The following is a 43,521-nucleotide window of genomic DNA, read 5'->3' on the forward strand; positions in this document are numbered from 1 at the left end:
CCGCGACCGACCCCATGGGCCGGACGAGCGTCCCCGGCGTCTGGGCGGCGGGCGTCGTCGCCGACCCGATGGCACAGGTGATCGTCGCCGCGTCCATGGGCAGCCGCGCCGCCTTCGCCATCGACCACGACCTGATCAACGCGGAGATCGACCAGGCCGTCGCCGCGCACCGCGACCGCTGACCGGCCGGACTCCGCAGGACCGGAAACCGAAGGATTCGAGGGAGCCACCATGCAGGACACGCACGAACACGGACACGGCAATGGCCACGGGCACGGACACGGGCACGGGCACGGGCATCCCGAGCACACCGACCCCGCCTTCTGGGAGGCCATGGCGGACCGCCTGGAGAGCGAGGCCGAACTGCGCACCCCGCTCTACGGGCAGGCGGTCGACTGGCTCCACTCGGTCCTGGGCGAGGACCGGGCCTCCGCGCCGTCGGCGCGCATCGTCGACGTCGGAAGCGGCCCGGGGGTCGTCGCCTCCCTGTTCGCCGAGCGCTTCCCCCGCGCCGAGGTCGTCGCCGCGGACCAGGCCTCCGGGCTCCTGGAGCGGGCGGACGCGCGCGCGGCGCGCCTGGGCCTGGAGCACCGCCTGTCCACTCTGGCGGTGGACCTGCCCGACGACTTCGGCAAGCTGGGCACCGCCGACCTGATCTGGAGCAGCAACGCGGTCCACCACTTCGGCGACCAGCAGCAGGCGCTGGACACGCTCGCCGCGCACCTGGCGCCCGGCGGCGTGCTGGCGGTGGCCGAGCGGGGCCTGCCGGAGCGCTTCCTGCCCCGCGACATCGGCATCGGCCGCCCGGGGCTGCAGGCGCGGCTCGACGCCGCGCTGGAGGAGTCCTTCGGCCGGATGCGCGAAGGGCTCCCCGGCTCGGTGCGGACCGTGGAGGACTGGCCCGCGATGCTCGCGCGCGCGGGCCTCGTGCCGTCGGGGTCGCGTACGTTCCTCCTCGACCTGCCGGCGCCGCTCGGCCCGGTCGAGCGCGGCTACATCCGCGACCAGTTCGCCCGGGTGCGCGACCAGGCCGGGGACGTGCTGGACGCCGACGACACCGCGGCCCTGGACGTCCTGCTCGACGACGCCTCTGAGGAGGGGATCCGTTGGCGGCCGGACGCGTTCCTGCTGTCGGCCACCACGGTCCACACCGCACGCGCGTACGCCGGGTAGCCGCTCGGGGGCCGCGGAGGGGCGGGGGACCGCAGGGCCGCACGATCCACCCGCCCCCTCTCTTGAGTTCAAGTTAGCTTGAACTTCTACGATCGGCAGGACCGCCCCGGAACCCCGCGGCGGGACCGCGACGCCGACCGTCGAGAGGATCCGCGATGACGCCCGACTCCCGCCGCCCGGGGTGGCGCGCCTGGCTCGGCCTGGCCGTGCTGACGCTCCCGCTGCTGATGGCGGCCACCGACATGACCGTCCTGTTCATGGCGCTCCCGCGGATCGCCGCCGACCTGGCGCCCGGCAGCACGCAGATGCTCTGGATCCTGCACGTGGGGGACTTCCTGGCCGTCGGCCTGGCGCTGACCATGGGGAGGCTGGTCTCCCGGGCCGGCGCCCGCCGCCTGCTGCTCGCCGGGGTCGCGGTCTACGGACTGGCCTCGCTGGCCGCGGCGTACGCGCCCGGCCCCGAGGCGCTGATCGCCCTGCGCGCGGTCCTGGGCATGGCCGCCGCGACCTTCATGCCCGCCGTCATCGCGATGCTGCGCGCGATGTTCCCCGACCCGCGCCGGTTCTCGGTGGCGATCGCGGTGATCATGAGCGCCTTCTCGGCCGGGATGGCGATCGGGCCGCCGCTGGCCGGCGCCGTGCTGGAGCACTTCTGGTGGGGCGCGGTCTTCCTGGCCAACGTCCCCGCCGCCGTGGTCCTGCTGTCGAGCGCCCCGCTGCTGCCGGCCCTGCGCGGGGAGGCGGCCGGGCGCGTGGACATGGTGAGCGCCCTGCTGTCCATGGGCGCCATCGTCGCCGTGATCTTCGGCCTGCAGGAGATCGCCGACGCGCAGGCCACCGGCTCGGGCGGGGCGGTGTGGCCCTACGCGGCGCCGGTGGCCGCGGGCGTCGCGCTGGGCGCGGTGTTCGTCCGCCGCCAACTGCGCGTCGCGGACCCGCTGGTGGACCTGCGGCTGTTCACCTTCCCGGCCTTCTCGGTGTCGATGGGCGCGATGCTGCTGATGCTGATGGCCTACGGCGGCTCCGACATGCTCTTCACCCAGCACCTGCAGGCGGTCCTGGGGCTCCCGCCCGGGCGGGCGGGGCTGCTGATGATCGCGCCCGCCGCCGCCTCGATCGCCGGCGGCCTGGCGGCGCCGGTCCTGATCCGGTGGGTGCGCCCCGCCTTCGTGATGGCGGGGGGACTGGCGGTGGCCGCGGCCGGCGCGGGCGGCATCGCGCTGCTCGCCGGACAGGCCGGCGCGCCGGTGCTGGTCGGCCTGGTCACGCTGATCGCCCTGGCCCTGGGCCCGCTCTTCCCGCTCTCGACCAACCTGGCGGTGGGCACCGCCCCGCCCCGGCAGGCGGGGTCCGCGGCGGCCGTGGGGGACGTCGCCGGGGGCTTCGGCCAGGCGATGAGCCTGGCGGTCCTGGGCACGATCTCCGCGGTCGTCTACCGCCGCTCGCTGGAGGCCTCGACCCCCGAGGGCGTTCCGGAGGACACCCTCGACTCGGCCGGGGAGAGCATCGGCGGCGCCGTCACCGCCGCCGGGGAGCTGGGCGGAGGGACCGGCCGCGCGCTGCTGGAGGCCTCCCAGGCCGCGTTCACCACGAGCCTGCAGGCCGGATACGGCTTCGGTGCGGTGGTCATGGCGGCGACCGCCCTCCTGGTCGCCTGGAAGCTCCGGCACGTCCTGCTCGACGACGGTTCCGACGACGGCTCCGGCGAGGAGGCCGTCTCGGGAGAGGGCTCCGGCGAGGACGGAGCCGGAAAGGAGGCGGCCGCGGTCGGCGGAGGCGCCGGGGGGTGAGCGGCGCGGGCCGTCCGGTGGCAGTGCCCGGCGGCGGTGTCCGGTTCCGCCCGGTACCACCTGGACTCGTCGAAGGTCGAGTTCCTGGAGGACTGACGGGCCACCCCGGACGGTCAGGCTGGGGCGCCCTGCGCGGGCGCCCCCGCGCGCGCTCCACCGGTGAGCAGCGCCGCCAGCTCGCCGACGCCGGGGTCGCCCACCGCACGGTCCAGGGCCTGGCGCAGGGCCTCGTCATAGGTCGGAGCGGCCTCCGCGTGGCGGGCACGCCCCTCGTCGGTGATGACGGAGTAGACGCCCCTGCGGTCCCCGTCGCACATGTCCCGGCGGGTCAGCCCGGCGGACTCCATGCGCCCGACGAGACGGCTGATCGAGCTCTGGTTCAGGCCGATGCGTTCGGCGAGCTCCTGCATGCGCAGCTCCCCGTCGTCGGCCGAGGCGAGTTTGCAGAGCGCACGGAACTCCGACAGCCCGATCCCGTGCCTGCGCTGCAGCGCGCGCGCCAGCTCGTGCTCGACCCTTCCGCTGAGTGCGACGACCTGGTCCCACATCAGTACGGCGTCCATCGGCCCCTCCTTGCTTGACACCAGAGTACATGCAGTGCCAACTTATGCATGTACAAGCAATTCATGTACATGCATATTCACCAGGAGGCCCCGATGCCCGCCGACACGACCACCGGCGCACCCGCCGGCACCGCCGTCCACGGGATCCGCAAAGTGAGCACCGACCCCGACTGGTACGCCCCCTACCGCATCTCCCAGGCGGTGCGCGCCGGAGGGTTCGTCCACGTCTCCGGCCAGGCCGGGATCGACGAACAGGGCCGCACCGTGCCCGGCGGCTTCCTGGAACAGGGCCGCCAGGCCTTCGCCAACCTCCGCCGCGTCCTGGCCGCCGCAGGCGCCGACCCGGGCGACCTGGTCAAGGTCGGCATCTTCGTCCGCGACATGCGGGCGCACCTGGACGACGTGATCCGCCTCCGCGGGGAGTTCCTGTCCGAGCCCTACCCCGCCGACACCCTGCTGGAGGTCTCCTCGCTCGCTCAGCCCGACTGGCTGATCGAGGTCGAGGCCACCGCGCTCGACCGCTGACCCGGCCCCGCCCACCGGAAAGGAACCCCGCCGATGTCCGCCCTCACCACCACGAGCCCGCTGCTCCGCCCCTATGAGAAGGGGGCGCTCCGCCTGCCCAACAGAATCGCCATGGCACCGATGACCCGTGGGCGGACCGACGACCGCACCGGCACGCCCGACGCGCTCACCGCCGCCTACTACGCCCAGCGGGCGGACGCGGGCCTCATCGTCAGCGAAGGCCTCTGGGTGGACGCGGCCGCCAAGGGCGGCCCGGGCGTCCCCGGCATCGCGACCGAGGAGCAGACCGCCGCCTGGCGCGGCGTCACCTCCGCCGTCCATGCCGCCGGGGGCCGCATCTTCGCCCAGCTCTGGCATGTGGGCCGGATGACGCACCCGGTCACCCTCGGAGGCTCCCGGACGCCGCTCGCCCCCTCCGCCGTGCGGATCACGGGCGGGGACATCTTCACGTCCCAAGGGCACCTGACCCACGTGACGCCCAGGGCGATGACGACCGGCGAGGCCGAGGAGGCGGTCGCGCGCTTCGCGGCCGCCGCGCGCAACGCCGTCGACGCCGGATTCGACGGCGTCGAGGTCCACGGCGCCAACGGCTACCTGATCCAGCAGTTCCTGGCCGAGAACACCAACCGGCGCGACGACCGCTACGGGGGCTCGGTCGCGGGCCGGACGCGCTTCGCCCGCGAGGTCGTCGGGGCGGTCGCCCGGGAGGTCGGGGCCGAGCGGGTCGGGCTGCGCATCTCCCCCGGCAACCCGGAGAACGAGATCACGGAGGAGGACCCCGCGGCCACCTACCGTTCGCTCCTCGAAGCGCTGGACCCGATGGGCCTCGCCTACCTCCACGTGATCGAGCGCGGCTCCTACCCCGCCCTGGCCGACCTGCGCCCCCGGTGGTCGGGCACGCTGGTCGCCAACTACAACGGGAGCGCCCCCACCCGGCGCGACCAGGCGGAACCGCTACTGGAGTCGGGGACGGCGGACCTGTTCTCCTTCGGGCGGCTGTTCATCGCCAACCCCGACCTCCCTGAGCGGTTCGCCTCCGGAGCACCCCTGGCCGAGCCGAAGTGGGACCTGGTCTACGGCGGCGGGGCCGAGGGGTACATCGACTACCCACGGGCGTAGGACGCCGGTTCACCGCGCGTCCACCCGATCGGCGGCGGACGTTCGGACGCGCGGTGCAGGATCGCCCCGGAGAGGCCACCGGGGAGGGAACATGCGGGTGTCGGCCGCGGTCTTGGACCGCGGGGCCGTGCGGGTCGAGGAACTGCTCCTTCCGGAGCGCGCGCCCGGCGAGATCGACGTGCACATCGACGCCGCCGCGGTGTGCGGCTCGGACCTGCACACCGTGCTCGGGAGGCGCCCGGCGCCCGAGCGCACGGTGCTCGGGCACGAGGGCGCGGGCACCGTCGCCGCCGCCGACCCGGGGACCCGCGACCTGCGGGGCACCCCGCTGCGCCCCGGCGACCGGGTGGTGTTCGCGCGGTTCGGCGCCTGCGGCACGTGCGACCGGTGCACGCGCGGGCTGGAGGCGGCGTGCCGCTCGGTGCTCACCTACGGGCACGAGGGCGCCGACCGGGCCCCGCACGCCACCGGGACGCTCGCCGACGGGGTGCGGCTGCTGCCGGGCGTGCCGGTGCTGCGGGTGCCGGGCTGGGCGGGCGATGCGCACGTGGTCTCGGCGGGGTGCGCGGCGGCCACCGCTGCCGCCGTGCTCTCCGCCGGCGGCGCCGCCGAGCCCGGCGACCCCGCGCTGGTGCTGGGCGCCGGGGCGGTCGGCGCCTACTGCGCGGCGATGCTGCGCTCGGAAGGGCGCACGGTCTACGTGCACGACCCGGCGCCGCGGCGGAGCGCCGCGGTGCGGCGGCTGGGGGCGCGGACCGACGTCCCGGACGGGCTGGCCTTCCCCCTGGTGGTGGAGGCGTCGGGGAGCCCCGAGGCCTTCGCGGCCGCGCTCGGCGCGGCGGAGGCCGGGGGCCGCGTGGTGGCGGCGAGCGCGGTCGGCCCGGGCACGGCCGAGGTGCGCCTCGACCCGGCGGACCTGGCGGCCCGGCACCTGACGGTGGCCGGGGTGCACGGCTACGCGGCCGCGGACTTCCTGCGGGGCGTGGACTGGCTGCTGGGCCCCGGCCAGTTCCTCGACCTGGAGGCGCTGGTGTCCCCTCCGGTCCCGCTGCCGCCGCCGGGCAAGGACCTGGACGAGGCCTTCGGGCTCATGCACGCCGGGGAGCACCTACGGGTCCTGGTGGCGCCTCCGGCCGCCTGAACCGGCGCACTCGATGACCGAACCGTCCCGGGGCCGCGTGGGAATGCGCCCCACGGGGATGGTCCGGTCCTGTTCCGGCCCTGTGCAGTCCAGTGCCGCCAACCGTGTGGAGAGCTCGGTCAGGATTGAGAGGACCACGTCCTCCCCCGGGCACCGGTGGTCCAGGGCGACATCGCCGCCTCCCTGGGGGATGAACACGTCGTCGCCCACCGGCGGACCGGTCGCCCTCCGGCGCAGGTCCGGAAGCCGGGCGCACCCCTTGGCGAAGAGGAGCGGGGGCTGGTCGATGATGGGCGCGCGCTGAGCGGACATGGACCCCGCCACCCCGGCGGTTCTACGGGAAACCCCTCCCCGCCCCGGGTTCCGGGCCGCCTCGCGGCGAAATACCGGACCGAAGGTAGACCCTTTCACCGCGACGGCACCGCCGTTCTCCAGGGCGCCCCCTGCACACCGGCGAATGCCTCAGAGCGCCACGCCGCGACACTCCGCACCCCCGGCGCCGCTTATCGGTCCAATCACCTTTCGCGCGCACATCGCGAACGTTTCCAGGACACCCGAGCGACCTCAGCCCGTTTCGGCTCCCTATACACCGACATTCCCCTCGGATTCGGCTGGAACGAATCCACGAAAGGGTGGCTGAATCGCTTGCGCCGCCCACGGCCTCCACCACGGATCCGTTCTGGAAATCGGGGCTGATCATGCGTTTCGTCGCCATCGGCGCGCGGGGATGAGTGCAGCCGCGGACCCCCTCCAAGCCCTCAGGGGGCGGTCCGCCCCCGATGACAGGAAAGGGCCGACAGGAAAGGACGGACGAAGGACCACGCCGTCCCGGTCACCACCGAACCCGGCACCTCCAGGTATCCGGCGCTCGGCGACGGCTTGCACGACGCCATGGGCTCTCGCCTCAGGCGATTCTCTTGACACCCCCTTGCGATTCGAAGGAGATCCCGATGCAGGACACCCGCCCGCGCTACATCCGCCCTGTTCTCACCCACCTCGGCGAATTCAAGGACGTGACGCTCGGCGGCGGCTCCCTCCCCATCTACGACGGATTCGTCCTCGGCATCTTCTACTGACCCCCTGCCCGACCGGCGGCGGCCCGGATCCGGTCCGGGCCGCCGCCCCTACCGCCACTGACGAGGAGACGCGTGCACGCACCGCCGACCTGGTTCGCCGTCCTCCCCGACACCGACGACGCCGCACCGGCGGCCCGGCTGCTGGCGACCGCCGCCGACCGCGTGGTCCCGCACGCCTCCGGCCGCCCGTGGATCGTCGGCACCTGGGGGCCCGGCGAGGCCGCGCTCGTCCTGGCCGGCCCGTCCCGCATCGCCCTGATCGGCCGCTCCACCGCGACGTCGGCCGTCCTCGAGACCGCCCTGGCCGGCGGGCTCGACCGGATCGGCGAGCGCACCCGCGCGCTCACCGGCTGCTTCCACCTGGTCGCCGCCGTCGGCGGCCGGGTGTGGGCGCGCGGGGCGGCCTCCGGGGTGCGCCGCCTGTTCCACGCCGACGTGCGCGGCGTGCGCGTGCTGGCCGACCGGATCGACGCCCTGGCCGCCCCCGGCGCGCCGGTCGACCCCGGCGTCCTCGCGCTCCGCCTGGCCGTCCCCCCGGCGGCCGAGGGCCTGGAGCAGGCGGCGCCGCTGAAAGGCGTGGACCCGGTGCCCACCGACCACGCGGCCGTGCTCGAACCCGACGGCGCGCTGCGCCTGTCCCGCTGGTGGCGGGCGCCCCGCCCCGTCCTCACGCCCGAGGAGGGGGTGCCCGCGGTGGCCGAGGCCCTGGAGGAGGCCGTGCGCGCCCGCACGCGCGCTGCGGGCACCGTCGGATGCGACCTCTCCGGCGGCTGGGACTCCTCCACCCTGTCCCTGCTCTCCGCCCGGCACGCCGAGCGCCTGGTCACCTACCGGTGGGACACCTCCGATCCCGGAAACGACGACCCGGTGTGGGCCGCCAAGGCGCGCGCGTTCCTCCCCGACGCCGTGCACCGCGTGGCCCCCGCCGACGGGCTGCCCCTGTGGTTCGCGCGCGTCGACGCCCCTTCACCGTCCCTGGACGAGCCCCTCCCCTGCATCAGGATCCGGGAACGGACCCTGCACGCCGCACGCGACCTGGCCTCGCTCGGGGCCCGCCTGCACATGAACGGGCAGGGCGGCGACGAACTCTTCGCCGGGAACGCCCTGTTCCTGCACGCGCTCGCCGCCCGGGCCCCGCTCACCGCGCTGAAGAGGGCGTGGGGCTACAAGGCCCTGGCGCGCTGGCCGATGGCCGCCACCGCGCGCGCTCTGGCGGATCGCCGCGGGTACGGGCGTTCGCTGCGCCGTGCCGCCAATGCCCTGGGCGCTCCCCCGGTGACGCAGAGGACCCCCCACTTCGACTGGGTCTCCCCGACCAGGCTCCCGCCCTGGGCCACCCCGGACGCCCGCGGCGCCGTCGCCGAGCTCCTGCGCGCCGCCGCGGACGCCGCCCCTTCGGCCCGCCCGCGCGCGCAGCACGCGAAACTGCAGGCGGTCCGGACCTCCGGTTGCGCGATGCGCGTGGTCGACCAGCTCTACCGGCACGCGGGCGTCGAACTGGCCACGCCTTACCTGGACGACGCCGTGGTGAACGCGGTGCTGAGCGTCGACGGCAGGCGCCTGTGCGACCCCTACCGCTACAAACCGCTGCTCGCCGAGGCGATGCGGGGCGTGCTCCCCGACGAACTCCTGACGCGGCGCACCAAGGGCGAGTTCAGCGGCGAGGCGTTCACCGGCCTGAAGCACCACCGCTCCGCGCTCCTGGCGCTGACCGAGGGCATGCACCTCGAGCGGCTCGGCCTGGTGGACGCGGACTCCCTGCGCGCCGCCGTGACCGGCCCGCACACCGGCGCCGGCGGCCTCGCCGCCATCGAGGCCACGCTCGGCGTGGAGAACTGGCTGCGCCAGAGCGGGCGGCCGCGGGCCGGCGCCCGGCGGCCCGAGACGAGGATCGGAGAGGCCACATGAGTGCACTGGAACTGCGGCCCGAGGTGGCGACCGCGCCCGCGGACGGCGGCATGGTGCTGCTCGACGAGCGCAGCGGCCGCTACTACCACCTCAACGGCAGCGGCGCCGAGATCACCCGGATGCTCCTCGACGGCGCCGCCCCCGGGGAGGCGGCCCGGCGCCTGGCCGAACGGTACGCGCTCGCCCCCGAGCGCGCGGCCGCGGACGTGGACGCGCTCATCGCCTCCCTCGAGGGCGCGGGGCTGGTGGCGCCATGAGCCTCCCCCTGGCCATGCCCGAACGGGGGCGGCCGCCGCTCGCCCGGCGGTGGGCCGGGCGGGCGGCGGTCCTGGCGGCGCTGCTGCTGGCGCGCAGGCCGCCCCGGCGCATCCGCCGCCTGCTGACCCTGCTGCGGCGGCACGCCCGTCCCGCGACCGTCGCCGAGGTCCGGCGGGCCCAGGAGACGGTGGTGGCGGTCAGCGCAGTGTGCGCCGGGGAGGGGTGCCTTCCGCGGTCGCTCGCCACGGTGCTGCTGTGCCGGCTGCACGGTGCCCAGCCGACGTGGTGCACCGGGGTGCGCACCGATCCGTTCGGCGCGCACGCCTGGGTCGAGGCCGAGGGGGTCCCCGTCGGCGAGCCCGCCCCGCCCGACCACTACATGCCGCTGATGCGCGTCTGAGGCGGGATCGGGGCGCGCGCCCCTCCGGCGCGGGGCCGGACACGGCCCGCGTAGGGTGCGCACGATGCCCCGCCGCAGCCGCCTCCGTACCGCCGCAGCGGCGCTGGCCGTGTTCGCGCTCCTCCTCCCGCCGGCCGCGGAGGGGACGGCTGTGCTGCGGCCGGCCCCGGAGTCCTACACCGTCCCCGGGCTGGACGCGCCGGTGGAGATCCGCGTCGACCACTGGGGCGTGCCGCACATCTACGCCCGCGACGACGGCGACCTGTACTTCGCCCAGGGCCTCAACGCCGCACGGGACCGGCTGTTCCAGATCGACCTGTTCCGACGCAGGGGCCTGGGCCTGATGGCCGAGGCCTTCGGCCCCGCCTACACCGAGCGCGACCGCGCCGCCCGGCTCTTCCTCTACCGGGGCCCGATGCACCGGGAGTGGGCCGCCTACGGGCCGGGCACGAGGCGCGCGGCCGAGCGGTTCACGGCCGGCATCAACGCCTACATCGACTGGCTGGAGGAGAACCCGGCGTACCTGCCTCCGGAGTTCCAGGAGCTGGGGCACCGCCCCGCGCGCTGGAGCCCGGAGGACGTGGTGCGGATCAGGACCCACGCGCTCTCGGGGAACCTGGTCAGCGAGGTACAGCGCGCGCGGGTCGCCTGTGCGTCGGACACCGCGACGGACCGCCTGAGGATCCGCCTCCGGCCCGAGCACACGCCCCGGGTGCCCGAAGGCCTCGACCCCTGCGCGATTCCCCCCGGCGTCCTGGACACCTATCTGGCGGCCGTTCGGGCACCGGCCCTCGCGCCGGACCCGGAGCCGACCCCGTCGAGGAGTGCGCCGTGGGCGTCGGAGGGCAGCAACGCCTGGGCGGTCGCCCCCGAGCGGACCGCGACCGGCCGCCCACTCCTGGCCGCCGACCCGCACCGGTCCCTGACCGCCCCGTCGCTGCGGTACATCGCGCACCTTTCGGCACCGGGGACCGACATCGTGGGGGCGGGCGAGCCGTCGATGCCGGGACTGGCGCTCGGGCACAACGGGACGGCGGCGTTCGGCCCGACCTACCTGTCGGCCGATCAGGAGGACCTCTACGCCTACCGGCTCCACCCCGACGACCCGCACCTCTACCGGTACGGCGGCGGCTGGGAGCGCATGGCCTCCGTGCACGAGCGCATCCCCGTCCAGGGGGCCGCCCCCGCCGCCGCCGAGCTGCTGTTCACCCGGCACGGCCCGGTCGTGCGGCTGGACGAGGAGGCGGGCACCGCCTACGCGGTCCGCACCACCTGGAGCATGCCCGGCACCGCGCCCTACCTGGGCGCCCTGGAGCTGATGCGCGCCCGGGACCTGGACGGCTTCCGCGCGGCCGCCGAAGGCTGGGGCGGGCCGCCGCTGACCTTCGTCTACGCCGACACCGGCGGCACCGTCGCCCGGGTCTCCGCGGGCGCCGTGCCGGTCCGCCCCGGGCACGACGGCCTGCTCCCCGTGCCCGGCGACGGGCGCTACCCGTGGGCGGGGACGGCGGCCGGCTCCCTGCTGCCCTGGCGGGCCGACCCGCCGGAGGGGTTCACCGCCGCCGCGAACGAGTACACGCCCGCGCCGCGCCTGCCCGGCCCTGTCGGATACGAGTGGCCCTCGCCCTACCGGCACCGGCGCATCACCGACGTGCTCGCCCGCGACCGCCCCTTCGGCGCCGGGGACGCGATGGCCCTGCAGAACGACCGGCGCAGCCTGCCCGCCGACGCCCTGGTCCCGATGCTCCCGCCCCCGGAGGCCGCAGGCGGTACGGAGAGGGAGGACACGGGGGACAGGGAGGACACAGGGGACACCGCGGCCGCGCTCCGGCTCCTGCACCGCTGGGACCGGGTGGCCGCCGAGGACTCCGCCGGCGCCGCGCTCTTCGAGACGTGGACGTCCCGGCACCTGGCCCCGGCCCTGTACGACGCCCGCGTCCCCTCCGAGGCCCGGCACCTGGTCACGCTCACCGAGACCGAGACGCTGGTCCGCGCCCTGGAGGGCCTCGACCCCGCGGAGCGCGAGGCGCTGCTCCTCTCCTCCCTCTCCGACGCCTACGGGGAGGTCTCCTCCCTGCTCGGCGGCGATCCGTCGTTCTGGCGCTGGGGCGACCTGCAGTGGACGCTGTTCGAGCATCCCGCCGGGGACCACGTCGGACCGCTCCCCCGGGGCGGCGCGTGGGACACGGTCGACGCCTCGTTCTACCGGCCGCACGACTTCGGCCAGGCGGCCGGAGCCTCGTTCCGGGCAGTGATCGACGTGGGCGCATGGGACCGGTCCTTCGCCGCGAGCGCCCCGGGGCAGTCGGGCGATCCGCGCTCAGAGCACTACGACGACCTCCTGCCGGCGTGGAGGAGGGGCGACTACTTTCCCCTCCTCTACACACGGGAGGCCGTCGAGGCGAACACGGCCCTGACCGTCCGACTGCTGCCGACCCCGGAGCACGGCACGGGCCGGTCGGAGACGGTTCAGTCGGAGGGCGCCGCCCCGATCTCAGGCTCCAGATAGGAGGTGAGGAGGCGGGTGAGCTCGGCGACGATCTCCGCCCGCCGCTCCTCGTCGGCCCCCATGACCATCGGGAAGACCCCCTGCACGGTGGCGATGCACATGGAGGCGAGCAGCTCCATCCGCGCGGGGTCGGCGCCGGGGGCGCGCAGCAGGAAGACCTCCTTGAGCCGCCGTCCGATGTCGGCCCGGATCGCGGACGCCACCCGTTCCAGGCGCGGGGACGCGGCCGATCCGTGGAAGAGGACCCAGAAGGCGGGGCGCCGCGTCTTGAACTCGGAGAGCCCCCTCAGCACGCTGCCGACGAGCTCGTCGGCCCCGAGCCGGGCCGTCTCGTCGGACAGGCGGGCGCCCCAGAACTCCCGCGAGGTCGCGGTGTAGCGCTCGACGAGTCCGTCGAGGACCTCCTCCTTGTTGCGGAAGAACTGGTAGAGCGAGCCCGGCGACACGCCTGCCTGCGCGGCGATCGCGTTGGTGGTGGCGTCCTCGAACCCCTGCTCGGCGATCACCTCCTCCGCGGCGTCCAGGATCTGCTCCATCCGCCGTCGCCCGCGCTCCTGGCGCCGCCCGCCGCGCCGGTCCTCCGCCCCGTCCTGGGACACACGTCCTCCTCGCATCCGCCGCCACCGATTGCTTTTACGAGTAATCGCTCGTATTTTGTGTTCGGCCACTGAAACACGAGCAATCTATCGCCTTCACCCTCCGAGGACGGCTCCCGTGTCCCTCTCCCAGCGCCTCCGTCCCTCCCCCGCACCGCCGCCCGCGCCGGCCGCGGGCCCACTCGCCCGGCTCGGCCGCCTGTGCGCCCGACGCCCCCGGACGGTCCTGCTGTGCGGCCTGCTGCTGTTCGCCGCCCTCGCCGCCGCGGCCGCGCCCACCGCCTCAATGCTGGTGCTCTCCCGGTTCGAGGCCCCCGGCTCGGAGTCCGACCGGGTCGCCGCCGCCCTGACCGAGGACTTCGGCACCGGCCGCACCAACATCGCCGTGGTCGTCACCGCCTCCGGCGGGGACGTCGACGCACCGGAGGCGGCCGCGGCCGGGGAGCGGCTGACCGCGCAGGCCGCCGCCCACGACGGCATCCTGGACGCCTCCTCGTACTGGACTCGGGACCGCGCGCCGACCCTGCGCAGCCAGGACGGGGCGCAGGCGCTCATCCTGGCGAGCGCACCGGGCGACGCCGACCGGGTGCGGCGCGAGGTGCTCCCCGGCTTCCTGGAGGAGTTCACCCGCGACACCGGCGTCGTCACCTCGCAGGTCGGGGGCGGCGAAGCGGTCTTCCTGGACGCGAGCACCCAGGCCGCCTCCGACTTCGTCCGCGCCGAGGCCGTGATCTTCCCGGCCGTCTTCCTCCTGCTCCTGCCGGTCCTGCGGAACGCGGCGCTGGCCGCCGCACCACTGGCGGCGGGGGTGTTCACCATGGCGGGCACGCTCGCCCTGCTGCTGCCGGTCGCCCTGGCCACCGAACTGTCGACCTTCGCCCTCAACATCACCCTGGTCATGGGCCTCGCGCTGGGCGTCGACTACTGCCTGTTCCTCATCTACCGGTTCCGGGAGGAGCTCGCGGCCGGGCGGACGGTGCCCGAGGCGGTGGAGACCACGACGGCCACCGCCGGGCGCACCGTCGTCTTCAGCGGCGTGACCGTCGCCGCATCCATGGCCGTCCTGCTGGCCCTGCCCTTCGACTTCCTCCGGTCGTTCGCCTATGCCGGCATCGCCGTCGTCGCCGCCGGCATCACCGCGTCGGTCGTCTTCCTGCCCGCCTTCCTGGCACTGATGGGCACCCGCGCCTCCCACCGCTACTGGAGCCGCGGCGGCGCGGCCGCGGACGGCGGCGGCTTCTGGAGCCGTACGGCGGACAGGGCGATGCGCCGCCCACTCGCCACAGGCGGAGCCGTCCTGCTGCTGCTGGCGGTACTCGCCGCGCCCGCCCTGGGCCTTCGCCTGGGACTGCCCGATGAGCGCGCGCTGCCCGAGGACGCCCCGTCCCGGCAGGCCCAGGAACAGATCTCCCAAGGGTTCACGGCAGAGGCCGCCGACACGCTGCACATCCTTCCCCAGGGCGGCCGCCCTGGGGAGGACGAACTCGACGCCCATGCCGACGCCCTCTCGGCCATCGACGGGATCGCCCGGGTAGAGACGCCGACGGGCGTGTTCTCAGGCGGCGAGCGCGTGGACGGCGCCGCCGACCACCACTCCCGGTACGACACCGGCGAGGACGTGCGGATCGAGGCCGTCCCCACCGCCGAACGGCTCGACGAGGACCCGTTCGGACTGGTGCAGGAGGTCCGGTCGTCCCCCGCCGACTACGCCTTCGAGGTGGGCGGCTACCCCGCCGACCTCGTCGACTACCGCGACTCCCTGGCCGACCGGCTGCCCCTGCTCCTCGGGCTCGTGCTGGCCACCGGGTTCGCCGTCCTGTACCTGCTCACCGGAAGCCTGCTCCTCCCCGCCAAGGCGACGCTGCTCAACCTCCTGACGCTCGGTGTCATGTTCGGCATCCTCGTCTGGGGCTTCCAGGACGGCGGCCTCGCGGACGCGCTGGGCTTCACCCCGCCCGGCGCCCTGGAGCCGAGCTTCCCGATCCTGATGTTCTGCATCGCCTACGGGCTGTCGATGGACTACGAGGTGTTCATGCTGGCCCGGATCAAGGAGGAGTACGACCGCACCGGTGACACCGCCGCCGCCACCTCCGTCGGCCTCCAGCGCAGCGGCCCCCTCATCTCTGCGGCCGGCGCCATCCTCGCCCTCTCCTTCGCGGCCTACACCACGTCCGAGGTCATGTGGCTCCAGATGCTCGGCGCCGGCCTCGCCCTGGCCGTCCTGGTCGACGCCACCCTGGTGCGCGCCCTGCTGCTGCCCGCGTCCATGCGCCTGCTGGGGCGCGCCAACTGGTGGGCGCCGCCCCTGCTGAAGCGCCTGCACCGGCGGATCGGGGTCTCCCACTGACCCCTGGGGGCCCAGAACGCGCACGGACCTCTTCGGCCAAGCCTGGTGATTCAACGGATGTGCCGCGCCTGTGGTTCACCGCACACTCGTGTTCCCCCGGTCACTCACGGGCAGCACCTCCCCCACGGCTCCCGTGGGAGGCCGGGATCGTCAACCCGCACCCCCACGATTGGGAGACGATCCGTGCGTATCGACACCACCCCGCGTCCCGGAGGCGCGCGCTGGGCGCGCGTCGCCGGGACCCTGCTGGCGGCCACCGCCCTCGCCTTCGGCGGCGGCACCGTCGCCACCTCGGCGCACGCCGCCCCGCTGCCCGCGGAGCCCACCGCGCAGGACAACCCCTACGAGCGCGGCCCCGACCCGACGGAGGACTCGATCGAGGCCGTCCGGGGCCACTTCGACGTGGACGAGGACAACGTCTCCTCGCTCGTCAGCGGCTTCGGCGGCGGGACCATCTACTACCCGACCGACACCAGCGAGGGGACGTTCGGCGCCGTGGCCGTCTCGCCCGGCTACACGGCGAGCGAGTCCTCGATGTCCTGGCTCGGGCCGCGGCTGGCCTCCCAGGGCTTCGTGGTGTTCACCATCGACACCAACACCCGCTACGACCAGCCGAACAGCCGGGGGCGCCAGCTGGAGAACGCGCTGGAGTACCTGGTCGACGACAGCTCGGTCTCCGACCGGATCGACCCCGACCGCCTGGCGCTGATGGGGCACTCCATGGGCGGCGGGGGCACCCTGGCCGCGGCCGAGGACGACCCCTCGCTGCAGGCCGCCATCCCGCTGACCGGCTGGCACACCCAGAAGACGTTCGACCTGGAGGTGCCGACACTGGTCGTCGGCGCCGAGGACGACTCCGTGGCCCGCGTCGCCACGCACTCGATCCCGTTCTACGAGAACATGCCGGGCGGCCTGGACAAGGCCTACCTGGAGTTGGACGGGGCGAGCCACTTCGCGCCCAACTTCTCCAACACCACCATCGCCAAGTACAGCATCTCCTGGCTGAAGCGCTTCGTCGACGACGACCTGCGCTACGACCGGTTCCTGTGCCCCGGCCCCGGATTCGACCTGGACATCTCCGACTACCGCTCCACCTGCCCCTACAACTGAGACGGCCGTACCCGACACGGAACGTGATCGGGCATCGGTGAATCCACCGGTCCCGCGCCCCGACCTCTGGGCGCGGGGCCGTGTGCTCTGTACTGTGCAGACGTGCTCACCGCATCCCCCGGACACCCGCCCGTGCTCCGCGGACGGGTACAGGAGACCGGCGCCCTCGCCTCGGCGGTCGGCGCCGCGTGCGAGGGCCGCGGCGCCGCGGTGCTCGTCACCGGAGCGCCCGGCCTGGGCCGCACCGCGCTGCTCGACCGCGCCCGGCGGTCGGCGCCGACGCCGGCCGCGTGCGTGCGGGTCGACGGCGTGGAGGCCGAGGCCGACATCCCCGGCGCGGGCCTGCAGCGCCTGCTGCGCCCGCTGGCCGACCGCATCGACGGACTCCGGGAGCGCCACGCCGACGCCCTGCGGGACGCGCTCGACGGCGGCGACGGCCGCGACCCGGCGACGGCGGCCGCGGTGGCGCTGTTCGCCGCGGCCGCCGAGGAGCGCCCCGTGCTGTGCCTGGCCGACGACGCCCACCTGCTCGACCCGGTGTCCCGGCGGGTCCTGGCCGCCCTCGCCCGGCGGGCCGAGAGCGAGCGCCTCGCCGTCCTGCTGACCGCCCCGTCGGCGGCCGACCCGCTCCTGGCGGGCCTGCCCGAGGTCGGGCTGCGCCCCCTGGACACCCGGGAGGCCGAGGCCGCCGCCGCCGACGCCGCCCCGGGGGCCGCCTCCCATGTGCGCGCGGCCCTCGCCCGCGCCTGCCACGGCAACCCCCGCGCCCTGCACGGCTTCCTGCGCTCCCTGGAGCCGGCCCACCTGACCGGGGCGCGGCCGCTGCCGGACCCGCTGCCCCTCGACGAGCGGCTGCTCCGCGTGCACCGCGCCTTCCTGGAGGAGCTGCCCGCACGCACGCGCGACCTGCTGCTGCTCGCCGCCGCCGACCCCGAGGCCGGGATCGACGCCCTGGTCGCCGCCGCCGACGGGGAGGACACCACGGCCGCCGACCTGTCCCCGGCCGAGGAGCGGGGCGCCGTCCGCGCCGACGGCGAACGGGTGCGCTTCACCGACCCGGTCCTGGGGCAGGCCGCCTACCGGCTGGCCCCGATCGCCCGGCGGCGCCGCGCGCACGCGCGCCTGGAGGAGGTCTTCCCGCCGGAGCGCTCGCCGTCCCGCCACGCGCGCCACCGCCACCTGGCCGCGCCCGAGCCCGAGTCCTCCGGGGCCGACCGGCTGGCCGACCTCGCCGAACGCGCCCGCGCCCTGGAGGGGGACCGCGCCGCGGCCGACGTCATGGAGCGCGCCGCGCTGCTCACCCCCGACCCGCAGGAGCGGGCGTTCCGGTTCGCCGCGGCGGCGGACGCCGCCTGGACCTGTGGGCTGCCCGACCGGGCCGCCGCCCTGCTGGCGGCCGCCGGCCCCGCGGGCGCCGGCGGCGCCGCCGGGGCCCGGGTCGACCTGGTGCGCGGCCACCGCACCCTGCACGGCGGCGAGACCTTCGAGGCGGCCGACACCCTGGTCTCGGCGGCCGAGCGTCTGGCCCCGCACGACCGCGCGCTGGCCAACGACGCCCTCATGCTCGCCGCCGACGCGGCCTCCTTCGCCGGGGACCCCTTCCGCCACCACGACGTGGCGCTGCGCTGCCAGGACCTGGTGCGCGCGGAGGACTCCGACGAGGCGGCCTTCGGCAGGGCCTTCCTGGAGGGCTCCACCCTCTCCTTCCAGGGCCGCTACCCCGAGGCCGCCGAGCGGTTGCGCACGGCCGTGGTGCTGGCGCGCAGGACCGACCGGCCGCAGCTGCTCAAACGGGCGGCCGTGGCGGCGCTGCGGCTGGGCGACGCACGCCTGGTGCGGGACCTGGCATCGCGCTCGGCCGAGACGGCGCGGCGCAGCGGCGCCCTGGCCCTGGTCCCCCAGGCGCTGCAGTTCCTCGTCTACGCCGAGTTCTGGACCGCGCGGCTGCCCTCGGCCGTCGGCAGCGGCATGGAGGGGCTGCGGCTGTCCCGGGAGACGGGCCAGCCCAACTGCGCCTCGCACCTGTTGGCCGGGCTCAGCCTGCTCGCCGCCATCCAGGGGGACGAGGCCGCCTGCCGCTCCCGCGCCGAGGCCGTGCAGGAGGGCGGTCGCCGGAACGGCCTGGGCCTGCCCGTCGCCCTGGCCGAATGGGCGCTGGCGCTGCTGGAGATGTCCCAGGGCGACGCCGTCGCGGCCTTCACCCGGCTCAAGGCGCTCGCGCACGCCGAACCCGGGCGCGGGCACCCGACCATGAGGGTGCTGACCGCGCCGCTGTTCGTCGAGGCGGCGATCCGCAACGGCGCCGAGGACCAGGCCGAGGCCGCGTTGAACGGGTACGAGCGCTGGGCGGAGGGATCCGACAGCACCAGCGGGCGGGCGCTGACCGCCCGGTGCCGGGCGCTGCTCGCGCGCGCGGGCGACTCCCGGGACTACGCCACCCATTTCGAGGAGGCGCTGAAGTTCCACCGCTCGTGCCCCGACGACGAGGTGGAGCGGGCCAGGACGGCCTTCCTGTTCGGCACCGCGCTGCGCAGGGAGCGGGATCCGGGCAGGGCGTACGTGCACCTGCGGGACGCGCTGGAGTCGTTCGAGCGCATGGGGGCGCGGGTGTGGGCCGAACGGGCGCGCGCGGAGCTGCGCGCCAACGGCGCCCCCGGCGCCCGCGCCGAGGAGGCCGGCCCCTCGGCGCTCACCGCGCTCACCGAACAGCAGCGCAGCATCGCGATGCTCGTCGCCGAGGGGGCCACCAACCGGGAGATCGCCGCGCACCTGTTCCTGAGCCCGCGGACCGTCGAGTACCACCTGCGGGCCATATTCCGCCGCCTGAACATCCGCTCCCGCGTCGATCTGGCGCGGATGATGCGCTGACCTGCCGACCGCCCCGCGCGCCGCCCCCGCGGGCGCGCGGGAGGGGGCTAGCGTGGGCGCAAAGGCGGCGAATCCGCCGTCCTCCGCGGCCCGAATCCGCCGTCCGCGGCGCCCGGAGCCGATAGGGTTCCCTTGCGATCGCCGCATCCCCGTCACGCAGAACGAGAGAGGCATTGCCGTGTCCGAAACGGTTCGCTTGGTCTGCCCGGTGGGTCGCAAGCAGGCGGAGATCGGGGCCGGGGCCGTTCTCCTCGCACTGGCCGCGGTGGCCGTCGCCGTCTCCCCGGCGTCCTGGGTCAACCTGGTGCTGGGCGGGCTGCTCGCCCTCGGCGGCGCGGCGCTGATCGGCCACGGGCTGACCCTGCGCCCGCCGGTGCTGGAGGTCGGTGACGGCGAGTTCCGCTACATCCGCGGGCGCTACATCGTCCGGATCCCGTTCACCGACATCGGCTCCTACTACCTGCTGTCCGGGCGGACCCGCTCGCTGGGCCTGTGCGACCTGGCGGGGCGCCCGCGCGTGTTCCCCTCGACCGAGGGCCGACGCGCGAGCCGCCCCTACCTGCCGCTGACCGGAATGACGTCGCCGGACAAGGTCGACGCCTTCATGAGCAGCGCCGGGATCCCGCCGCGGGACCGCTCCCTGACCGCGGGCGGCTAGAGCCGCCCCTCACGGCGCCACGGTGCCGAACCCGGGCTCGGCCTGCTCGTAGGCGCCTCCCGCGCGCAGCAGGACGCCCTCCCCGCCGGGCGGGCCGATCAGCTGCATGCCGATCGGCAGCCCGTGGCCGTCGCGGCCCACCGGCAGGGACAGGGCGGGGCCGCCGGTGAGGTTCGCGGGGGCGTTGAAGCGGACGTAGGCGTCGGCGACGCCCTCACGGACGCCGTCCGGCCAGGCCACCTCCGCCTGCCCGGCCTCCACCGCCGTCACCGGCACCGTGGGGGCCGCCACCAGGTCGACCTCCTCGAACAGCCGCGCCCAGGCCCGCGCCATCATCGTCCGGGCGCGCTGGGCGCGCAGGTGGTCGGCGGCGGGCACCCGCCTGCCCGCTTCGAGCAGGACGCGGACGTCCTCCCCGTAGCGCTCGGGGACCGTTTCCAGTGTCGGCTCGTGGACGGCGGAGGCCTCGGGGACCATCAGGCCCCAGTGCGCGGCCTGGATGTAGCGCGCCATCGGGGTCCGGACCTCCACGGGCCGGGCGCCCAGCTCCTCCAGGCGGCCGATCGCGCGCCGGACCGCCGTTTCCACCTCCGGGTCCACCCGCTCGAAGAAGTGGTCGCGCGGCACCCCCACGCGCAGGCCCTCCAGCCCCGCCGCGCCGTCGGCGGGCGGCGCCCCGGCCGCCCCTGCGGCGCCCGGGGCCAGGACGTCGAGAACCAGGGCCGCGTCCCGCACGGTGCGGGTGATGGGGCCGACGTGGTCGAGCGACCAGGACAGCGGCACCACCCCGCGCAGGGGGACCAGCCCGAAGGTCGGTTTGAGGCCGACGACGCCGTTCAGCGCGGCCGGCACCCGGACCGAGCCCCCGGTGTCGGTGCCCAGGGCGAAGGTGGCCGCCCCGGAGGCCACGGCGACGGCCGACCCTCCGCTGGACCCGCCGGCGACCCGGCCGCGGTCCCAGGCGTTGCGCGTCTGCGGGGTGGTCAGCCCGTAGGCGAACTCGTGCGTGTGGGCCTTGCCGACCAGGGCGGTCCCGGCGGCCGCCAGACGCTCGGCGACCGCGCTGTCGGCACCGGCGCGGTGCCCCTCGCGGACCCGGGAGCTCGCCGTGGTGGGCAGGCCGGCGACGTCGATCAGGTCCTTGAGCGCCACGGCCGTTCCGTGCACGGGGCTCAGCGGGCGCCCGTCCGCGGCGTCCCGCTCGGCGGCGCGCGCCGCCCGGCGGGCCCGGTCGGCGGTCACCGCGACGTAGGCGCCCAGGCCGGGCTCCACCGCGCCGATGCGGTCCAGGACCGAGTCCACCAGTTCGACCGGGGACATCCGCCGCTCCCGGACCGCCTCTGCGGCGTCGGCGAGCGTCATCTCATAGGGCTGCACCGGGCGGCTCCTCCTGCGGTTCGGTGTGCGCGGCGGGGTCGTAGGCGGCCGCCGGCGGCGTGTCGGCGAGGTCCAGCTCCCGCAGGACGGCGAGGACGCCGCGGAGGTGGTCGACGGTGGCCGCGACGGCGGCGTCGGGGGCCTCGCGGGGCCCCTCGTCCGCGGGCGGCGGGGATGCGTCCGGGGTCATGCCCGGCCTCCTTAATGCAAAGATTTTGCTTTAGGAGACCTTAGAGCCTCCGGCCGCTTAACGCAAATATCTTAGCTTTAGAGGGGGTGCGCACGACGAGAAGGGCCCCGCCTGAGGCGGGGCCCTTCCCTGGGTACTGCTCTAGGGGTACTGCTCTGGGTCCTACTGCGCCGGACGCGCGCGAAGTGGCCTTAGAACTCCAGGCCCTCGGCGTCCTCGCCCATCCAGCCCTCGACGGCGTCGCCGTTCTCGGACAGCCACTCGCGGGCGCCCTTCTCCGGGTCGTCCTCGTTGTCCACACGGACCGAGGTCAGCAGGGAGGCCAGCTGCTCGTCGTTCAGCTCGAAGCTCTTCATCCACTCGGCCACCTCGGGGTGGTCCTCGGTGAAGCCCTCACGGCCGGCGACCTTCATCTCCTCGGCCTCGCCCATGGCCCCCTCGGGGTCCTCCAGGTCCTTGAGGTCGTACTGGTCGTAGGCGGCGTGCGGGTGCCACAGGGTGACGACGATCGGCTCCTCGTCCGCGACCGCGGTGTCGAGGGCCTCCAGCATGCTCGGCGTGGAGGACTCGACGAGCTTGTACTCGTCCTCCAGCTCGTAGGTCGGCATGGCCTCGTCCTTGGTGACGCTGGTCAGGCCGGCGCCGGACTCGATGCCGACGATCTCGCCGCCGAAGGTGTCGCCCTCGCCCTTGAGGTCCCCGATGGTGTCGACGTCCTCCATGTAGGAGGGGACCGTCAGCTGCAGGGAGGCGTTGGCGTTCCAGGCGCCCAGGTCCTCCAGGCTGTCGCCGTACTCCTCCCAGTAGGACTCGTGGGTGACGGGCAGCCAGACGTCCATGTAGAGGTCGATGTCGCCCTCGGCCAGGCCCTGGAAGGTGGGCGCGACGTCGACCTCTTCGATCTCGACGTCGTAGCCCTTCTCCTCCAGCAGCGCCTTCCACACGTGGGTGACGGCGATGTCCTCGTCCCAGGCGATCATGCCGATGCTGATCTTCTCGCCGCCGCCGTCACCGCCCTCGGGGCCGGTGGCGACGCCGTCACCGCCGCCGCCACCGCACGCGCCGGCCATCAGCAGGGCGGCCGAAGCCGCGCCCACCGCCGTGAAACGGGGGAAGCGCTTGGGAGCGCGCATGTCCATCTCCTCCTTGCAGTTGGGGATGTGAGGAAGCGGGGGGCGTAAGGGGTCCCGGGTCAGGGGGGGCCGGGGGTCAGCGCGCGGCGGCCGCGGCCCTGCCCGCCGGCGAGAACCGGGTGATGGCCGCCGTCAGGCGGTCCAGGTAGATCGCGAGGACCACCACGGCGATGCCGCCCTCGAAGCCGACGGGGACGTTGCCCTGGGCGATGCCGCGGTAGACGTCGTTGCCCAGGCCGCCCGCGCCGACCATCCCGGCGATGACCACCATGGACAGGCTGAGCATGATGATCTGGTTGACGCCGGCCATGATCGTGGACAGCGCCAGCGGCAGCTGGATCCGGCGCAGGATCGCCCAGTCCGGGGCGCCGAAGGCCTCGCCGGCCTCCACCAGCTCCTTGTCGACCTGGCGGATGCCCAGCTCGGTCAGGCGCACCCCGGGCGGCATGGCGAACACGACGGTCGCGATGACGCCGGGGACCGTGCCGATGCTGAAGAACGCCACCGCGGGCAGCAGGTAGACGAACGCCGGCAGGGTCTGCATGAAGTCCAGGACCGGGCGGACGACGGTGCTGAAGCGGTCGCTCTTGGCCGCCAGGATGCCCAGCGGCAGGGAGACGACCACGGCCACGCCGGTGGCCACGAGGATCAGCGCCAGGCTGGCCATGGCGTTGTCCCACTTGTCCATGCTGATGATGAGCAGGAAGCCCAGCACCGTGAACAGCGCCACGCGCCAGCCGCTGACCAGGTAGGCCAGCAGGGCGAACAGCGGGAGGGTGACCAGGGACAGCTGGACGCCCAGGGTGAAGTGGGCCAGCGCCACGGCGAACAGCGCCACGCAGGTGAGGGCGGCGAGCAGCTCCTGGCGCGTGCCCCGGCCCAGGACGAAGCTGAGCACCACCAGCGCGACCAGCAGCAGCAGGGCCAGGATGAGCGGCGGGTAGACGTACTCGGCCTGGAACAGGCTCATCGCCGGGTTGAAGAGCGCCGCCGGCATCGACCCGATGACGGACGTGGCCGCGCCGCCGGCCAGTTCGGCGATGGAGAGCACGACCCAGGAGCCCACGGCGACCGCCACTGGGCGCAGGTGGCCCCGGCGCAGCAGTCCGACGCCGATCACGGCGCAGGCCAGCAGCGTGAACTGGGTCGCCGAGGTCTGGGCGAGCAGGCCGGTCAGGGCCTCGACGCAGGCGCCGATGACGGCGCCCAGCACGTCGAAGAAGGACTCCAGGTTCGTCCGCAGCCACTCGATGGCCCGGTCGAAGGTGTCGCCGACGGGAAGGCGCGGGACGGGTACGGTCAACGGGTTCATGAGCGGCCCCCCTCCATCGCGAGTCCGTCGAGCAAGGCGGCGCGGGGGATGACGCCGAGCATGCGGTCGTCGTCGCCGAGGACCGCCAGCGGCCGCGGCGAGCGCGCGGCGTCGGCGAACAGGTCGGCCACCAGGGTGGAGGGGGGAGTGGTGGCCTCCGCCGGCTTCACGTGCTCGGCGATGTCGGCGGCGCCCTCCTCGTCCGCGGCCTGCACGTCGCGCTCCTCGACGACGCCGAGCAGGTGCTCCTGCCCGTCCAGCACGAAGCAGAAGTCGCGGTGCTGCTCGCGCATGACCCGCAGGACCGCGCGCGGGGTGTCGGTCGGGGCCGCGTAGGGCGCGGCGGGGACCATCACCGACGAGGCGGTGAGCACCCGGGTGCGGTCGACGTCCTCGGTGAAGGTGGCGACGTAGTCGTTGGCGGGGTGGTCCAGGATCTCCTGGGCCGTGCCGATCTGGGCGACGCGGCCGTCGCGCAGCACGCAGATGCGGTCGCCCAGGCGCATCGCCTCGTTGAGGTCGTGGGTGATGAACACGATCGTCTTGCCGAGGCTGGCCTGCAGCTCCAACAGCTGGGTCTGCATGTCGCGGCGGATCAGCGGGTCCAGGGCGCTGAAGGCCTCGTCCATCAGGATGATCTCGGTGTCGGCGGCCAGCGCGCGGGCCAGGCCCACACGCTGCTGCATGCCGCCGGACAGCTGGCCGGGGAGCTTGTCCTCCCAGTCCTTGAGCCCGACGAGCTCCAGCGCCTCCATCGCCTTCGCGCGGCGCTCCTCCCGCGGCACACCGCGGACTTCGAGCGCATAGGCGGCGTTCTCCACGACGGGGCGGTGCGGGAACAGCGCGAAGTGCTGGAAGACCATGCTGACCTTCTCGCTGCGCACCTTGCGGAGCTCGGCCTTCTTGAGGCCGGTGATGTCGGTTCCGTCGATCTCCACCGTGCCGGCGGTCGGGGGGAGCAGACCGTTGAGCATGCGGATCAGGGTGGACTTGCCGGACCCGGACAGGCCCATGACCACGAAGATCTCGCCCGGCTCCACCTCGAAGGAGGCGTCGATGACGGCCGCGGTGACGCCGAGGTCGGCGATCTCATCGCGGTGGCGCCCGTCGGAGAGCAGATCGACCGCGGTTGCGGCCCGCCTCCCGAACACCTTGTAGAGATTCTCTGCGCGTACTGCTGGCACGGTCTCCTCTTCGGCTCCCTCATCGGCTTCGTCGCACTCGGGACCGGGGGGGGGTGAGCGTGGGCGGGCCCCACTCCTTAAGTCCTGTTTATGCCGAAGCTGCAGGCTAACGAGGAAGCCTGACCGGTACACATCGAACGGTCACGCGCAGATAACACGTTTAACCGGGGTCACACCGCGCCGTCCAAGGAAGTGCCGCCTTCCCGCTCGGGCAAACCCCCCGGGATGTGATCTGCACCACACACTTATAGAACGTGAAACACGTCACATTCTCATGCAACACAGCAGGTCAGAGCAGTCACACGAGGTGACCTCCCGCCCTCCGGTCCGAGGGGAGACAGGGCTGGGACGGGGCGAAGGGTTCGCATAGAGTCGAAAGCGTGACGCACTCACGGATAGTCGCCGTACTCACGGTCGCCGCCTTCCTGGCGGCGATGTGGATCTTCGAGCTCTTCGACTCGGTCGCGGGCGGGGCGCTGGACGCGGCGTTCGGGCTGCGCTCGTGGGACACCGAGGCGCCGTGGACGATCGTGACCGCGCCCTTCATGCACGCCAACTTCGCGCACCTGATCAGCAACTCCCTGCCGTTCCTGGTGCTGGGGTCGCTGGTCGCGATCAGCGGCGGGCTGAGCAGGTTCATGTGGACGACGCTCATCGTGATGGCCGTGAGCGGCATCGGGGTGTGGCTCTTCAGCCCGCCCGGTGTGCTCACCGTCGGGGCGAGCGGGCTGGTGTTCGGCTACTTCGGCTACACGGTGCTGCGCGGGATCGTGGAGCGGAAGACCATCGACATCGTGATCATGATCAGCGTCGTCATCTTCTACGGGACGCTGATCTGGGGCGTCCTGCCCCAGCAGGAAGGGGTGTCCTGGCAGGCGCACCTCTTCGGCTTCGCCGGGGGGCTGCTGTCCGCCTGGCTGCTCCCCAAGCGCGAGAAGCCCCGCCCCACGACTCAGGGGTACGCCCCCTACACGCCCTACGGCCCGTACCGCTGACCGCTTGCGGTCAGGGGATCAGAGCCGCTTCAGACCTGCGTCCGCCCGAAGTTCAGGTAGGCGCGCGAAGGCGTCGGCCCCCGCTGGTCCTGGTAGCGCGAGCCGTACCGCGCCGAGCCGTAGGGGTGCTCGGCCGGGGAACTGAGGCGGAACATGCACAGCTGACCGATCTTCATGCCCGGGTAGAGCTTCATCGGCAGCGTGGCGACGTTCGAGAGCTCAAGGGTCACGTGCCCGGAGAACCCCGGGTCGATGAAGCCGGCGGTCGAATGCGTCAACAGCCCCAGGCGCCCGAGGGAGCTCTTGCCCTCCAGGCGGCTGGCGATGTCGTGCGGCAGGGTGACGACCTCGTAAGTGGAGGCCAGCACGAACTCCCCGGGGTGCAGGATGAACTCCGAGTCGGCCGCGACCTCCACCAGCCGCGTCAGGTCGGGCTGCTCGACGGCGGGGTCGATGTGCGGGTACTTGTGGTTCTCGAACACCCGGAAGTACCGGTCCAGCCGGACATCGATGCTGGACGGCTGGATCAGCCCGGGGTCATAGGGGTCGATCTTCACCCGCCCGGACTCGATTTCGGACCTGATATCGCGATCGGAGAGCAGCACGCAACAGAACCTACCTGCTGCGACGACCCCCCGCTCCGCCCCACCGGCGGGGCACGGCCCCGCGCCGGTTACCGCTCCCCGCCAGAGTCCGCTATGATGAGGCCCGTTGGCAGCCACGGAACACCCACCGGGCAGCCCGACGCGGATGTAGTTCAATGGTAGAACTTCAGCTTCCCAAGCTGATAACGCGGGTTCGATTCCCGTCATCCGCTCCATAGAGAAAAGGCCAGGTCAGCCGGTAGATTCCGGGACCTGGCCTTACTGCTTTCCGGGGGTGGTGCACACTCTCTGTGCCACATATGTGCCACACCCGGGACGGCCGGATCAGGGCCGAGCGCCGACCATCGGCGGGTCATCACCCTCATCGTCATCGCTCTCGTCGCGATCGGGGTCCCGCTCGTTCGCCGCCCTCTCCCCCATGCGCTCCGCGATCTCCCGTTCCCGTTCGTCGCGTGCGTGGAGGTAGACCATCGCCGCCTTGTGGCTGGAGTGACCCATCCGCTTCATCAGCTCCCGCAGCGACCCGCCGGCCTCAGCCGCGTAGGTGTTACCCGTGTGCCGAAGATCGTGGAAGTGCACGTCCCTCAGGCCCACCGCTTCACAGGCGTCCGCCCAGTACTTCGAGAAGTTGCCGCGCCGTAGCTGGTTGCCGCGCGCCCCGACGAACACGAAGCCGTCTTCGTCGGGAGCCGAGTAGGTGTCCAGGTGATACCTCAAATCCGGGACGATCAGCTCAGGGAGTTGGACGGTACGCTTCCCCGCCTTGGACTTCGGCTTGCCCTGGTAGAGCCCGCCGACGTCGGACACGGCCTCACGGACGGCGACCTGGCGGGCGTCGAGGTCGAGGTACCGCCGCCGCAGACCGGCCAGCTCTCCCCAACGCAGACTCGCGAACGTCGCCAGCAGCACCAGCGCCCGGTAACGCGGGTTGATCGCGTCGGCCAGCTTGTACACCTCAGCGACCGCCAGCACCGGACGCTCTTCCCGATCCTCCACTCCTGCCCCCTCGATCTGGCACGGGTTCTCACGGATCTTCTTGTCTGCAACGGCGGTGTTCAGGACGGCCCGCATCAGCCGGTACGCCTTGGGAATCTGGCCGCGTCCCCGGTTGCGCCGCAGGCCCGCCGCCCGCCAACGCCGTACGTCGGCTTGCTTGATCTCCTTCAGGTGCATGTCACCGAACGTGGGGTTCAGGTGCAGCCTGAGCAGGTCTTCATAGGTACGGCGCGACTTGCGGGTTAGCTCGCGCTCTTCGAGCCACTGGGCCGCGTACTCAGCGAACGGAACCTTCCCGGCCTCAGGGTCGAACCAGTCCCCCTGGGCGATCTCGGAGTCCATCAGCTTGAGCCAGCGCTGCGCGGCCTTCTTCGTGGCGAAGGTGTGCGGAGCCGGGCGGAGTTGGCCATCCGGACCCCGGTACCGGGCTTGGAACCGCCCCGAGGCCAAGGGGCGGATGTTGCCGAAGTCGCGCTTCTTCTCCCCCGGCATCACGCGGCCCTGTCCGAATGGAGGCGAACGGGTTCGACCACACCCGCCGTGATGAACTCGTCCAGGGCGGATTCGGGGATGCGGACGTGGCGCCCGATCTTGACGAAGGTGATGCGGCGCTCTTCGATCAGGCGTCGGGGGTAGCGGAGGGTGGTGTTCAGGCGGTCGGCCGCCTCAGCCACGGTGAGCAGGCGGCCGGACGGCCGAGTGGTCGTGCGAGCCATCAGGCGACCTCTTCCATTGCCGAGAGATTCAGGGAGCGTGCGGCGTCGAGTTGTGCGCGGCGTTTGAGGGTCTCGCCGACCGCGCGCAGGAGGCGGTGTTCGCGGGGCGGCACGTCCGGGTCGGTGGGGCGTGCGAGTTCCCAGGCGTAGGACCCGTTGACCACCGGAAGGCCGCCGCCGGCCTCGTCGGTCTCGGGGTCGGTGGGGTCGACGCCGAGCTGTTCCAGGACCCAGGCCAGGCGGTCGGCCTTGTGGTCGGCCAGGGTCTTGTTCGACCACTTGCGCGAGACCAGCACGCGCCGTCCGGCATAGCCCAGGTGCTGGCGCTTGTGCGCCTTGGAGCGGCAGAACCCCGGGGCCATGCCCTCTTTGGCGCCGTCGGGCTGGATCCCGTAGCGCAGCCAGTTGGCGCAGCGGGGCGAGCAGGGTTCGAAGCGCAGGGCCTCCACGAGGCGGTCAACGTGGGCTTCCTGGGCGGGGGTCTCTACGGTGTGGCATTCGGCGATGTCCTTGGTCAGGTACTTGGCCAGGTAGCGCACGCACCGGTCCGCATCCTCCGACCCGGCCACGACCCCCTTCGCGTCGACCTGGGAGCCGAACCGGACCACGTGGTGGGGTTCGGCGCCCGGGTCCTCGTCCAGGCGGTCAAGCGCCTCCTCCCAGGTCGGCAGGACCTCCCCGGTAGCCGGATCGCAGTAGTTCCCGGTCGCCTCGTCGAAGACGGGCACGTTCGCCCCTTCGTAGACCGGTTCATCGGCCGCAGGCCACCACACCTGGTGATAGGTCGCCGCCGCCACCTGCCGCAGCTCGGAGCGGGGCAGGGTGCCTCTGACGGCCATGTGGACGTGCGGGGCGAGACGCCGTTGGGGTTCGACCGAGGCGAAGTACTGCACATCGAAGCCGGCCACGCGGCGGAGGTTCTGCACGAACCGGTCGATGAGCTTGGAGAAGTGCAGCGCGTCCCGCGCCGCCCGCCGGTAGTCATAGGTCGCCGGATCCACCGGCGTCCCGTCGCTCTTCACCCGCCCGTAGCTGTCGAGGGTGAGCGTGAGGAACATCGAGGGGCGGAACACCTTGCCCGAGGCAGGATCGGTGAAGGCCCGCCCCAGGGTGGAGCGCTTCATCTGCCTCTTGGGCAGATCCGGGGCATCCTGCCGACGCCGGGTCGACCGGGACCGCCGAGACCGCCCCGACGAGGGGGACGGAGCGACGGAGCCGCGCAGCCCGGAGGCGGTGATCTCCTCGTCCAGATCCGCTATCGCGGTATCGAGCGCGGCCAGCTCTTCGGCGGTGGCGGTTCCCTCGTCGGCCAGGCGGTCACGCTCAGCCGTCACCACCGCCCGGCGCTCCACCCACTCCCGCTGAACGTCGGTCGGGTCGTCGGGGGCAGGGTCGGGCTCGGAGGTGAGGTGCCAGCCCTCTTCGCACTGCGAGCGCCGCATGGACCGCTTGCGGCGGGCGCAGGCCGGGCAGCGCGAGGCCAAAGTGGTCCCGCACGGAACGTCGATCACCTCGGTCGCACCGGTGGTGATGTCGGTCCGCCGCAGCGAGACCGGGCGGATGCACACCCCCTTGTCGGCGGCGATCTGCTCTGCCACCTCACGCGCCAGGGGTTGGGCCATGCGCTCTGCCCGGGTGGTCTTGCCGGTCACGGTCGGCATCAGGCCCCACCACCCTCGTCCGCACCGGCGGCCATGGCGTCGATGTCGGTATCGGCGACGTAGGCGGCCCGCACCCGGGTGGGGACCTTGGAGCCCTCCAGGCGGACGAAGGCCGTGCCCGGGGCCGCCGGGTCGATCAGGTGCGCATCGGCCCCCCGGTCGCGGGCGTCCGACCCGAGGACCATGTCGACTTGGGTCGCCTCGTCCAGGCGGAGGGCGACCTTGTCGGGGAAGAGGTTGCGCAGGTTCATGACCTCCTTGCGGGGGTCTTGGAGCGCGGCGACCACCGTGAAGCCGACCGACCGGCCTTGGCTGGTGAGGGTGGCCATGGCGTTCTCCGCGCGGCGGCGGACGTCCTTGTTCGGGTGGTAGGCGGTCAGGAACGCCACCTCGTCCAGGACCACCACCTCGAACGGGTCCTCCAGGGTGGGGGTATGGGAGCGGATGCGGCCGGCATAGGCGTCCGCGCGTGCTTGCATGTCGGCCACGGCCTCTTCCAAAAGCTCCACACACGCCTCACCCGCATCCGCGTACCGGTAGAAGAGCGAGCGCCCGTAGGACAGCTCCATCCGCTTGGGATCGACCGCCCGCACCCGCACAAGCCCTTCACGGATGGCGGGGAGCATCGCGCGCACCGCCGACCAGACCACCGACCCCTTGCCCGCACCGGTCACCCCGGCCACGAGGACGTGGGTGCCGTGCAGCCGCATGGTCCACGTCCGGCCGTCCTCACAGCGGCCCATGGGAAGCGCGCCCAGGTCCACCTCGTCGGCCGAGGCCGGGACGGGCATGGCTCCGATGGGTTCGGCGAGCATGTCCCGGCGGGGGAACTCCAGGACCACATCGAGGGGCCCGCGCACCTCCACCCGGCAGGCCGGGGCGCCGAACCCGTGCGCGAGCTGGGCGGTGCGCTCTTCGAAGTCGCCCGGGGCGGTGCCGGGCACGAGCTTGACGCGGACCCGGTCGGCCCACTCGTTGCAGGCCACCGAGCGGATGCGGGGCAGGTACTGGCGCTCAAGGTAGGACTCGGCCAGCCCGGAGACCACCAACACGGGTTGCCAGTGCCGCCGGTAGACCCACACCCCGCGCACCAGGGCCAGGGCCCGCAGGGCGACCCAGCGGCGGAACGACACGGGGTGCCAGTGGCGCCAGGCGAGCCCGCCCAGCACCGCGGCCGTGGACACCAGGGCCGGGCCGATCCACTCCCACAGCGCCCACGAGCCCACCAGGGAGGCCACCGAGGCGACCGAGAGCGGGAACCGCACCGGAAGGGCGGCCAGGAACGCCAGGAGGCGCCAGGCCCAGCGGCCGAGGATGAAGGCCGCCGGGGTCTGAACCACCGGGGTGGTGAAGCGCACCGCCTGCGCGGGCACCGGCGCGGTCGGCTGAACCGGGGCGGCCCCATTACCGTTGCCTCCCAACATCAGTGCTCACCCCCGGTCCGCAGCACGTAGGAATCGGCCAGGCCCTCAGCACGAGCGGCCGCAAGCTCGGCTCGGGCGGCGGCCAGGTCGGCACGCGCCGCAGCAGCGGTGGCGCGGGTCTCGGGGTCACGGGTGTTGGCTGCCATGCGACCGAGCAGGGAGGCCTTCCAGGCCAGGATGTCCACCCGGGAGGCCGCCTCAGCGGCGGCCGGGACCGAGCGGTGTTCACGCAGCGCGGTCAAAAAGTCCGCGATCTCCCGGGCACTCACGCGTGCGGGCTGGTCTGCCATGATGAACACACACCTCTTCTGAAAGTTGGAGCTGTCGGAGGGGTTGAAGGGGCGGCCGAAGGTGTTGGCGCACCAGGCCGCCCCGCCGAACGTTCAGGGGCGTTCGCGCTACTCGCCGCCCTTGCCACCCGCACCGGCCGGGGTCGGAGCCTTCTGCCGTGCACCGCCGCCCGGGGCGCGCATGCCGCGTGCCCGCAGCGAGTAGGCCACCCGGGGGCGCCGGCCGTTGTCGTCCACATACGGGCGCACCGCCATGTGCTCGAACTCCACCGGGCGGAACGGCAGTCCGGCCGCCTCGTCGGGCATGGTCGGGCACACCTCGGCAGGGATCTTGACCTTCACCGACTTGGCCTTGCCCCGCGCCTCAGGGTCGGCGTCGATCACCTCCACCGCCCACAGCGGAAGGCCCGTGTCCTTGTCGACCTGGGGGCGCTTGGTCTCGAAGTCGGTGATCGCCTCCACGCTCAGCGCAAAGGCCCCGTGGGGGAACACCGTCCCGAACTCCACCGGGATCGCACCCTGAATCGCCATGAGAAAACTCCAGTTCTGTTTCGTCCCACGTCAGACCTTCGTTGCGGCCGATGTTCAGCCGTTCAACCGAAGATCGATACATGTCTAACATGTATCGAAGTGGCTTGCCAAGGGATCCGGGCGGGTCCTCGTCGGGAAGCTCGGATCCCCCGGTGCCGCCGGGGTCGTGTTGACGGTTACGACGATCCCGCAGGGAGCCCGGACGGGATCACTACATGGCTGGACGTGTTCGGGACGTCCCGATAATGTGAGCGCGTCCTTAGACGTCCTGCGAACCCCGGGGTACATGCCGAACGAGAGGTTGCGCGCCGCGCTCTTGAAGCGCGGAGTCACACCGACCGAGGTGGCCGACGCGGTCGGTGTCGACGCCAAGAGCGTCGAGCGCTGGATCACGCTGGGACGCACGCCCTACCGCAAGCACCGCTATGCGACCGCGGCCTTCCTGGAAGCCGATGAGACCTATCTCTGGCCCAAGGCGCTCAGCCCGGAGCAGAGCAAGGCCGCGTCCGAGAGCGAGATCGTAGAGATCCACCCGCACCGCTGGAGTGTCCCCGGCGACTTGTGGAAGCGCCTGTTCGAGGAGGCTGGGGAGGAGATCTCCATCCTCGTCTACAGCGGGTTCTTCCTGGCCGATGACCCCAGCATGCTCAAGCTACTTGCGGCCAAGGCCAAGGCCGGCGTCCGTCTGCGCGTGCTTCTCGGAGACCCGGAGTCCGAAGCGGTCGCCCAGAGGGGCGAGGACGAGGGCATCGGCGGGGAGCTGATGGCGTCCAAGATCAAGAACGTCATCCTCATGTACAAGCAGGTCCGCGCCATCGAGGGCGCGGAGTTCCGCGTGCACGACACGATCCTCTACAACTCCCTCTACCGTGCCGATGACCAGCTACTGGTCAACACGCACCTGTATGGAACGATGGCGGCCGAGGCGCCCGTCTTCCACCTTCGCAAGATCCCGGGTGGGGAGATGATGGCGACCTACCTGGAGAGCTTCGAGAAGGTCTGGGACGGGGCGCGTCCCCTCGACTGAAGGAGGGCCCGTGGGCAGGCGGATCGACTACTACGACGACCCCGAGGCGCCGCAGGCCAACAGCCGGGTTCCGTCGGTGAACGTGTTCGTGGTCAACGAGCGGGACGAAGTCCTCATGATCCGCCGGACGGACAACGGCAACTGGGCCGTGCCCGGGGGCGCGATCGACCTGGGGGAGTCCGTGCCCCAGGCCGCCGTCCGGGAGACCGAGGAGGAGTCCGGGGTCACCTGCGAGATCACCGGGATCGTGGGTACTTACAGCGACCCGAAGCACATCGTGTACTACACGAGCGACGGGGAGGCCCGCCAGGAGTTCTCCATCGCGCTCACGGCCCGCCCCGTCTCAGGCGAGCCGCGCACCAGCGACGAGTCCAAGGAAGTCGTCTGGCTACCGAAGGAGAAACTCGCCGAGCTGACTATGGACCGCTCCATGCGGATGCGCATCGACCACTTCCTCCAAGGCGGGCCCACCCACATCGGATGAGGTCAGCCGACCTCCGCCAACCGCTTCTCGACAGCCTGCACCGCGGCCGTCAGTTCCGGCGACGAGCGGGTGATGGAGCGGTGGACCAGGTCATCGGGGCTGTAGCGCTCCAGGATCTCGGAGAGCCGACGCTCCACCGGAAGGTGCGTGCCGTCGGGGCCGGTCGTCATGTCCGCGTAGGTGATCGCTTCCAGCAGGTGGGGCGGGGGCGACTCGAAGGCGTCTTCGAGTTCTTCGCGGAGGCCGCGTTCGTCCGCTTCCACGGTCGCTCCGGAGTGGTAGGCGACGATGGAGCACAGGGCCTCGTCGACGTTGACCAGGCGTAGGTACCGGGCACCGTCGAGGGGATGGAAGCCGGTGATGGGCAGGTCAGCGGAGTAGTCGCGGAGGGTCGGAGAGTATCCGATGTCGTGGAGCCAGGCGCCGGCCTCCAGGAGGTCCGCCTCTTCTCCGAGCAGTTCGTTCAGCGATCGGGCCTGTTCGGCCACACCTCGGGTATGCGCCCAGCGTCGGGGCAACGGCTGTTCGAGCAGTTCGCGCGCGAGTTCCCGCGCCATGTGAACATGTCCCACATGTAGCAGACTAGCTCGCGGCCGCTCCCGACTCTCTGACGAACCGTCCCTTGCCATGGATCGCGACGACGAGCCCGGTCCCCTCCAGATCCGACAGGGCTTGCCGCGCGGTCCCCCGGGAGACGCCGTACTCCCGCACGATCGCGGCCTCACTGGGCAGCGCCTCCCCCGGAGCCAGGGCACCACTGGTGATCTGCTCCCGAAGGTCGGCGGCGATCCTCCTGTACTGCGCAGGAGGGGTATCGGTGACCCCGCCTACCTGTTCCTCCGGCGAGCAGACGACGCGCCCGGTCCCGGGGACGGACTTGATGAGCCCATCGGCTTCAAGCACAGCTAGCGCGCGCCGAACCGTCGTGCGTGCGACCCCGAACTCTTGACCTACAGCAGCTTCGGAAGGCACAGCGTCACCCGGGGCCAGGTCGCCACCGGTGATGCGACCGCGGAGCGCGTCCGCGATCTGGTGGTAGGTCCCCCATGGGGTCGTGCGGCTCAAGCGTCTCCTCCGGTGCAGGCGATCATGAGGTCGGTGGTCTACCAGTTGACCAGTTAACCAGCGAGGTTCCCAGAACTTGTCGACCGCATGACCGGCGCCCGCCGACTGGGGAAGGTCGGGCGCCGGTCAGCGGCCAGCCCTCACCCCTCCTGAGGGCCGTCTTGACGTCCCCCGCGTCGCAGCAGCTCTGCTCTCCCCGCCCCCGCAGGAGGGTGCTCAAGCTCGCGGACGAACACCTCCACGTCCTCTTGGATCAGGGTGGGGGCGTGCTGTGCTGTGTAGTCATGCGCCGTGGCGATCCACAGCCGGGCGGTACGCCGGATGGACCACCGGTCCTTGTAGTGCTCACGCAGGATCCGCAGGAGCGGATCCGGATCGACGTCGGTCCTCACGCCACCACCGCCTCCATGCGAGACATGTCGAGAAGGACGGCCAGGCCGAGGCGGCTCCGATCGACGCGTTCCGTCTCCCGGCACCGTTCGGCCTCCAGCACGTAGGGACGGACCATCCTCGCCAGGGGCGCCACCGCGTACTCCGGCGGCGACGGCGTGAACGGGGTGACCGCATACGGCCTCAGCCGAGGAGGCCGCTCGTCAGGGGGATTGCGCGTCCAGGCCCGCGCGATAAGGTTCCGCATGTTCCGCCTGCTCCGATCAGGTGTGAACCATGCCCCCGGAGTGTCAGCAGCACTCGCGGGGGTCTTTGCTACCTGGGGCGACGATCCTCGGAGCAGGTGGACATGTGTACCACGTATCGGACATCTTGAGGGACGTCTAGGGACGTCTTCTGTTATCGTCGGGGTCCCGCATCCCGGAGGGCGCCGACGTGAACACCGCACTGCGCGAGGCAATGGCCGCGTCCCAACTCACGGACACCGACGTGGCCACGCACCTCGGAGTCGACCCCAAGACCGTGCGCAGGTGGATGACCGGACAGCGCCCCTATCCCCGCCATCGGTGGGCGGTCGCCGACCTCTTGGGAGTCGCGGAAGCTGAGCTGTGGCCCGACGAGGATCCGTCGAGCGCTCCCCCGACTTCACCGCACGCGCAGCGCGTCTACCCTCACCGCTGGCAGGTCCCGCGCGAGGTCTGGAACGATCTGTTCACCAGCGCGGAGCAGGAGATCGGGATCCTCATCTACAGCGGCTTGTTCCTCGCCGACGATGCCGGCATGCTCAAGGTCTTGGCCGAGCGGGCCCAGCACGGTGCGAGCGTTCGCATTCTTCTCGGCGACCCGGACTCCCAACACATACAGCGCCGAGGCGAGGACGAAGGCGTCGGGGACGCCTTGGCCTCCAGAGCACGGAACGCCCTTCTCCTCTTCCGCCCGCTCGGTGACCTTGGAGGCATCGAGATCCGACTTCACTCCACCGTGCTCTACAGTTCCCTGTTCTTCACGGAGAAGCGCGTCCTCGCGAATCAGCATCTCCACGGACTCCCTGCCGCAAAGTCGCCCGTGGTGGTGCTAGACCGAGCCACGTCGCCTGACATGGCGGAGACCTACATACGCAGCTTCGAACTCGTCTGGCAAGAGGCCAAGCCCGCCACGCGGTAGGGGCGGAGCGCCATCGTTGCCGAATTGGGCTGTATGAGATCAAGGGCGACGGCGCTCCCGCGCCGTCGCGGCCTTCCCGCTCTGCGGGCTGGGGCTGCGGGCTGCCGCCCGGTCCCCAGCCCGCGGCGCGGTCGGCCAGAACCGCTGGGTCGCCGTGGCCGGCATCTTGCAAGCCCACTGGCGCACGCGCCGTCGCCCCTACGGCAGGCGGGATGGATCGCGGCCGACCGGCCTCGTCGAGTCTCGGGTTGAGGGCGTGTGGAACAAGGGGGCTTCCGCCCCCATTGACCCCCGGATCCCGGAGTACCCGCTTGCGCGATGCGGCTCTGTCTGTAGTCCGGACCGATCGCGCAATCGGGCACTCCGGCCCGCTCCCGTGGTCACCCGCCGCTGTGCCACGAGGGGCGAAGAATCCGCAGGTGCCACCGTCCGCCCTGTGCCACACTCGTGCCACACACGACGGCGCACAACGGGGACTCACGGGGAACCAGCAGCCAACAGCCCGCGTTGCCGCAGGTGTGAGGGGCGCCAGGTCGGCCACTCAGAGCCTTGTCGACTTCCCAAGCTGATAACGCGGGTTCGATTCCCGTCATCCGCTCCATTCGAAAGAAAGCCCTGACCTGCGATGACACATCGAACAGGCAGGGCTTTCCTGCTGCCGAGGGTGCACGCGGGGGTGCACCGCCTCGTCGCACCCGCCCGCTGTGCAGACTCCATCCCGTCATTCACCCCCTCAGCGGGGGTGCACGAGGGCGCACGGAAGGAAGCCGGCGCCCGAGCACCTGAAGCCGCTCCCCCACCCAGCGCATAGCGCGAGCGACCCGTAATCCGCAGGCACCCCCGTGAGAGCGACCGCCCCCTGAGCGAAGAGGTCACCGTGCACTCCCATCGAGCTGCGATCCTCGGTCGCCGCTGACAGCGACCGCCACACCGGGCGAGGAGGGCTGCTGGCCGCCCGCACCAGCGTTGCGATCCTCGGTCGCCGCTGACGGCGACCGCCACACCACAGCGGGACGACGGGCGGCACGTCGCCGGCGTAGTTGCGATCCTCGGTCGCCGCTGACGGCGACCGCCACCGCCCTGGAGTCCGAGGTCGATATCCGCGGGGCGGAGTTGCGATCCTCGGTCGCCGCTGACGGCGACCGCCACGCCTTGATGGCCTCCCAGGTGGAGGTCACCGCACTGTGGTTGCGATCCTCGGTCGCCGCTGACGGCGACCGCCACGACCAAGCCCCCGACGACGAAGAGCCCTGAGGGAGGGTTGCGATCCTCGGTCGCCGCTGACGGCGACCGCCACCCTCGCCCCTGACCCCCGAGCCGCCCGAGCCCTCCTGTTGCGATCCTCGGTCGCCGCTGACGGCGACCGCCACGCTCGGCGCGGATCTCGGTGACAGACGGGTAGTCGAGTTGCGATCCTCGGTCGCCGCTGACGGCGACCGCCACCTGCAACCCGATGTTGGGGCGGTGGCTGACCTCCAGTTGCGATCCTCGGTCGCCGCTGACGGCGACCGCCACCAGTGGTCGGGCTCCTGGTAGCGCAGGTCCAAGCCGTTGCGATCCTCGGTCGCCGCTGACGGCGACCGCCACGCCCGAGCACGTGGCCATCGCCTACTGGCCCAGGGAGTTGCGATCCTCGGTCGCCGCTGACGGCGACCGCCACCGCCGTGCCCTTGTGGTGGGTGCGCACCAGCGCCTGGTTGCGATCCTCGGTCGCCGCTGACGGCGACCGCCACAGCGCTTGAACAGGCAGAACGGCCCAGCACCGGAGCACTGACCAGGCCCCGGAAACTACCACCGAGCACCAAAGCCACCCATACCCCCTTGAGAACCTTCCCGGGATCCCATGGGCACCGGAGGTTCCTAAGCCACAGGCCGCCCTCGCCCACAAATGCCAGTTGAAGGATAACCCGCACCACCCACACAAACCCCGCAATCTCCCACATGCACGGGCACGGACGCCGGCGGCCACAAGAACCTCGAGGTACTTGGCCCGATTCCCTCGGAGCCCAGCAGGTATCGAGCGATAGTGCGCCTATGGCAACCATCGAACAACGCCGCCTGAAGAGCGGAAACACCCGTTACTGGGTGAAGTGGCGACTCGGCGGCACTCGCACCGGAGACCCCCAGTCCGAGCCCTTTGACACCAAGGCCGAGGCCCACACTTTCAAACTCCACGTCGAGGACTCCGGTCACCAATGGCCTGAGAACTGGATCCCCCGCCGGGGCTGGGCCCCTGGGTGGGTACCCGGCATCGGCTGGACCGCCGTCCAAGAGGAGCCTGACCACGATCCCGTCCGGTTCGCCGACTACGCCACCGAATTCGTCAACTCCCTGTCAGGTATCGAAGAGCGCACCCGCTTCGAGTACCACCGTGACCTTCGGTTGCACCTCATCCCGGCCTTCGGCGATGTCGACCTTCGCGACGTGACCCAGCTAACTCCCAAGCACGTCCGGCAATGGGTGAACCACCTGCAGGAAGGTGTCCCCGACCCCCGTACGCCCGTGAATCCCAAGACTGGCAGGGGCAAGAAGAAGGGGGCCACACGCGGCCAGCGCACCGGCTGGCTCCGCCCTCCGTTGCGCGCCAAGACCATCCAGAACCTTCACGGGCTGCTCTACATCATCTGCCAGGCCGCCGCGCAGGAAGACCCGCCCTTGCGCCCCTCCAACCCCGCAGCCCTGACCCGCCTTCCTCGCACCGATGACGGCGAAGGCGCCGAGGATATGTGCTTCCTCACACGCAGCGAGTTCGCCATGCTGCGCGATGCCGCCCATCCCGATGTCCGCGACATGCTGGAGGTATTCGTCCTGACCGGCCTGCGCTACAGCGAACTCACAGGGCTGCAGGTCCGCGACATCGCCCTGCGGCACCCCCCGGGGGCCGCAGGAGCACAGAACTCCACCGGGGTGCTCCATGTCCGCCGGGCCTGGAGGCGTCAGCCAGACAACACCTTCGAGCTCGGCCCTCCGAAGACCAAGCAGTCACGCCGTCGTATCGCCCTTTCCCCGCGCGCCGTCCACCTCATCAACCCCCGGTTGGCCCAGAAGGGTCCCGAGGACTTCGTCTTCACGACCGACAACGGCGCCTGGTGGCGGCACTCCTCCTTCTACAACCGCCGCTGGGTTCCCGCCGTCAAGCGAGCCCGAGCGCTCGGCCTGACGAAGAAGCCCCGCATCCACGACCTCCGGCACACCCACGTCGCGTGGCTGATCGACAAGAACGTCCATCCCTTCAAGATCCAGCGCCGCCTTGGCCATATGTCGATCACGACGACCATGGACCGGTACGGCCACCTCGTCACTGACCTCGACGACGAGCTGCTGGCCGCCATCGACGACGCTCCTGCGCTCGCACCGCCAGCCGCCACCGCCATCACGCATCCGGGCAGCACCGTTCAGCGAAAACTGACCGTCGCGTCCTGACCTGAAAATTTCGCGGGGCCGGGATTCATCCCGGCCCCGCGAAACGACTCGTTGGTCGCAGAACATTCAATGGTCAATACAAGAGAAACATAGCCATAAAATACGCATTCAGTGACAATCGTTGACAATCAAGCCGATGCGGATACCCGACCGCAGATCGCACTCCTACCTCCATGGCCTCTGCGACCCCTGCTATCTTCTTGTTAGTTGGTCTTCCCAAGGAGGAGCGATGAGCATCGACTCGCATCGGTATGCGGCCTTGCTTCCGGCTCTGGCCGCCGGCAGCGCGGCCTGTGCCGTAGTCCTATGGCTGACTGCGGACGCCCACCGAAGGCCCAGTCGCACGGGATGCGTTCCTGCGCTTCCCACAGGGCCAAGCGAGCGCCAGGCTGGCGTAATCTTCATGGCGAGAAAGCCCAAGCCAGTTAGCGCAGCGCCTCCGAGCAGGCAAACTGGGTTGAGCCCACTCGGGTCGCTCTTGTTGATGGGGCCGCATTCGGCGTAGCCGTACAGGTTGTCCTCCTGCCAAGAGGGGCCCTGCTGGGTGAAGCGCTCGGTGAAGTGCGACAGGTACCGGTGCTCCACCGCCTTGTTGGCGTACACTCCATTTGCTTTTCACCTTAATCCTCAAAACCAAGAAAGCGCCTCCCAAAAAATACAGCAGGAATCATGCCGACCTCAACCACGAGGGACCCCGCTCACCCCCTTCTTTGATAGGATAAAATAGAACTAACCAAGGCAACGACTAGTGCGGATAGAATCAAAATAATGCCAATCACCATAAAGTCACGCGCCCAAAAAATTACTCCCATAGACGCCCACATTAAGCAGATTGCGCACGAGAATTCAAGGGTTCGTTTTTCATGATCCGCCCACTAGTTCATTCGCACCGTAATTTATTTCACTCTTTAAGCCCTGTGGGGTCCGTTTTGTTGATGGGGTCGCAGGCCGCAGAATGGCGACACACCTCTGAGGCGCCTGCGCAGACTCCCTGAAACCCGAGCCGTTTTTATTTCTCCCTATCTTGCGAATAGTTTTCCTATTAGCCAGCAAAATAGAGCTGCAAGGAGAACGATGCCGCCAGCTGCGGCTACTTCAATGAGTTGCGGCCCCCTCTCGAGGAACGTTCGCGTAAAGAACGAAGTACATGGATACACGAACACCATGGCGAGGGCAAATATCCATATTTTATTACTTTTGCGGGTTTCCATGGTTCCCCCTTTCCGGGGTTCGACATAATTCGGTGGCCTGGAGTCGCGAATCTGGTGCCTGACCTGCGTGGACATGGGCGGGATCGCCAGGAGGGCGTGTCTCTAGGCGATGGTGTTCTCGCTGGTCAACGGAGTGCGGGCTGAAGCGCGATGACCTGCTTGGGGGCGGGGATCTCCAGCTTCGCGAGGAGGTCTCGCTGAGGCTTGGTCAGGGCGGTGACCTGCTGGACCGTTCCGGTGGGGCCGGTGAAGGTGCCCACATGGAGGCGGTCGAGCTCGCGTCGGATCTGTGTCCAGGTGCTGCCGGTGGCGGTCTCGGTGATCCTGATGAGCAGGAGGGCGAGCCAGCACAGGACGACGTGGGCGCGGATACGCTCTTCGAGCCGGTGGTAGACGGGCCGCAGGTCGATGATCTGCTTCATGTCGCGCCAGCCGCGCTCGACTTCGAGGAGCTGCTTGTAGCCGAGCGCGATATCCCCGGCGCTCAGGTGGGGGTCGCTGCAGCGCAGGAGGTACTTCCCGTCGAGGTTCTCCTCCGCCTTGATCTTCGCCTGGTCGATGCGGAGCTTGCCGGCCGGGGTGGCGCGAAGGTAGCGGTTCAGGCCGGGCTTGTCCGCGATCCGCCCGCGCAGCTCGCCCCGCTTGAAGTCGCTGAGCTTGTCGGATCCCTCGATCACGTCGGCCAGCTGGGCGACGAGTTGTTCGCGCATGTGCCGGTCGCGCTCGGCTGCTTCGGGGTTGTGGCAGATCACGAACCGGTCGGTGTCGGATATCCGCACCTCCTTGACCCGCATGTTCGCGCCGACGTCCTGATAGCGGCCCTGCCGGGACAGGGCGGCCTGCACCTCGGGACTGCCGGAGCGGAGCTTCTCGCCGATGATGTAGGCGTGGTCGCCGCTACGCAGGTAGCGGCGGTTGGCCGCGGAGGCCAAGCCGCGGTCGGCCACCCACACGATCTTGGAGAGGGTCCAGTCCCGCATCTCGTCCTTGACCTGCCGGATCAGGCTCTGGTCGGGGGCGTTGCCCGGCCAGCACCAGCAGCGGACCGGGATCCCGTCGCGGGTGACCGCCATGCCGATCACGATCTGCGGCAGGTCGTCGCGGGAGTCCTTCGACTTCCCGTAGGTCCGAAACCCGGCCTGCTTCGCGGTGCCGTCCGCCTGGCACTCCTCCAGCTTGCGGCCGGTTTCGTCCCGGGGAGTCGGCCCGTCGGGCTCCTCCAGCTCGAAGTAGGTGCTGGTGGTGTCGAAGAACAGCAGGTCCACCTCCAGGTTCAGCAGGTTCGCGACCTCGTCGAACACCTGCTTCTCCAAGTCGCCGGTCACCTCGTGCAGCCAGTCCATCGCCCGGTAGCAGGCCTGTTCGCCGGCGGCGGCCAGCCCGTCGATGTGCACGTCGTTCGTGATCCAGTCCGCCGCCGCGAGTTTCGAGGACGGGGCCAGCGCGCGGTTGGCGACCAGGGCGAACAGCACCCGCTCGGTGGCGGTCATGTCCCGGCGGCGACCTCGCTTGGGCTGCCCGACCCGACCCACGATCTGGTCGATCCTCAGCCGACGCCACAGGTGGTCGAGGACGTAGGCGCCGCCGAACGGCACCGAGGAGGTGAACTCCAGTTCCGACGCGGTGGTCGCGGCCAGCGCCTCCCCTGGCTCCAGCAGCTTCGATAGAGACACGACCAGGCGCTTGACCGCGTCGCGGTCCAGGTCGTCCTCGCGGCCGAAGGTGAACAGCACCTTCGGCACCGCCCGCCCCTTCACCGGGTCCCACTCGTTGTGGGCCAGGTGGAGGTAGCGGACCGTGCCGGACTTGTTCTCCCGCTTCACCGTCTTCACGTACACGACTCCAGACCCTACGGGCCGTGCCCAGGCCAGCGCGGGCAAATCCAGAAAATCGCGTCTCTAGGCCCTTTCGGCCCGCACGGCCATCCACACCACGCTGACCTGCCTGTTCAGTTCGGCCGGCCCTCTAGAACCCCCGAATTATGTCGAACTCCGGCCTTTGTTGGCACGGCCGACCTCATGCCCCCGTTGCCATGAGGTCGGCTAGGGGCGTTTACCCGAATACTATTCGTTCAGTGTTGGTATCGACACGCCACTACGAATTGGTACCCGGCCCATACGAGACCGGCGATGGCAACCGTATATGTCACTACTGCACCAACCCAGCCGGGAGGCCCTCCGAACCACATCAAGGTTCCAAATGAAGCCTGAGCGAGTGCCCACCCGAACACGTCACTAGCGCTGCAAAGCCCCGAAGGGTCGCTTTTGTTGATGGGGTCGCAGGCCGCGTACCCGTACAGGTT

At 71.7% G+C, this 43,521-nt stretch carries 40 protein-coding genes, 1 tRNA gene and 1 CRISPR repeat array (1 of these 42 cut by a window edge); of the genes, 21 read left to right on the top strand and 20 right to left on the bottom strand.

The annotated features are described in order from the left end of the window. The 3 genes from C892_RS0123180 to C892_RS0123190 form a co-directional block, all read left to right on the top strand. Window positions 1-182, top strand: the final stretch of a protein-coding gene (locus C892_RS0123180) for an NAD(P)/FAD-dependent oxidoreductase (protein ID WP_017559141.1). Its footprint begins 769 nt before the window's first position; the window shows 182 of its 951 coding nt (coding positions 770-951); the start codon falls outside the window, past its left edge; the stop codon is at window positions 180-182. A 49-nt stretch (window positions 183-231) separates the two neighbouring features. Further along, complete coding sequence (locus C892_RS0123185) at window positions 232-1,173, top strand: class I SAM-dependent methyltransferase (protein ID WP_017559142.1); 942 nt, start codon at window positions 232-234, stop codon at window positions 1,171-1,173. 155 nt (window positions 1,174-1,328) lie between these two features. Next, window positions 1,329-2,963, top strand: a complete 1,635-nt coding sequence (locus C892_RS0123190; protein ID WP_017559143.1) for an MFS transporter — start codon at window positions 1,329-1,331, stop codon at window positions 2,961-2,963. A gap of 113 nt (window positions 2,964-3,076) precedes the next feature. Here C892_RS0123190 and C892_RS0123195 read toward each other — a convergent pair whose 3' ends face one another. Then, a complete protein-coding gene (locus tag C892_RS0123195) occupies window positions 3,077-3,526 on the bottom strand; it encodes a MarR family winged helix-turn-helix transcriptional regulator (protein WP_017559144.1) in 450 nt (149 codons plus the stop codon). Between the two features lie 48 nt (window positions 3,527-3,574). Between C892_RS0123195 and C892_RS0123200 the strand changes: the two genes are divergently transcribed. The 3 genes from C892_RS0123200 (at window position 3,575) to C892_RS0123210 (ending at window position 6,311) form a co-directional block, all read left to right on the top strand. After that, complete coding sequence (locus tag C892_RS0123200; RefSeq protein ID WP_239647498.1) at window positions 3,575-4,051, top strand: RidA family protein; 477 nt, start codon at window positions 3,575-3,577, stop codon at window positions 4,049-4,051. A gap of 33 nt (window positions 4,052-4,084) precedes the next feature. After that, window positions 4,085-5,170 (top strand): alkene reductase, encoded by a 1,086-nt coding sequence (locus C892_RS0123205; protein ID WP_017559146.1) that lies wholly within the window; start codon window positions 4,085-4,087, stop codon window positions 5,168-5,170. Window positions 5,171-5,261: 91 nt separating this feature from the next. Next, window positions 5,262-6,311, top strand: coding sequence for an alcohol dehydrogenase catalytic domain-containing protein (locus C892_RS0123210; RefSeq protein WP_017559147.1), 1,050 nt, complete (start codon window positions 5,262-5,264; stop codon window positions 6,309-6,311). Here the strand turns inward: C892_RS0123210 and C892_RS0123215 are convergent. After that, window positions 6,279-6,623 (bottom strand): hypothetical protein, encoded by a 345-nt coding sequence (locus C892_RS0123215; RefSeq protein ID WP_239647499.1) that lies wholly within the window; start codon window positions 6,621-6,623, stop codon window positions 6,279-6,281. The two genes, C892_RS0123210 and C892_RS0123215, sit on opposite strands and share 33 nt — an antisense overlap. Window positions 6,624-7,261: 638 nt before the next feature. On the opposite strand from C892_RS0123215, the gene C892_RS31465 reads away from it, so the two are divergent. The 5 genes from C892_RS31465 (at window position 7,262) to C892_RS29465 (ending at window position 12,462) form a co-directional block, all read left to right on the top strand. Further along, the gene (locus tag C892_RS31465; protein ID WP_017540907.1) at window positions 7,262-7,387 is read left to right on the top strand and encodes a lasso RiPP family leader peptide-containing protein; all 126 of its coding nucleotides are present in this window, start codon (window positions 7,262-7,264) and stop codon (window positions 7,385-7,387) included. A 72-nt stretch (window positions 7,388-7,459) separates the two neighbouring features. Next, on the top strand, window positions 7,460-9,295 hold the full coding sequence (locus tag C892_RS0123225) for an asparagine synthase-related protein (protein WP_017559149.1): 1,836 nt from the start codon (window positions 7,460-7,462) through the stop codon (window positions 9,293-9,295). After that, window positions 9,292-9,552 carry a lasso peptide biosynthesis PqqD family chaperone gene (locus C892_RS0123230; protein WP_017559150.1) on the top strand — a complete coding sequence of 87 codons (261 nt, stop codon included), beginning with the start codon at window positions 9,292-9,294 and terminating at the stop codon, window positions 9,550-9,552. Before C892_RS0123225 ends, C892_RS0123230 begins: the two co-directional genes overlap by 4 nt. Next, window positions 9,549-9,953: a lasso peptide biosynthesis B2 protein gene (locus tag C892_RS0123235; RefSeq protein WP_026124576.1), complete on the top strand. Its 405-nt coding sequence runs from the start codon at window positions 9,549-9,551 to the stop codon at window positions 9,951-9,953. Before C892_RS0123230 ends, C892_RS0123235 begins: the two co-directional genes overlap by 4 nt. A gap of 64 nt (window positions 9,954-10,017) precedes the next feature. Continuing rightward, entirely contained in the window at window positions 10,018-12,462 is a 2,445-nt protein-coding gene (locus tag C892_RS29465) for a penicillin acylase family protein (RefSeq protein ID WP_239647500.1), read from the top strand. Here C892_RS29465 and C892_RS0123245 read toward each other — a convergent pair. Beyond that, window positions 12,423-13,061 (bottom strand): TetR/AcrR family transcriptional regulator, encoded by a 639-nt coding sequence (locus C892_RS0123245; protein WP_017559153.1) that lies wholly within the window; start codon window positions 13,059-13,061, stop codon window positions 12,423-12,425. The genes C892_RS29465 and C892_RS0123245 overlap by 40 nt on opposite strands. Before the next feature lie 115 nt (window positions 13,062-13,176). Between C892_RS0123245 and C892_RS0123250 the strand changes: the two genes are divergently transcribed. The 4 genes from C892_RS0123250 to C892_RS0123265 all read left to right on the top strand — a co-directional run bounded on the left by C892_RS0123250 (window position 13,177) and on the right by C892_RS0123265 (window position 20,041). Beyond that, window positions 13,177-15,405, top strand: coding sequence for an MMPL family transporter (locus C892_RS0123250; RefSeq protein WP_017559154.1), 2,229 nt, complete (start codon window positions 13,177-13,179; stop codon window positions 15,403-15,405). 183 nt (window positions 15,406-15,588) lie between these two features. Further along, a complete protein-coding gene (locus tag C892_RS0123255; RefSeq protein WP_017559155.1) occupies window positions 15,589-16,515 on the top strand; it encodes an alpha/beta hydrolase family protein in 927 nt (308 codons plus the stop codon). A gap of 102 nt (window positions 16,516-16,617) precedes the next feature. Continuing rightward, window positions 16,618-19,383, top strand: coding sequence for a helix-turn-helix transcriptional regulator (locus tag C892_RS32660; RefSeq protein WP_026124577.1), 2,766 nt, complete (start codon window positions 16,618-16,620; stop codon window positions 19,381-19,383). Between the two features lie 196 nt (window positions 19,384-19,579). After that, on the top strand, window positions 19,580-20,041 hold the full coding sequence (locus C892_RS0123265) for a hypothetical protein (RefSeq protein ID WP_017559157.1): 462 nt from the start codon (window positions 19,580-19,582) through the stop codon (window positions 20,039-20,041). A 9-nt stretch (window positions 20,042-20,050) separates the two neighbouring features. Here the strand turns inward: C892_RS0123265 and C892_RS0123270 are convergent, their stop codons facing one another. The 5 genes from C892_RS0123270 to C892_RS0123290 form a co-directional block, all read right to left on the bottom strand. Next, window positions 20,051-21,418 carry an amidase gene (locus tag C892_RS0123270; RefSeq protein WP_017559158.1) on the bottom strand — a complete coding sequence of 456 codons (1,368 nt, stop codon included), beginning with the start codon at window positions 21,416-21,418 and terminating at the stop codon, window positions 20,051-20,053. Then, complete coding sequence (locus C892_RS0123275; RefSeq protein WP_017559159.1) at window positions 21,405-21,608, bottom strand: hypothetical protein; 204 nt, start codon at window positions 21,606-21,608, stop codon at window positions 21,405-21,407. The genes C892_RS0123270 and C892_RS0123275 overlap by 14 nt, the downstream gene beginning before the upstream one ends. A 191-nt stretch (window positions 21,609-21,799) precedes the next feature. Continuing rightward, window positions 21,800-22,747, bottom strand: coding sequence for a glycine betaine ABC transporter substrate-binding protein (locus C892_RS0123280; protein WP_017559160.1), 948 nt, complete (start codon window positions 22,745-22,747; stop codon window positions 21,800-21,802). 70 nt (window positions 22,748-22,817) lie between these two features. Further along, entirely contained in the window at window positions 22,818-24,053 is a 1,236-nt protein-coding gene (locus tag C892_RS0123285; protein ID WP_017559161.1) for an ABC transporter permease, read from the bottom strand. Continuing rightward, a complete protein-coding gene (locus tag C892_RS0123290; RefSeq protein ID WP_017559162.1) occupies window positions 24,050-25,204 on the bottom strand; it encodes a quaternary amine ABC transporter ATP-binding protein in 1,155 nt (384 codons plus the stop codon). The genes C892_RS0123285 and C892_RS0123290 overlap by 4 nt, the downstream gene beginning before the upstream one ends. Window positions 25,205-25,671: 467 nt before the next feature. On the opposite strand from C892_RS0123290, the gene C892_RS0123295 reads away from it, so the two are divergent. Further along, on the top strand, window positions 25,672-26,232 hold the full coding sequence (locus C892_RS0123295) for a rhomboid family intramembrane serine protease (RefSeq protein ID WP_017559163.1): 561 nt from the start codon (window positions 25,672-25,674) through the stop codon (window positions 26,230-26,232). A 29-nt stretch (window positions 26,233-26,261) separates the two neighbouring features. Here the strand turns inward: C892_RS0123295 and dcd are convergent, their stop codons facing one another. Beyond that, window positions 26,262-26,837, bottom strand: coding sequence for a dCTP deaminase (gene dcd, locus C892_RS0123300; protein WP_017540922.1), 576 nt, complete (start codon window positions 26,835-26,837; stop codon window positions 26,262-26,264). A gap of 141 nt (window positions 26,838-26,978) precedes the next feature. Here dcd and C892_RS0123305 point away from each other — a divergent pair. Further along, window positions 26,979-27,052, top strand: a tRNA-Gly gene (locus tag C892_RS0123305). Window positions 27,053-27,161: 109 nt separating this feature from the next. On the opposite strand, the gene C892_RS0123310 is transcribed toward C892_RS0123305, so the two are convergent. The 6 genes from C892_RS0123310 to C892_RS0123335 all read right to left on the bottom strand — a co-directional run bounded on the left by C892_RS0123310 (window position 27,162) and on the right by C892_RS0123335 (window position 32,455). After that, a complete protein-coding gene (locus tag C892_RS0123310) occupies window positions 27,162-28,325 on the bottom strand; it encodes a tyrosine-type recombinase/integrase (RefSeq protein ID WP_040685567.1) in 1,164 nt (387 codons plus the stop codon). Continuing rightward, a complete protein-coding gene (locus tag C892_RS0123315; RefSeq protein WP_017559166.1) occupies window positions 28,325-28,549 on the bottom strand; it encodes a helix-turn-helix domain-containing protein in 225 nt (74 codons plus the stop codon). Before C892_RS0123315 ends, C892_RS0123310 begins: the two co-directional genes overlap by 1 nt. Beyond that, window positions 28,549-30,210: a replication initiator gene (locus C892_RS0123320; RefSeq protein WP_017559167.1), complete on the bottom strand. Its 1,662-nt coding sequence runs from the start codon at window positions 30,208-30,210 to the stop codon at window positions 28,549-28,551. Before C892_RS0123320 ends, C892_RS0123315 begins: the two co-directional genes overlap by 1 nt. Continuing rightward, window positions 30,210-31,634, bottom strand: a complete 1,425-nt coding sequence (locus C892_RS0123325; protein ID WP_026124579.1) for a cell division protein FtsK — start codon at window positions 31,632-31,634, stop codon at window positions 30,210-30,212. Before C892_RS0123325 ends, C892_RS0123320 begins: the two co-directional genes overlap by 1 nt. Further along, window positions 31,634-31,924 carry a hypothetical protein gene (locus C892_RS0123330; RefSeq protein WP_193374805.1) on the bottom strand — a complete coding sequence of 97 codons (291 nt, stop codon included), beginning with the start codon at window positions 31,922-31,924 and terminating at the stop codon, window positions 31,634-31,636. The genes C892_RS0123325 and C892_RS0123330 overlap by 1 nt, the downstream gene beginning before the upstream one ends. 108 nt (window positions 31,925-32,032) lie before the next feature. Beyond that, a complete protein-coding gene (locus C892_RS0123335) occupies window positions 32,033-32,455 on the bottom strand; it encodes a hypothetical protein (protein ID WP_017559170.1) in 423 nt (140 codons plus the stop codon). Between the two features lie 286 nt (window positions 32,456-32,741). On the opposite strand from C892_RS0123335, the gene C892_RS0123340 reads away from it, so the two are divergent. Continuing rightward, window positions 32,742-33,482, top strand: coding sequence for a DUF5919 domain-containing protein (locus C892_RS0123340; RefSeq protein WP_026124580.1), 741 nt, complete (start codon window positions 32,742-32,744; stop codon window positions 33,480-33,482). Between the two features lie 10 nt (window positions 33,483-33,492). Then, the gene (locus C892_RS0123345; RefSeq protein ID WP_017559172.1) at window positions 33,493-33,966 is read left to right on the top strand and encodes an NUDIX hydrolase; all 474 of its coding nucleotides are present in this window, start codon (window positions 33,493-33,495) and stop codon (window positions 33,964-33,966) included. A 2-nt stretch (window positions 33,967-33,968) separates the two neighbouring features. On the opposite strand, the gene C892_RS0123350 is transcribed toward C892_RS0123345, so the two are convergent. From C892_RS0123350 to C892_RS0123365, 4 genes are all read right to left on the bottom strand, one after another. Then, entirely contained in the window at window positions 33,969-34,523 is a 555-nt protein-coding gene (locus tag C892_RS0123350; protein WP_083934458.1) for an HD domain-containing protein, read from the bottom strand. A 25-nt stretch (window positions 34,524-34,548) separates the two neighbouring features. Then, window positions 34,549-35,031, bottom strand: a complete 483-nt coding sequence (locus C892_RS0123355) for a GntR family transcriptional regulator (RefSeq protein WP_017559174.1) — start codon at window positions 35,029-35,031, stop codon at window positions 34,549-34,551. Between the two features lie 140 nt (window positions 35,032-35,171). Then, entirely contained in the window at window positions 35,172-35,423 is a 252-nt protein-coding gene (locus tag C892_RS0123360; protein WP_017559175.1) for a hypothetical protein, read from the bottom strand. Further along, on the bottom strand, window positions 35,420-35,668 hold the full coding sequence (locus C892_RS0123365; RefSeq protein ID WP_017559176.1) for a hypothetical protein: 249 nt from the start codon (window positions 35,666-35,668) through the stop codon (window positions 35,420-35,422). The genes C892_RS0123360 and C892_RS0123365 overlap by 4 nt, the downstream gene beginning before the upstream one ends. 188 nt (window positions 35,669-35,856) lie before the next feature. On the opposite strand from C892_RS0123365, the gene C892_RS0123370 reads away from it, so the two are divergent. Together C892_RS0123370 and C892_RS0123380 are read left to right on the top strand one after the other, a co-directional pair. Then, on the top strand, window positions 35,857-36,585 hold the full coding sequence (locus C892_RS0123370; RefSeq protein ID WP_239647502.1) for a helix-turn-helix domain-containing protein: 729 nt from the start codon (window positions 35,857-35,859) through the stop codon (window positions 36,583-36,585). An 892-nt stretch (window positions 36,586-37,477) separates the two neighbouring features. Continuing rightward, window positions 37,478-38,318: direct repeats of the CRISPR family, unit length 37 nt; unit sequence GTTGCGATCCTCGGTCGCCGCTGACGGCGACCGCCAC. A 301-nt stretch (window positions 38,319-38,619) separates the two neighbouring features. Then, window positions 38,620-40,008 carry a tyrosine-type recombinase/integrase gene (locus C892_RS0123380; RefSeq protein ID WP_026124582.1) on the top strand — a complete coding sequence of 463 codons (1,389 nt, stop codon included), beginning with the start codon at window positions 38,620-38,622 and terminating at the stop codon, window positions 40,006-40,008. Between the two features lie 1,336 nt (window positions 40,009-41,344). On the opposite strand, the gene C892_RS0123385 is transcribed toward C892_RS0123380, so the two are convergent. Further along, window positions 41,345-43,057 carry an IS1634 family transposase gene (locus tag C892_RS0123385; protein ID WP_017559179.1) on the bottom strand — a complete coding sequence of 571 codons (1,713 nt, stop codon included), beginning with the start codon at window positions 43,055-43,057 and terminating at the stop codon, window positions 41,345-41,347. Between the last annotated feature and the right edge of the window lie 464 nt (window positions 43,058-43,521).

Source organism: Nocardiopsis baichengensis YIM 90130 (assembly GCF_000341205.1).
Taxonomy (GTDB): domain Bacteria; phylum Actinomycetota; class Actinomycetes; order Streptosporangiales; family Streptosporangiaceae; genus Nocardiopsis_A; species Nocardiopsis_A halophila.

What these genes read in the sequence shown, in the direction of transcription:
- C892_RS0123185 (WP_017559142.1), top strand. Translation starts at nt 232, where the DNA reads ATGCAGGACACGCACGAACACGGACACGGCAATGGCCACGGGCACGGA.
- C892_RS0123190 (WP_017559143.1), top strand. Translation starts at nt 1,329, where the DNA reads ATGACGCCCGACTCCCGCCGCCCGGGGTGGCGCGCCTGGCTCGGCCTG.
- C892_RS0123195 (WP_017559144.1), bottom strand. Translation starts at nt 3,526, where the DNA reads ATGGACGCCGTACTGATGTGGGACCAGGTCGTCGCACTCAGCGGAAGG.
- C892_RS0123200 (WP_239647498.1), top strand. Translation starts at nt 3,575, where the DNA reads ATGTACAAGCAATTCATGTACATGCATATTCACCAGGAGGCCCCGATG.
- C892_RS0123205 (WP_017559146.1), top strand. Translation starts at nt 4,085, where the DNA reads ATGTCCGCCCTCACCACCACGAGCCCGCTGCTCCGCCCCTATGAGAAG.
- C892_RS0123210 (WP_017559147.1), top strand. Translation starts at nt 5,262, where the DNA reads ATGCGGGTGTCGGCCGCGGTCTTGGACCGCGGGGCCGTGCGGGTCGAG.
- C892_RS0123215 (WP_239647499.1), bottom strand. Translation starts at nt 6,623, where the DNA reads ATGTCCGCTCAGCGCGCGCCCATCATCGACCAGCCCCCGCTCCTCTTC.
- C892_RS31465 (WP_017540907.1), top strand. Translation starts at nt 7,262, where the DNA reads ATGCAGGACACCCGCCCGCGCTACATCCGCCCTGTTCTCACCCACCTC.
- C892_RS0123230 (WP_017559150.1), top strand. Translation starts at nt 9,292, where the DNA reads ATGAGTGCACTGGAACTGCGGCCCGAGGTGGCGACCGCGCCCGCGGAC.
- C892_RS0123235 (WP_026124576.1), top strand. Translation starts at nt 9,549, where the DNA reads ATGAGCCTCCCCCTGGCCATGCCCGAACGGGGGCGGCCGCCGCTCGCC.
- C892_RS29465 (WP_239647500.1), top strand. Translation starts at nt 10,018, where the DNA reads ATGCCCCGCCGCAGCCGCCTCCGTACCGCCGCAGCGGCGCTGGCCGTG.
- C892_RS0123275 (WP_017559159.1), bottom strand. Translation starts at nt 21,608, where the DNA reads ATGACCCCGGACGCATCCCCGCCGCCCGCGGACGAGGGGCCCCGCGAG.
- C892_RS0123280 (WP_017559160.1), bottom strand. Translation starts at nt 22,747, where the DNA reads ATGGACATGCGCGCTCCCAAGCGCTTCCCCCGTTTCACGGCGGTGGGC.
- C892_RS0123285 (WP_017559161.1), bottom strand. Translation starts at nt 24,053, where the DNA reads ATGAACCCGTTGACCGTACCCGTCCCGCGCCTTCCCGTCGGCGACACC.
- C892_RS0123295 (WP_017559163.1), top strand. Translation starts at nt 25,672, where the DNA reads ATGTGGATCTTCGAGCTCTTCGACTCGGTCGCGGGCGGGGCGCTGGAC.
- C892_RS0123310 (WP_040685567.1), bottom strand. Translation starts at nt 28,325, where the DNA reads ATGCCGGGGGAGAAGAAGCGCGACTTCGGCAACATCCGCCCCTTGGCC.
- C892_RS0123315 (WP_017559166.1), bottom strand. Translation starts at nt 28,549, where the DNA reads ATGGCTCGCACGACCACTCGGCCGTCCGGCCGCCTGCTCACCGTGGCT.
- C892_RS0123320 (WP_017559167.1), bottom strand. Translation starts at nt 30,210, where the DNA reads ATGCCGACCGTGACCGGCAAGACCACCCGGGCAGAGCGCATGGCCCAA.
- C892_RS0123325 (WP_026124579.1), bottom strand. Translation starts at nt 31,634, where the DNA reads ATGTTGGGAGGCAACGGTAATGGGGCCGCCCCGGTTCAGCCGACCGCG.
- C892_RS0123330 (WP_193374805.1), bottom strand. Translation starts at nt 31,924, where the DNA reads ATGGCAGACCAGCCCGCACGCGTGAGTGCCCGGGAGATCGCGGACTTT.
- C892_RS0123335 (WP_017559170.1), bottom strand. Translation starts at nt 32,455, where the DNA reads ATGGCGATTCAGGGTGCGATCCCGGTGGAGTTCGGGACGGTGTTCCCC.
- C892_RS0123340 (WP_026124580.1), top strand. Translation starts at nt 32,742, where the DNA reads ATGCCGAACGAGAGGTTGCGCGCCGCGCTCTTGAAGCGCGGAGTCACA.
- C892_RS0123350 (WP_083934458.1), bottom strand. Translation starts at nt 34,523, where the DNA reads ATGGCGCGGGAACTCGCGCGCGAACTGCTCGAACAGCCGTTGCCCCGA.
- C892_RS0123365 (WP_017559176.1), bottom strand. Translation starts at nt 35,668, where the DNA reads ATGCGGAACCTTATCGCGCGGGCCTGGACGCGCAATCCCCCTGACGAG.
- C892_RS0123380 (WP_026124582.1), top strand. Translation starts at nt 38,620, where the DNA reads ATGGCAACCATCGAACAACGCCGCCTGAAGAGCGGAAACACCCGTTAC.